The organism is Pontibacterium sp., from assembly GCF_964228735.1.
GTDB lineage: Bacteria > Pseudomonadota > Gammaproteobacteria > Pseudomonadales > Balneatricaceae > Pontibacterium.
Genome location: NZ_CAXRBQ010000055.1, coordinates 1 through 53,611 on the forward strand (window position 1 = coordinate 1; position 53,611 = coordinate 53,611).

Consider the following 53,611-nt stretch of genomic DNA (forward strand, 5'->3'; position numbering starts at 1 on the left):
TACGGCGGGAAAGGGATGAAAATTGAAAAGTATGTGGTACCATTTTGTAAACGGCTGATGGCTTGTGGGAATTGTATAGACACCAATAACCATAGGGCTTTCAGCCGTTTTCGTATATACCTTCATGAAAAATATGGGTTAGCTCTAACAGCAGCATAAAAACGGCACTGTTTTTCCATTGCTAACCACTAAAATTTAGTAAAAGCCATAGGCAAGTGGTGGGCAGTTTGGTGGGTAAACAGGCATTTTTGAACGGTTTCTTTTCGGTAAATCATTGAGTTTGTTAGGGTCTAGGCCGCTACTCAATGAGCAGATCCAGAATATCGAATAAGCGCGATTTGATTCAGAAAGAAGCCCTGCCTGTGCGGGGCTTTTTTGTATAATACCCCCTTTGCAACCTGTGGCATTGAAGCCCCGCGAACAATTGAGCAACGATATGAGCGATAAAGGTACTCTGTATGTAGTGTCGGCCCCATCCGGTGCCGGTAAAACCAGTCTGGTGAAGGCGCTGCTGGAGCGTGACAACCGCGTGCTGGTCTCTGTGTCCCACACCACCCGCGATATGCGTCCGGGCGAAGTGGATGGCAAGGACTACAACTTTGTCGATATGGATCAGTTCAACAGCATGATCGAAGCGGGTGCATTTTTGGAGCATGCCGAGGTGTTCACCAACAAGTACGGCACTTCGCAACTGTGGGTGGAAGACCAATTGGCACAGGGTAACGACGTGATCCTGGAGATCGACTGGCAGGGTGCCCAGCAGGTACGCCGTCTGATGCCGGATTGTCTGTCCATCTTTATCCTGCCGCCTTCGCAGGAAGAGCTGCGCCGTCGTCTGACTGGCCGAGGCACCGACAGCCAGGAGGTGATCGATCACCGCATGTCCCAGGCGGTGGGTGAGATGAGCCACTACGGCGAATACAACTATCTGATCATCAACGATGACTTCGACACCGCGCTGAACGAGCTGGCGTCCGTGTTCCTGAGCCGCCGCCTGGTGCAGGAGCGACAGGCGGAGAAACATCAGGAATTGCTGCAGAGCCTCTTGTCAGCCTAATATCTGAACAGTAGAATGCTCGGTCTTTCGAAAAACCCCTGACTAGAGGTTGAACATGGCTCGCGTAACCGTTGAAGATTGCCTGGATAATGTAGATAACCGCTTTGAGCTGGTGATGGTCGCTGCGAAACGCGCACGTCAGCTGGCTACCGGTGGTAAAGAACCAAAAGTTGAGTGGGAAAACGACAAGCCAACTGTTGTTGCTCTGCGCGAAATCGCGGAAGGCCACGTCGACAAAACTGTTCTGGACGAAGTTGAAGAAGACTAACTCTTCCCCAACTCCGCTTTATACGGCATCATTCCAACTATCGGACAAATAAGTGCTTTTTCAGCACTGACGGTAGTATTCTGGAGGGGTGATGCCGACCATCGACGCACTTTCTGAACGCTTAACTGAGTATCTGGATCAGCAACAGATCCAGCAGGTGCGTCGTGCCTATTTCTACGCTGAGCAGGCCCACGATGGCCAGCGCCGCAAAAGTGGCGAAGCTTACGTCACCCACCCCCTGGCAGCTGCCAGCATTCTAGCCACCATGCACCTCGACCATCAGAGCCTGATGGCGGCGATGCTGCACGATGTAATCGAAGATACCGAAGTGACCTACGAAGGGGTCCACTCCCAGTTTGGCGAGTCGGTGGCCGATATCGTGGACGGTGTGTCAAAGCTGACCCACCTTGAGTTCGAGACTAAGGCGGAAGCCCAGGCCAGCAACTTCCAGAAGATGGTGCTGGCGATGGCGGAGGATATCCGCGTTATCCTGGTGAAACTGGCCGACCGCCTGCATAACATGCGCACCTTGGGTGCCATGCGCCCGGATAAGCAGCGCCGCATCGCCAAGGAAACCCTGGATATCTACGCGCCGATCGCCGGCCGATTGGGGATGCGTGATCTGCAGGTGGAGCTGGAAGACCTGGCGTTTCAGGCGCATTACCCGATGCGTGCCAAGTACATTCGTCGTGCGGTGGTGCAGGCTCGTGGCCAGCGTAAGGACATCATCAGCTCCATCCAGGAGACGATCGAGCAGCGCCTGCGCCAGGAGGGCCTGAAAGGCACCGTCACCGGGCGTGAGAAACACCTCTACAGCATCTACAGCAAGATGAAATCCCAGAACAAGTCGTTCGCCGAGATCATGGACGTGTTTGCGTTCCGTGTGGTGACCGAGAGCGTAGATGACTGCTATCGCGTACTGGGTGCGGTACACAACCTCTACAAGCCGGTGCTCAACCGCTTTAAAGATTACATCGCCATCCCGAAATCCAATGGCTACCAGTCCCTGCACACCGACCTGTTCGGTGCCAAGAACATCACCATCGAGGTGCAGATCCGTACCAAAGAGATGGATGCGGTGGCGAGCCAGGGGGTGGCGGAGCACAGCCACTACAAGGTGTACGGTGATTCGGATAACTCCGACAGTGCTGTGGGTTCCTACAAGCGTGCCCGCAAGTGGGTACAGGGGCTGCTGGAGATGCAGCAGCGTGCCGGTAACTCCATGGAGTTTATCGAGAGCGTAAAAGAGGACCTGTTCCCCGACGAAGTTTACGTGTTCACGCCAAAAGGCCGCATTTTGGAGCTGCCAGCGGGTTCCACTGCTGTCGACTTTGCTTACGCCGTGCACACCGATATCGGTAACTCCTGCGTATCCTGCCGTATCGACCGCCGTCTGGCGCCGCTCTCCCAACGCCTGGAGAATGGCCAGACCGTCGAGATTATTACCACACCAAGTGCCCAGCCAAACATGGCCTGGCTGAACTTTGTGATGACCGGTAAGGCACGTACCGCCATCCGCCACTTCCTGAAGAACCAGCAGCGCCACGAGTCGATCGATCTGGGACGTCGCCTGCTGAATCAGTTCCTCAGCAAATACGGTTCCAATGCGGACGAGATTGATCAGGCCAAGTTGCTGGAACTGCTTGAAGAAGCGGAGTTCAAATCGATCGATGACCTGCTGGAAGATATCGGCATGGGCAATCGCCAGGCATACGTGGTGGCCCGCCGCTTACGTCCGGAATCCGAAGAAGAAGCGGGCGAACAACACGGCAGCCCGCTGTCGATCAAAGGTACCGAAGGCATGGTGTTGCAATACGCCAAGTGCTGCCGCCCGCTGCCAGGGGACGAGATCATCGGCCACATCAGTGCGGGTAAGGGGCTGGTGATCCACCGCACCGCCTGTCGCAATATCGGCCACCTGCGGGATGATCCGGGTAAGTGTATCTATCTGGAGTGGTTCGAAGGCCTGAAGGACGAGTTTGTGGCGGAGTTGACCTGTCAGGTGGAATCCCACCGTGGCATTATCGCCGAGCTGGCTACCGTGGCAACCTCAATGGGCGCCGACCTGCAGGAGATCGATATCGAAGATCACGAAGGCAAGTTGGCGAAGGTGCATATGGAACTGCTGGTTAAAGACCGTATCCACCTGGCGCGGGTGATGAAGAAGATCCGTGTACTGAAGACGGTTAACAAGATCGTCCGCCCTTAATCTCCCGCATAGAGAAAACGCAGGTAGCCAAAGCGACCTGCGCTTCCCGTCCTTATTCCCCTTTTGCACTACCTTCTCGGCGTTTATCTACGGCGCTGTGCCAGACACCGTTCTTATCCTTGCGCATACCGTGCAGGCCACTGTTCAGCTCGCGTACTTTTACAGTGTGTCCCATCGCTTCCAGTTCCGGTGCCAGCGCGGCGGCTTTGCTGTTTTCCTCCAGCTCGGTGGTGCTGTTGCGGTTGCTGATATGGGGCCAGTTTACGACCTCCTGTAGCGGCAGATCGTGGTTGAGGCTGACCAGCAGGCTCTGCGCCACATAGTTGATGATGCGGCTGCCACCCGGAGAGCCGATCGCGGCGATCAGTTTGTCATTCTGGTTAAACACCATAAACGGCGACATAGAGCTGCGTGGGCGTTTGCCGGCCTGTACCCGGTTGGCGATCAGTTCACCGTCCTTCTCGGCGACAAAGGAGAAGTCGGTCAGCTGGTTGTTGAGCAGGAAGCCACCCGCCATGAGGGTGGAGCCAAATGCCATCTCGATACTGGTGGTCATGGAGACCGCATTCCCCCACTTATCGACAACCACAAAGTGGCTGGTGGAGGGCAGTTCCGGTGACCGGTCGTCTTGACGATCCGGCGCGGCGTGTGGATTACCGGCGGTGGCTTTACCGCTGTCCATGGTTGGGTTGATCAGCTGGCGACGGCGCTGCAGGTAGGCTTCGTCCAGCAGGCCCTCAACCGGGACATCGACAAAGTCTGCATCGGCCAGATAACGGGCACGGTCGGCGTACGCCAGGCGGGAGGCTTGGGTGAAGAGGTGATTAAACTGCGCACCCTGCGGATCGAGTTCAGCCAGTGGCTGTTTCTCCAACAGTTTCAGGATCTGCAGCACGGTCACCCCGCCGGAGGTCGGTGGCGGGAAACCACACACTTTGTAACTGCGGTAGGGCAGGCAGATCGCATCGCGTTCCTGGGCGCGGTAGTCGGCCAGATCATCCAGGCTTAGGTGGCCAGGGTTGTCGTCGGCATCCTGTACCGAGTTGATGATCTGACGGGCCAGGGGACCAAGGTAGAAATAACCGGCGCCACTGCGGGCGATACCGGCCAGCGAATTGGCCAGGGCCGGGTTTTTCAGCAGGGTGCCAACCGGCAGTGGCTCACCTTCGGCGGTGAAGAAATACTTACGGGCTGCCGCATAGCGGTCCAAGCCTGGATTGATGCGGGACTTGATCAGTTGGTGCAGGCGAGGACCTACCTCAAAGCCCTTGCGAGCCTGTTTCACTGTATCGACGTAGAGCAGGTGCCATGGGGTTTTGCCGTGTTTGATATGCGCCAGTTCCAGCATCTTCAGCACCCCCGGCGTACCCACCGAGCGACCACCCACCAGGGCGTCGTACCAGTTCATCGGGTCGCCGTCGGGTTTGATAAACAGGTTCTCGTCGGCGGTGGCCGGCGCGGTCTCGCGGCCGTCGTAGGCGTTCAGCTGTTTGTTTTCGTTATCCCAGTAGAGCATGAACGCGCCACCACCGATACCGGAGGACTGGGGTTCGACCAGGGTCAGCATCGCCTGGATTGCCACAGCGGCGTCGGCTGCGCTGCCGCCATTCTTGAGAATCTTATAGCCGACTTCGGTCGCCAGAGGGTGCGCAGTGACGGCCATAAACTGTTGCGCCTGAATCGCCTCACTGTGTTGTTCACCGGTGGCCGATTCCGGTGCCAGGTCCTCGTTTACCGCCCAGGCCGAGGAGGAAACAAACAAAAAGCAGAAAAAGAGCAAACGGATCATGATTCCCTCCTGGAAACGGGTAAAAAAACGCAGCATACGTTGCTGAAAGCTATGTATTTACGGTAGGTTAGGCGTTAACGAACACTTTGTCATATATAGATCGGGAATCCTGTTCTCCCGGTACTCGTAGCTCTATCTGGCGAGGAATAGCCGGATGGATTACAAGACATAAATCCTAGCTGGAGATAAAACATTGTCTTTAGGCGTTCAAGCGGCACCGGCAGGGCAAGACGGCAGTCTGGCGCGTCTGGTGCTGATGCATGATAAGGAAGGCAAGGTTCTGGCGCTGTTGCCGGCCACAACCCTGCTTAATCTGGCCAATGTCTGGAAACTGACGGGACGTCAGCTGCAACCGGTTAAGGGAGCAGATGCAGAGCGTTTCTTCGGCCAGGAAGCGGTGCAGACCGCCAATGGTTTCCGTAAGCTGGCCCAGCTGCCGTTGCTGGTGGATGAGGGCTGTCTGCAGTATCCAGCCCTTCAGGTGAATGAGCCGTTCTCCTCTACTCAGTGGGATGTGAGTGCCGATCTACTGAAAGATGCGCAGCACGGTAAGCTGGCCACTGCACCCGCCGAGATTGCGCTGCAGGCACCCCAGGGCGACGATGAAGAGGTGATTACCAGTGCGGTGAAGAAGTTCACCAAGCTGCGTATCCAGCAGCGCCTGGAGGATACCCTCGGCCTGCCATCCATGTCGCCAACCACCCAGAAGATTCTGATGCTGCGCTCCGATCCGGATGCCGAAATTGAGGATCTGGTGGAGGTGGTGCGTGTCGATCCAAGCCTGTCGGCTCAGGTGATGAGCTGGGCGGCATCGCCGTACTATGCGGCACCGGGTGAAGTCAGCTCCATTGAGGACGCGGTCTCCCGTGTGCTGGGTTTTGAGCTGGTGGTAAACATGGCATTGGGTACTGCCATGGGTCAGATGCTGAACGTACCGGCCAACGGTCCACGCGGTGGTACTCCATACTGGCTGCAGGCGGTGTACTGTGCGACGCTGTCTGAAAAACTGTGTAAGCAGATCCCGCTGGAAAAACGCCCGAAACCGGGGCTGGCTTACCTGAGTGGCCTGCTGCATAACTTCGGTTACCTGCTGTTGGCGCACCTGTTCCCGCCACAGTTTGCACTGCTGTCACGTTACATCGAGGCGAACCCGCATTTCAGCCTGGAGGCGATCGAGCAGCAGGTGATCAACGTCACCCGTGAACAGATCGGCGGTTGGTTGCTGTCCAGCTGGGCGTTGCCAGCCGAGGTGTGTGATGCGATCCGCTACCAGAACCAGCTGGAGCATGCGGGTGATAACGCGGCGTATGTGAAGCTGCTGTATGTAGCGAACCGTCTGCTGCGTCAGCAGGGGCTGAGTGATGGACCGCTGGAGGATGTCTCTGATGAGCTGTTGGCTGATCTGGGACTGAGTCGTAAGGTGGCCAATGACACGCTGAAAGAGCTGTTGAACGACGACGCGGCGATCCGCGAACTGACTAAACTACTTGAAGGTGGTCGGAGCTGATTGCACCGGCCACCGCCCTCCGCTTCATCCCTCGTTGATTTAGAGATAAAACCTCAGGCGGCAATCGGACTGCTGCTTGTTTAGGGCCTTTTAACACTCATTGATTAGTTACTGCTGGAGGTCATTTTTATCTCCGGCCAGGCGAAATGAGTGAATTTTAGTTGTTCTAAATAAGCGAATTTCAACGCAGCAGGAGATGAAAATGGCCCCAGCCCTTCGGGTTGAGGCTAAAAAAGCATCCCTCGGTGTTGCTCGTCACTTATTTGGAGTAACCAAACTACGTTCCTCGCGCCTTGATGGCTGCTTTTTTAGTCACAACAGTGACAATTCAATGAGTATTAACAGGCCCTAGCCGTTGAGTTCTGCTTCCAGCATTTCCAGCGCTTCCTGCTGTTCCATCCACTGCTCCTCGGTCTCTTCCGCGTTGCGCTTTAGATCCGCCTGTTGCTGCAGTAGGGTTTTCAGCTCGTCCTTGCGGCTGTCTTCGTAGATCGCAGGGTCGGCCAGTGCGGTCTCTACCTCGGCCAGTTCGCTCTGGTACTTGTCCAGAGCCTGCTCCAGCTTCTCCAACTGCTTCTTCAGCGGGCTGAGCTTCTTGCGCTTCTCCGCCTCCAGGCGTTTCTGCTCTTTCTTCTCGGCAGCGCTGAGGGAGCGGTTCTCGCGCTCGACTACTGGTTCGTTGCTCTGCTGCTGACGTTTGTTCTCGGTCAACCAGCGTTGGTAGTCGTCCAGGTCGCCCTTGAATTCGGTCACCACGCCATCGGCGACCAACAGGAACTCGTCAACAGTGTTGCGCAGCAGGTGGCGGTCGTGGGACACCAGGATCAGGGCGCCGTTGAAGGTTTGCAGCGCCAGGGTCAGGGCGTGACGGACTTCCAGGTCCAGGTGGTTGGTCGGTTCGTCCATCAGCAGCAGGTTGGGTTTCTGCCAAGCGATCAGGGCCAGTGCTACACGCGCCTTTTCACCGCCGGAGAAACGTTTCACCGGCTCCAGGGCATCATCGCCCAGAAAACCAAACGAGCCGAGGAAGTCACGGATCTCCTGGTCGGAGGCGTTTGGCGAATTACGCTTGATGTGCAGCAGCGGGGAGGCTTCCAGATCCAGTGCTTCCAGCTGGTGCTGGGCGAAGTAACCGATCTTCAGATGCTCTCCGGTCTGGGTATCACCGCTCACGAGCTTGATGTCACCCACCAGGGTTTTGATCAGGGTGGATTTACCGGCCCCGTTTGGACCGAGCAGGCCGATACGAGCCCCCGGCTGCAATGTCAGACCCACATTGTTGAGGATCACCTTATCGCTGTAGCCACACTGTGCTTCGCGCAGCCCCATCAGGGGGTGGGAGATCTTGTCGGATTCGCGGAAGCTGAAGTTAAACGGGCTGTCCACGTGGGCCGGGGCGATCTTTTCCATCCGCTCCAGCTCTTTGATACGGCTTTGTGCCTGCTTGGCCTTGGTGGCCTTGGCGCGGAAGCGACGGACGAAGTCCTCAATCTCGTGGATACGGGCTTGTTGCTTCTCAAACGCCGCCTGCTGCTGGGCCAGCTTGCTGGCACGCAGGACTTCGAACTGGCTGTAGTTGCCCTTGTACAGCTCCAGTTTCTGGTTGTAGAGGTGGGCGATATGACCCACCACGTTATCCAGGAAGTCGCGGTCGTGGGAGATTAGGATGATCGAGCCCTGATACTGGCGCAGCCACTGTTCCAGCCAGATGGTGGCGTCCAGATCCAAGTGGTTGGTCGGTTCGTCCAGCAACAGCAGATCGGAGCGGCACATCAATGCTTGGGCCAGATTCAGGCGGATACGCCAGCCACCGGAGAAGTCCTTCACGGAACGCTGGGCATCGCCGGTGCTGAAACCCAGACCGGCGAGCAACTGGTAGGCGCGGGATTCGGCGGTGTAACCCTCCAGGGTTTCCAGTTCGGCGTGCAGCTCAGCGATGCGGTGGTTGTCGTGTTCCGCTTCCGCTTTGGCCAGCGCCTGCTGAACGCGGCGCAGTTCCGGGTCACCGTCCAGCACGTATTCCAGCGCGCTGCGGTCGGTGGCGGAGACCTCCTGGGCCATATGGGCGATACGCAGCTGGCCGGGCAGGTACAGGTCACCTTTGTCGGCGTGCAGTTCGCCCAGCAGCAGTTTAAACAGGGAGGACTTGCCAACGCCGTTGGCGCCGATCAGGCCGACCTTCCAGCCGCTGTGGATAGTAAGAGTGGCATCCTCTAGCAGAAACTGAGTGCCGCGGTGTAAGCTGATGTCTTGTAACTGGATCATGGGCGCGGATTGTAGCATAGCAATGAAACTCGAAAACGCTCTTTGGCACTATGCCTTGCGGCTTTATCGCCAGGATGGGGTGGAGCAGGCCTGTCTGACCCTGCAAGCGGCGGGACTCAGCATTAACCGGCTGTTGCTCTGTTGCTGGCTGGGACAGGAAGCGGGTCGTAAGTTGGCACTGGATCAACTGGAAGCAGCCACAACCTGGCAGACCGATATCACCCACCCGATGCGAGCCCTGCGCTATGCGGTGCGTCCCCACAAACAGCAAGATGACAGCTATCAGGCTGTGTACGCGGCGATGCGCAAAGCGGAGTTGGCCTGCGAGCAAGTGGAGCTTGCCTTGATGTGTGACGCTGCCGAAACCATGGAGCAGGCCGAGACCGGTGTGGATCTGTTGCTGGAAAACCTTGCCTGCTACCTGAATGCTTGTACACTGAAGCAGACGATCCCGACGCTGGATGCACTGGAAACGGTGCTCCGGACGGTATATCCGGCGCTACCGGAAAACTGGAAGACGGGACTGCCACTGCATTGAGGCAACAAGGGCGTATGGCGTGTAGGGAATTGAACTTTTCAGTGCCTGACCCCACTAACCATCCATGTGGAAAACACAATAAGGATACAATGATGAAAAAAACTTGGCTGGCTGCCGCGCTTGCGACAGCGCTAACTGCGCCTTCGGCGTTTGCATTTGAACTGACGACCGAACAGCAGAAACTGAGCTACAGCCTGGGCCTGATTGTTGGTGGACAGCTGAAACAGGACGTTCAGGACGTGGATCTGGAAGCGTTCCAGGAGGGCGTTCAGACGATCTATAAGGATGGTGAGCCACTGCTGACGCCGGAACAGGTGAATCAGGTGATGCAGGCGTTCCAGCAGCGCAAGATGGAAGAGCAGCGTCAGGCCATTGCCAAACTGGCCCAGGAAAACCTGGAAAAAGGCCAGGCCTACATGGCTGAGAACGGCAAAAAAGACGGTGTGACCACCACCGAATCCGGTCTGCAGTACCAGCAGCTGCAAGCAGGTAACGGTAAGAAGCCAGCGGCGACTGACAACGTGGAAGTGCACTACCGTGGCACATTGGTTGACGGTACCGAGTTTGACAGCTCCTACGCCCGTGGCGAGCCGGTAACCTTCCCACTGAACGGCGTGATCCCTGGCTGGACCGAAGGTGTACAGCTGATGGACGAAGGCAGTAAAGCACGTCTGGTGATCCCATCCGAACTGGCTTACGGCCCGGGTGGCATGGGCAACGCAATCGGCCCTAACGAAACACTGGTATTCGAGATCGAACTGCTGAAGATCCTGCCTGCAACTGAAGCTGCGGCTCAGTAAGCACGCACCACAAATACAAAAAAGGCCGCGTTCCGAAAGGTTCGCGGCCTTTTTGTTGTCTGTTATCTGAAAGGGCTTAACGCAGCACGTTCATGATGCCGTTGGATGCCAGCGCGTAGTACTGACCCGCGCCAAAGCCAACCGCATAGACACCGGCGTGAACCGGACCGTACGGATCACGGTGGTGGATTCGCCAGGCTTTCAGCTCCTTACCGGTGCGTACGTCCCACAATTGCACAAGGCCAGCCGCGGTGCCGGTGAGCAGGCGGTCGCTGTTTTTGGAGAAGCGGGCGCTGAGGTAGCTGACACGCTTGCGGAAGAAATCCGCCGAGGTACTGAGGGAGTGTTTCACCTGGCCGGTGTTGGCGTTCCAGATCACCGCCTTATCCAGGCTGCCGGAGCTGAAGGCCCACTGACCGTTGGGAGAGATCGCCACCGTGTCGACCACGTTGCCAAACTCCAGCTCTTGCAGAAGCTCACCGCTTTCCACGTTCCAGAGCTTGGCTTTATAGGCGTCGGAGCCAGTAATGGCCAGTTGTGCATCCGGGCTGAGATCAACACTGCGCACACGGCCGTCGTGACGGAAGACGCGGCGCTCGCCGCCATTCTTGGCGTCAAAATAGACCGCGGTATGGTTGGCCAGACCCAACAGCGCGAAATCGCCGTTCGGCGAGAGATCCATCTGCAGGATCTCGGCCGGGGAGCTCCAGAAGCCCGCCGGTTGGCCGTTGTTGACGTTCCACAGCACCAGGTCCTGCTGGTTGGCGGTGGCGGCGTAGGTTTCATCCGGGGAGATCGCCGTCGCTGCGATCAGGCTAAATTCCTTCGCCTTGTGGTTCCAGTTGTACTCGCGGGCGTGCTTACGCAGATCCCACAGGCTGCCGCCGTGGTTAAAAGAACCCAGCGTCGCGAAGTTTCCCGACTCCGAGATAGCCGCAGAGTACGCACCTGTAACCGCGTACTCTTTCCAATCCGCGGGTGGACTGCCGGTGTTGCAGCCCGAGAGTATCAGGGCAAGCGAAATGCCCGTCAGAACACGGTGCGCGTTGCGCATCAGTACCGCCTTGTAGATCTGATGTTATTCGGTTTCGGCAACCAGAGCGGAGTGTGACGTGTGCAGCACTTCGATCATCTGGTCTTCCAGTTCAAATCGTTCTTCCAGCAGCTCGCCCAGGCTGGACAGGTCGTTGGCCATCTCTTTCACGACACGTACGCTAAACAGCTCGGTGGTTGCATAGGTATCGTTGAAGTCCAGAGCGGCGTCGGTGCTGAGCTGGATGCGTGGAAACAGTTTCTGGGCCTCTTCAACACTGCCATCGTTGAACTCGCTGCCTTCGCGTAGCAACTGTTCATACACTTCGAAGTGCCCAGAGGAGAGATAATCGACGAGGAGTTCACAGAATTTCTCTACCTGCTCACTCAGACCGTTTTCAACCGGTGTTTCCGGCAGGTGTACAAATGCGCTGATCAGTTGCTGGCGCTCTTCCAACCAGTGATCAATGATGTCGCTGACACCACCCCAACGTTCTTTGGCGTTGCGGCATTTTTCCAACATCGTGCGCCTCCTTTACATTATTTTGTCTGGCAGAGACTCAATAATATGCCCAACAGGAACAGCGGTGCAACATAGCGATAACCGGTTAGAGCGGGTTATACTGGAGCACAACTGCCGAGCTGACTGAACCGATAGCGGGGAGAACGATTTTGAAACATATTTTTTTGGCGTTGGTGCTGGGGTTATTCATGCAAACTGCCTGGGCGGCAGATGAAGAAACATCAGAGAACTACGTAAACTACATCGAACTGAAACCGTTCCTGACCAACTTTGGTGAGCCGGGTAAGGTTAGCTTTGTGAAGTGTGAGATCACCATTCAGGTCTCAACACCGGCAGCACACCATGCGGTGAACTTCCATATGCCGCAGATCCGCAACGACATTGTGTTCCTGCTCAGTGACCAGACCGAGGCGGAGATGAATTCCATTGAAGCGCAGTCGGTGCTGGCACAGAAAGCGTTGAAACTGGTGCAGAACATTCTGGTTGAGGAGGAGGGTGAAGCCTTCGTGACCGACCTGTTCTTTACCAGCTTTATCACCCAGTAAACGGGACAGCAAAATTAAAAAGGCCTCCAGATGGAGGCCTTTTTTGTGTCTGTTGTGTAGGCGCTGGGATTATCCCGCCAGGTATTCTGCCAGGAACTGATCGAAGTCCTGGTTATCACGCGCTTCGATCTCGGCCTGCTCCTGCAGGGATTCCTCCGCCTGACGCTGCAGGTAGCTGCCGGCAGCGTCGCTCAGCTTGTGCTGCAGCAGGGTTTCACGGTGCGCGGCGCTCTGCTGCAGGACAAACTGCTCATAACTGAGCTTGTCATCCTGCAGAGCTTTCAGAACCTGGGCAGATGGTGTCAGTGATGGGTCGTCCAGCTTGCTGCGCTGTGCGCTCAAGCTGTCGCTGTAGCGGCTGGAGCCATCCACCTGATCCATCATGTCGGCGGTCAGCTGGATCTTATCCAGCAGTTCGTGTCCCCAGCGGGTCAGTTCGATCTCGTCGTCCTTACGCTGCAGCACCAGGCCCGGCTCACGACCACGGGTTACCACCAGGTCGTGGTTGGCGTGGATGCGCTCGCATTCACAATTGCTGATCTCGGAATCATCCGCCAGCAGGCAGGTGATCAGGAACAGGTCGATAAAGTCGGCCTGGGTCTGATCGATACCCAGCGGCAGGAACGGGTTGATATCGGTGTTGCGCACCTCGATGTACTCCACGCCGCGCTCGCGCAAGGCGTGCAGTGGCTTCTCGCCGGAGTGGGTCACACGTTTCGGACGGATGTCGCTGTAGTATTCGTTCTCGATCTGCAGGATGTTGGTGTTCAGCTGGCGGTATGCGCCATCCACCTTCACGCCGATCTTCTCGTACGCACCGTACGGGGTGTTGATCGCCTGATGCAGCGAGTCGGCGTAGGTCGCCAGATGGTTGAAGCAGATGTTCAGGGAGGCCTGTGCCTTGTTGGAGTAACCCAGGTCGCTCATACGCAGGGAGGTGGCGTACGGCAGGTAGAGGGTATCGTCGTCCAGCGATTCCAGTGCGTGGGGCTTGTCCTTCATGAAAGTCTTGGACAGGGCCGGGGAGGCACCAAACAGGTACAACAGCAACCAGGAGTAGCGACGGAAGTTACGGATCAGGGTGAAGTATTGCGCCGAACGGAAGTCCTGTACGCGGTCCTGGTTTTCACAGAACGCCTGGTACTCCGGCCACAGCGCCTCCGGCAGGGAGAAGTTGTAGTGGATACCGGCGATGGTCTGCATCATCTTGCCGTAACGGAAGTTCAGGCCTTCACGGTAGACCGATTTCAGCGTGCCGACGTTGGAACTGCCGTAGCGCGCGACCGGGATCGCACTCTCGTCCGGCAGGTGGCATGGCATGCTGGCAGACCAGATCAGCTCGCCGTTCATGTTGGCGTAGGTGAACTGGTGCAGGTCGGCCAGGAAGGTCAGCGCGTCACCGCTCTGCTTGAACACCGGGGTGATGAACTCCAGCAGGGCTTCCGAGTAGTCGGTGGTGATGTGGCTGTGCGTCAGTGCTGAGCCCAGCGCCGTCGGGTGGTCGGTCTCCGCTAGCTGGCCCTGCAGATCAACACGCAGGCCCTCTTTCTCGATGCCGTGGAGAATTCCTTTCAGCAGTGGTGCATGGCCCTGATTTTTCAGCCATTCCAGCTTCTGTTCAAATGCTGCAGCCAAGGTGCTGTCCTTCCGTCAAAAGTGTAAAAAGGTTGCCCATTATAGATGAGCTGTTCGTAAAATGCCGTAGCGAAACAGTCTGTTTGTCGCTTTGTGACAATTCCGCTTCACAGCGAAGCAACTCAGAAATCCAGTCCGCACGGCGCTTTCGGATTTATAGCTAGGTATTTAAGCTTTCCAGCCTGCCGCACGGAATTTGTCCGCCAGGCTGCCTTGTGGGCTGCTCTTTTCTGCCCGATTCGCTTTCTGCGGTTTCTTAACCTTATTTGGCGCCGTTGGTGCCGCTTCATCCTTCATCGACAGCCCGATCCGCTTGCGGGCGATATCCACTTCGACCACCCGTACCTGCACGATATCCCCGGCTTTAACCAACTCGTGCGGGTCCTTAACAAAACGGTTGGCCAGTTGTGAGATGTGCACCAGACCGTCCTGGTGCACACCAATATCTACAAAAGCACCGAAGTTGGTGACGTTGGTGATCACACCTTCGAGCTTCATGCCCGGTTCCAGGTCGTTCAGGGTTTCCACTCCTTCGCTGAACTGCGCGGTGCGGAACTCCGGGCGAGGGTCGCGGCCCGGTTTCTCCAGCTCCTGCAGCACATCCTTCACCGTGTATTCACCGAACTGCTCCGAGACAAACTGTTGCGGGTTGAGCGACGCCAACTGTTCGCTGTTGCCGATCAGCGTATCCTGTTTGCAGTTTAGAACGCTGGCGATCTGTTTCACCAGGGTATAGGCCTCCGGGTGCACCGCGGAGTTGTCCAGCGGGTTGTCGCCTTCGCGGATACGCAGGAAACCCGCGCACTGTTCAAAGGCTTTGGGCCCCAGACGGGCAACCTTCTTCAGCTGGCTGCGGTTGTTAAAGCGACCCTGTTCGTCGCGGTAGGCAACGATGTTGCGCGCCGTGGTGGCATTCAGACCGGCCACTTGGGTGAGCAGCTCCACCGAGGCGGTGTTGATGTCCACACCCACGCTGTTTACACAGTCTTCCACGACCGCATCCAGCTGTTGCCCCAGCTGGTTCTGATCCACATCGTGCTGGTACTGGCCGACACCAATTGCCTTGGGTTCAATTTTCACCAGCTCGGCGAGCGGGTCCTGCAGGCGGCGGGCGATGGAGACCGCGCCACGGATGGTCACATCCAGGTCCGGAAACTCCTTGGCGGCCTGCTCGGAGGCTGAATAGATCGAGGCACCCGCTTCGTTGACCATCACCGCGGTCAGGTCCAGCACCGGGTGCTTGCTGATCAGCTCCTTCGCGAGCTGCTCTGTTTCACGGGAAGCGGTGCCGTTGCCGATGCTGATCAGCTCGGCATTGTGTTTCTGCGCCAGTTTGGCGAGCGTGGCCAGCGACTGATCCCATTGGTTTTTCGGTGCGTGTGGATAGATGGCGCAGTGCTCCAGCAGTTTACCGGTGCTGTCGACTACCGCCACTTTGACGCCGGTACGCAAACCCGGATCGAGGCCGATGGTGGCGCGTGGGCCCGCCGGGGCGGCCAGCAGCAGATCGTGCAAATTACGGCCGAAGACGCGGATCGCCTCCGCTTCGGCCTGTTCACGCAGGCGCTTGAGCAGGTCGTTTTCCAGTGAGGACTGCAGTTTCTGTTTCCAGCACTGGTTGATGGTTTCGCTTAGCCAAAGGCCAGCACTGTTCTGGCCTGGATTGAGCTGGTGGGCGCGGCGGATCTGCTCGGCCGGGTACTGGCTGTCACCATCCTCCAACGCCAGCTGCAGGCGCAGAATACCTTCGTTGCTGCCGCGCATCAGTGCCAGCGCGCGGTGGGATGGCACCTTGCGGATTCCTTCGCTGTACTTAAAATAGTCGCGGAACTTAGCGCCCTCCTGCTCCTTGCCCTTTACCAGCTTGCTGCGCAGAACACCTTGCTGCCAGAACCATTCACGCAGTTTGCCCACCAGGATGGCCTGTTCGGCGAACTGCTCGATCAGGATATTGCGGGCGCCGTCCAGCGCCTGCTCGGCGGTTTCTATCCCCTTGCTGGTATCGACAAAGGGTGCTGCCAGGCTTTGCGGGCTGTTGTTACTGCCCTTGAGCAGTTGTTGTGCCAGTGGTTCAAGACCGGCTTCACGCGCTTTCTGCGCCTTAGTGCGGCGTTTGGGGCGGTAGGGCAGGTAGAGGTCTTCCAGGGTACTTTTGCTGTCACATGCCTGGATCTGCTTCTCCAGGGTATCGCTCAGCTTGCCCTGTTCGCGGATGCTGCCAAGGATCGTCTGTTTGCGGTCGTTCAACTCGCGCAGGTAACCCAAGCGCTGGGACAGCTGGCGTAGCTGGCCGTCGTCGAGGGCGCCGGTGACCTCCTTACGGTAACGGGCGATAAAGGGCACAGTGGCGCCTTCCTCGAGCAGTTTGATGGTGGCTGCCACCTGCTGTGGGCGGACCTGGAGTTCTTGGGCGATCAATTGAGCGACTTGCATGGGGGATCTCGTAGCGGAAAACAGAGGGTACGGAGCGGAGAGACACCCACGCAGCAGTTGCTGCGTGGGTGATGCGGATCAGGAAACCTTCAGCACCTGCATGGAGTTGGTGCCGCCGTCCTGGCCCAGCTGGGCGCCGCGGGTCAGGATTACCAGATCACCCGGCTGCAGCTGGCCTTTGGCTTTCAGGCCTTCCAGAATTTCGTGGTTCAGCTGGTCTTCGCTCACCGCCGTGGCGTCAAAGAACATCGGATCCACACCGCGGTACAGGGCCATACGGCGCAGAGTACGGTCGTTGCGGGTCAGCGCGTAGATCGGCAGGCCGGAACGGATACGGGACATCCACAGCGGGGTGGAGCCGGATTCGGTCAGGCAGATGATCGCCTTCGCGCCCACCAGGTGGTTGGCGGTGTACATGGCAGAGCGGGCGATGGTTTCGTCGAAACGCTCACAACGCTGGGTGATGCCGGTCGGTGCCGGACGGGACAGCTGGTGCTTCTCCGCGCCCTGGCAGATCTGGGTCATCGCCTTCACCACCTCGATCGGGTTGTTGCCCGCCGCGGTTTCCGCCGACAGCATCACCGCATCGGTACCGTCCAGGATGGCGTTAGCCACGTCGAACACCTCGGCACGGGTTGGCATCGGGTTTTCGATCATGGTTTCCATCATCTGGGTGGCGGTGATTACTACGCGGTTCAGTTCGCGGGCACGCTGGATGATGTGTTTCTGCACGCCGATCAGCTCGGCATCACCGATCTCCACACCCAGGTCACCACGGGCCACCATCACGCCGTCGCAGGCGAGGATAATGTCGTCCAGTGCTTCAGTGCTGGCCACAGTTTCGGCACGTTCTACCTTGGCGATGATCTCTGCCTTGGAACCGGCTGCATCCAGCAGTTCGCGCGCTTCGCGCAGGTCGGCGCTGGAACGCGGGAAGGATACGGCCACGTAGTCCATGCCGATCTCGGCCGCGACTTTGATATCACGTTTGTCCTTGTCGGTCAGGGCTGCTGCAGAAAGGCCGCCACCCTGACGGTTGATGCCCTTGTTGTTGGACAGTGGGCCACCGATCAGCACCTTGGTGTCGACGCGGCTGCCTTCAATACCGGTTACTTCCAGCTGCACACGGCCGTCGTCCAACAGCAGAACGTCACCGGTTTCGCAATCTTGCGGCAGCTGTTTGTAGTCGATACCCACCTGGGCCTGGTCACCGGCGTTGGTATCCAGTGCGGCATCCAGGGCGAAACTGTCACCGGCGCTGAGCTGGATCTTGTCGTTCTGGAAACGGGCGATACGGATCTTGGGGCCCTGCAGGTCGCCGAGGATGGCAACTGGCAAGCCAAGGCTGCGTGAGCACTCGCGCACGGCCTGAGCACGGTTACGGTGATCGTCGGCGCTGCCGTGGGAGAAGTTCAGGCGCACAGTGTTGACACCGTTACGCAGCAGCTCCAGCAGGACACCGGGTTTATCCGTCGCCGGACCAAGGGTAGCTACAATTTTGGTACGTTTAAGCATTAGGCTCACTCGCTAATAGATGACTGTAGAGGAAGGTACGAACAAGTCCTGTAGGCACTCTGGCTTTCGGGAAGGTTCACAATCAAGAAAGCGCTTTGCAGGAATGTTGAAACCTTGCAAAAAGCGCTGACACCGAGTGTGGATCTTCCCGAAAGCCCCGAAGGGCAAGCCCTTAAGCCTGCATCTGCCGTGTTGCAGTTCTTGTTAAGGACTAAGGCCATTAACGGCAAACTGCGCCTCGCATCTGCAGGCTTAAGGACTTGCAGAGCACTAACAGGACTTATTCGCACCTTCCTTTGGCCGGTTATCCGGTCTTATTGTTGGCAGCACGAAGCCGCGTGCGTTGCTGAGGCTCATCAATAGGGAACAACATAGGGCTCCGCACCCAGTATTTCAAGTTCTTGCCGTTCCGCGCATAATAAGAAGCGTCTGTGACAGACAAATATTCCCCGCGCCGGTTTACGGCTGGTTACCTTATGTGCCTGCGTTGTGCAGGCGGCATCGTATAATGAAAAGGTCATGATTAGCTTAGGCTCCCTTATCCAGCCCTGGCGCAAACACCGGATTCTGGTTTCGGTGATGGCGATCATCGCCTACGCGCTGATTACCGGTCAGACCGCGTCGCTGAGCCGCAGTCAGGGGATGGATGCGCTGCAAAGCCGCGCGCATGCCGACCTCAACCGTTACATCCTCAGTTTGCAGCAGAAGCTGGATCGCTATAACAAACTGCCCAGCCTGCTCTCCACCCACTCCCTGTTGCACGATGCCCTGAAAAATCCCGATAGCGCCGCTGCACGCAGCGCGGCCAATGTGTATCTGGAGTACGTCACCAATACGGTGGAAGCCGCCGACGTGTATCTGATGGACAAGGAGGGGACGACGGCCGCCGCCAGCAACTGGGCAGAACCGCGTTCGTTTGTCGGGCAGAACTACAGTTTCCGGCCCTACTTCCAGGATGCCATTGTGGGTAAGCCGGGGCGGTATTTTGCCCTTGGGACCATGTCCCAGCGGCGTGGTTACTACTTCTCCTACCCGGTGACCGTGCGCGATGAGATTCTGGGTGTTGTGGTGGTGAAGATCGACCTGAACGAGATCGAGTCGGACTGGAGCGACCCCAACCGCCACATCCTGGTGACCGATGAAGATGGGGTGGTGTTTATCTCCACCGAAGAGGACTGGAAATTCCGCACCCTGCATCCGCTGTCGCCGCAGGATATGCAGCGTATTGTGGAAAGCCTGCGTTATGGCGATCGGGAGTTGCACGCCTTGGAGATTGTCGAGCGCAAGCGGCGGGATGACGGCAGTCAATTGATCACCCTGATCGACGGCAAACGGATCGATAACGCCGCGCTGGATGGCATTGCGGCCACCCAATACCTGATGCAGAGCCGGATGATGGCGGACAGCGGCCTTAACGTGGTGATCCTGGCCAGTACCCGGGAGGTGAGCCGGCAGGTCTTCAACGCGGTGATCCTGGCGTCCTTTGTGTATGTGGCAGTCGGGTTGCTGGTGATGTTCCTGATGGCGCGGGACCGTATCAAGCGTGAGCGCGAGCGCTTCAAGCAGCAGCGCACCGAAGCGCTGGAGGAGAACGAAGCCCGTATCCGCGCCATCATCGATAATACCCAGGCGGGCCTGATCACGCTGGACGCCCAGGGGCGGATCGAGTCGTTCAACACCACCGCTGAGCGGCTGTTTAGGTACGATGAGGAAAATATCCGCGAGCAGTATTTCAGCATTCTGGTGGGGTATCAGGATCGTCGGGTGTGCTGGGACCATATCACCGCTGCTGACGAGGAACGTCCGCAGGAACTGTTTATCGAAGCCAGTGGCTGTCGTCAGGATGGCAGCCTGTTCCCGATCGAATTGGTGATCGGCCAGATGCGGGTGGCGGGGGTAAACCGCTTTATCGTTACCATCCACGATATCACCGAACGTAAACTCTACGAGCAGGAGCTGCAACAGGCGCGGGACGAACTGGAATCCCGTGTTGAGTCGCGTACCGCGGATCTGACCCGGGCTAACGAAAAACTGCTGGAAGAGGTTACCCAGCACCGTAACACCCAGAACGAACTGATCCAGACCGCCAAGCTGGCGGTGCTGGGACAGATGTCGGCGGGTATCAACCACGAACTGAACCAGCCGCTGACGGCGATCCGCGCTTATGCGGATAATGCCCGTGCGTTTCTGGGCATGGGTAAAACCGAGGTGGCGGCCAGCAACCTGGACGAGATCGGTGGCCTCACCGAACGTATGGCCAAGATTATCCACCCGCTGAAGGAGTTCTCCCGCAAGAGTTCCGGTCAGCCGGAACCGGTCTGCCTGCAGGCGGTGCGTGACGGCGCCATGTCGATTATGTATGGCCGTCTCAGTAAACAAGGGGCTGAGATCTCCTGGCCGGAGGACCTGTCCCGGATCTACGTAATGGCGGATATGGTGCGGCTGGAGCAGGTGATGGTAAACCTGATCAGCAACGCATTGCAGGCGATGGAAGAGGTGGAGCGGAAACGGATTGAGATCAGCTTGCAGCAGCAGGAGGAATCCCTGATCATCCGCGTGCGGGATTACGGTCCGGGGATACCGTCCAGTGAACTGGGACGGGTTTTCGAACCGTTCTTCACCACCAAGCAGGCCGGGCAGGGACTGGGCCTGGGCTTGTCGATCTCTCACCGGATCATCGAAAACCTCAACGGCCGTCTCAGTGTGGAAAACCACCGGGACGGCGGGGCAATCTTTATAATCGAACTACCACTGGCGCAGGTCGCAGGGATCGAGTGATATGACAGCAGGGCCTCAGATGCAAACCGAAGAGAGTCTTCCCATCATCCTGGTGGATGACGAAAAACATATCCGTCTTGCGGCGGGGCAAACGCTGGAACTGGGCGGTTACGACGTGACCGTGCTGGAGAGTGCCGAACAGGTGCAGGACCTGATCAGTGACGACTGGCCGGGGGTATTGGTCACCGACATCAACCTGCCGGGCATCGACGGCCTGGAGCTGATGCGCCGGGTGCAGGCACGTGACCGGGACCTGCCGGTGATCCTGATCACCGGGCATGGAGATATCTCCATGGCGGTGAGCGCGATGCGTGACGGTGCCTATGACTTTATCGAGAAGCCGTTCTCCTCCGAGTGGCTGCTGGACGTGGTACGCCGTGCGGTGGAGAAACGCCGCCTGACCATCGAAAACCGCCGCCTGCGTGACGAGCTGGAACTGCAGAGTTCACCCGGCCCACGCATCATCGGCAATACACAGTCCGTGGCCCAGATGCGCCGCATGATCCAGACCATCGCTGATACCCCGGCGGACATCCTGATCATGGGTGAGACCGGCACCGGTAAAGACCTGACGGCGCGGTATATCCACGACCACAGTGTGCGTCGTGACCACAACTTTGTGGCGATCAACTGCGGTGCGGTGCCGGAAAACCTGATCGAGTCGGAGCTGTTCGGCCACGAGAAGGGGGCCTTCACCGACGCCAAGGCGCGCCGTATCGGTAAGTTCGAGCACGCCAACGGCGGCACCCTGTTCCTCGACGAGATCGAGAGCATGCCGATGACGCTGCAGATCAAACTGCTGCGCGTATTGGAGGAGCGGGCGATCGAACGTCTGGGCTCCAATGAATTGATCCCGCTGGATATCCGCATCATTGCTGCCACCAAGGCGGACCTGAAAGAGCTGGCCGCACAGGGTGAGTTCCGTGAAGACCTCTACTACCGCCTTAACGTGGTGAAGCTGGATATTCCGTCCCTGCGTCAGCGCCGTGACGATATCCCGATGTTGTTCCAGCACTTTGCGTTATTGGCCTCCAACCAATACGGGCGACCGATTACGCCGCTGTCAGCCGAGCGCATGCACAGCCTGATGATGCACGACTGGCCGGGTAACGTACGTGAGCTGCGCAACCTGGCGGAGCGGTATGTGCTGTTGGGTGAGTCTTGTACCTTCGACTTCGACAACCGCCCGATCACCAGCGGTGAGCAGAGCGGCACCATGACGCTGCCGGAGCAGGTGGAGCGCTTTGAGAAGATGCTGATTCAGGCGGAGCTGGCACAGCACGGAGGATCGATCAAGGATACCCTGGTGAGCCTGGGGCTGCCGCGTAAGACCTTGTACGACAAGATGAAGAAGTACGGTCTGGATAAGAACGACTACAAGAACTGATGTATTGAATATGGTGATGTTGGGCATTGCTGTGCAATGGCCAACCTACCGGCAAGAAGCTACGTCGTAGGTTGGTCATCGCCACGCGATGCCCAACACTAAGACAATAAAAAAGGCCGCTGAATGCGGCCTTTTTTGTGCTTGGATTATGTTTGGCGGTTGGCTTAGAGCTTAAAGCGCTGTACCAGACCTTCCAGTTCGTTGGCCAAACCGCCCAGTTCGCTGGCCACCTGGTTCAGTTTGCCCGCACGGCTGGAGGTGTGCTCGGCGGTTTGAGCAATTTCGGTGACGCTGGCTTCTACGCTGGAGGCCATCTGGGTCTGCTCTTTCACAGAAGACGCCACCTGGTGGTTCATGTCGTTGATGACACGGACCTCTTCGGCGATGTTGGTCAGGGCTTTGGACGTGCTCTGTACCTGCTCGACCCCTTCCTCGGCGCTCTGGTGCGCACGCTGCATCACATTCACCGCGTCACGGGCATCCTGCTGCAGTGCCTCGATAATGGCGTTGATCTCTTCAGTGGAGTTACGGGTGCGGCTTGCCAGGGTACGTACCTCGTCGGCTACCACGGCAAAACCACGACCCTGCTCACCGGCACGCGCAGCCTCGATCGCCGCGTTCAGTGCCAGCAGGTTGGTCTGCTCGGCGATCTTCTGGATCACTTCCAGTACGGTGCCGACGTTCTGGCTCTGCTCATCCAGCTTGTGAATTACGGTTGTCGCACCGTCGATCTCCTGTTTCAGGGTTTCGATGGCACTGATTGCAGTGGTGGTGATGGTGGTACCGTTGGTGCTCTCTTTCAGCGCCAGTTCGGAGGCGGAGACGGTGCTTTCGGCACTGGCTTCCACACTGCGGGTGGCCACCTCCATCTGTTCCATGGCTGCGGCTACGGCGCTGGTCTGTACCTGCTGGTTGCGTACCGCTTCGTTGGCCATGGTGGCAATGTCGTTGATCTGGTGGCTGGAGGTGCCCAGCTTATGAATGGTGGTGCTGACCTTGTTCAGGCTGTCGTGGAAGCTGTGCAGCATGGAGTTAAATGCGGTGGACATCTCGCCAATTTCGTCATTCGAGGTTACCGCAATGCGCTGGCTCAGGTCGGCGTTCTGGTCGATGGTGGCGATGGTTTGGCTCAGGCGTTTAACCGGTGTTACCACGATCTTGCGCAGCAGACCGCCCATGACGATCAGACCGGCGATAAACAGCGCCAGCTCAACAAAGGCCACTTTCATTACGTTGCTGTTGATCTGCTCGTCCAGGTTGGCGTAGTCGTAGGTGACGCGGACCGCACCCAGCACAGTGCCTTCCGGTACCTGGTGGCAGAGCAGACAGTTGGTGCCTTTATAGGACGAAAGCGCCTTCATCGGGGTAACGACAGTCAGGAAGTGCCCCTTGTCGTTGTTGATCTCTTCGATGATGGATTCACCCTTCATGGCACGACGATCCAGATCGTCGATGATGCGGGAGTCGGCAGAACCCGGACCGTACACGCTGGTGACGGCATCACCACGGATAATGCGGGCTTCGCTCAGGTCTTCGTTGGTGAGAATTTTTTCCTGCAGTGACTGGCGATTGGCCATTGCGCCACTCAGCATCAGGATGTTGATGCTGTCGAAATAGGAGCTCGCGGTGTCAGTGGTTGTCTTGCGGGCTACATGTTTCGCCAGGTCGGTTTCACTGTTGTAGATGGTGGTGAGAGAGCTGATCAGAACAAGTAAAAAAACAACGGCCAGAGAAAGGTTCACCTTTGTCTGGATTGAACTGCCTGTGAATTTCACGTTTCTACCACCTGTGATTACCGGATAATTTGAGCCCGACGCGATCTGTGTGCAAAGCGCACAGTTTAGGCTGGAAAGCGCCCAAAAGCATAGTGACTTTGGAGATTATCGGCGAACGCAGATCAATATTTAGTACATTTTCTTACAGTGCACTTGATATATGACAAGCGATGGATGGGTGGTTTGTCGCCAGCTTAAAAAGGCTAAATGGGTGGATTTCCATCCATAACCGGAACGGATTTTTTAGGGGGTGCTCAACAACTGGGTCTCTCAACTCAATGAAATTAAAGGGAATAATTTTTATTTTTTGCCAATAAACGCAACTTGGCACCCTGTTTGCTGAATACATGGGTAATCACCGCGCACATCAATTTCAGGTGTCGCGGATGACTCTGTCCAAACAAAGCAACGCCAAATAAATCAAAAAACAGGAGATGCGTTATGCGTTTACTTACTGCTGCAGTAGCTTCATTGGCTCTGATGGTTGGTGCTCAGACAGCTTCGGCTGCACCGGTTGAGATCAAGTTCTCCCACGTAGTAGCTGAAAACACCCCGAAAGGTCAGATGGCTATCAAGTTCAAGGAACTGGTAGACGAGCGCCTGGCTGGCAAAGTAGAAGTAAAAGTTTTCCCTAACTCTCAGCTGTTCGGTGACAACAAGGTTCTGGAAGCGATGATCCTGGGCGATGTGCAGATGGCTGCACCATCTCTGTCCAAATTCCAGAAATACACCAAGAAGCTGCAGGTTTTCGATCTGCCGTTCCTGTTCAAGGACATGGAAGCTGTAGAGCGTTTCCAGAACGGTCCTGAAGGTCAGCAGCTGCTGGGCTCCCTGCAGAAGAAAGGCCTGGTCGGTCTGGGTTACCTGCACAACGGTCTGAAGCAGCTGTCCGCATCTGCACCGCTGAAAGTGCCTGCTGATGCTGCCGGTAAAAAATTCCGCATCATGACCTCTGACGTACTGCAGGCGCAGTTCGAAGCGGTTGACGCGGTACCTCTGAAAAAGCCTTTCTCTGAAGTATTCACCCTGCTGCAGACTAAAGCGATCGACGGTCAGGAAAACACCTGGTCCAACATCTACTCCAAGAAGTTCTTCGAAGTTCAGCCATACATCACCGAGTCTAACCACGGTGTTCTGGACTACCTGGTTGTAACCTCTGCTGAGTTCTGGATGGGTCTGGATGACGACCTGCGTGCTGATATCCAGGCTGCCCTGAACGAAGCGATCGCACACGGTAACAAGATTGCTGCTGAGAAAGCGGACGCTGACAAGCAGGCGATCATCGAGTCCAAGCGTTCTGAAATCGTTACTCTGACTGACGCTGAGCGCGAGCAGTGGGTTAAAGCGATGAAGCCAGTTTGGAAGAAATTCGAAGACCAGATCGGTGCTGACGTAATCAGCGCTGCAGAAGCTGCCAACTAAGTTTCTGTCCTGGTAACGGAGGCGGGCTAGCCTGCCCGTCTCCTCTGCAATTACCACATTTCATACCCTCATGCTCAGAGGAGAGCTTTACACACGTGCGTTGCATGTGAGCTGTCCTGTGGGTCTATGTTCCTTCGGCGATAACGATAACAGGCGTGGGTGAGTGCCGCGCGATAAGGGGGCCGTCATGGTGAAAAGAATAATTGATCATTTTGAGGAGAGTTTTCTCTCCCTGCTGATGGTGTCGATGACACTGTTGGTGTTTGCTGAGGTGGTTCTGCGCTTCGGTTTTAACACCGGTATCCACTGGGCGCAGGAAGTCACCCTGCTGATTGCCGCCTGGTTTGTGCTTTACGGCGCAAGCTACGGCGTGAAAGTGGGCGCTCACATCGGTGTGGATGTGTTTGTGAAACTGCTGCCAAGCCCGATTCACCGTTTCCTGACCCTGCTGGCGATTGTCCTGGCGCTGGTGTACTGCGGCATGTTCCTGTACGGCTCTTGGATCTACCTGGCGAAGATGAAGATGATCGGTATCGAGCTGGAAGACCTGCCGGTGCCTAAATGGATTCCGATGAGTGTTCTGGTGATCGGTTTTGCGCTGCTGGCGCTGCGCTTCCTGGAGCTGGGCTGGAAAGTGTTAAAAGGCGACGTGGAAGGCTTCCACTTTGTGGATGAAGCCAAAGAATCCATGGAGATCGCTGAAGAGCTGAAAGAGTACACCGAAGCGGATGTGGCTGTAGCTGAAGCGACCGACACTGTGAAGGAGGCCAAATAAATGACTATTGCTGCATTGTTCCTTATGTTGTTCGGCTTCATCTTTATGGGGATGCCGATTGCGATCGCCCTGGGTTTCTCCTCGGTGACCACAATTCTGTTGTTCTCGAACGACTCGCTGCCATCGATTGCGCTGAAGCTGTTTGAAGCAACATCCGAGCACTACACGCTGCTGGCGATCCCGTTCTTTATTCTGTCCTCTGCGTTCCTGTCCACCGGTGGTGTGGCGAAACGTCTGATCAACTTTGCAATCGACAGTGTGGGCCATATCCGTGGTGGTCTGGCGATGGCGTCCGTTCTGGCGTGTATGCTGTTCGCGGCGGTATCCGGTTCCTCTCCGGCAACTGTGGCGGCGATCGGTACCATCGTAATCGCCGGTATGGTGCGTGCGGGTTACCCACAGTCCTTCGCGGCAGGTGTAATCGCTAACGCCGGTACCCTGGGTATCCTGATCCCACCATCGATCGTAATGCTGGTATACGCAGCGGCGACTGAGGTATCTGCATCCCGAATGTTCATGGCCGGTTTCATCCCGGGCATCATGATGGGCGGTATTCTGATGATTGCGATTTACATCGTGGCGCGGGTTAAGAATCTGCCGGCGCAGCCGTTCCCGGGTATCCGCCAGCTGGGTAAATCCGGTGCTATTGCGATGGGTGGTCTGATGCTGATCGTCATCGTACTGGGTTCCATCTACGGTGGTGTAGCGTCTCCGACCGAAGCGGCGTCTGTAGCTGCGGTATACGCTTACCTGATCGCTGTATTCGGCTACCGTGACATCGGCCCGATGAAAGGTGTGCTGTGGCGTAAAGATGGCGAAGCTGTTGGTACGGCGACTGCCCGTAACGTGGCTCATATGCTGGTTGCGCTGCCTAAGTCCGTGACTCACCCGGAAGTACGCAAGGTAATCCTGGATGCCTCCAAGGTATCCCTGATGCTGCTGTTCATCATCGCCAACGCGATGCTGTTCGCACACGTACTGACTACCGAGCGTATCCCTCACACCATCGCGGAATCCATCATCGAATGGGGTCTGCCAGCGTGGGGCTTCCTGATCGTTGTGAATATCCTGCTGCTGATTGCGGGTAACTTCATGGAGCCATCGGCGATCCTGCTGATCATGGCGCCAATCCTGTTCCCGATCGCAACACAGCTGGGTATCGATCCGATCCACCTGGGTATCATCATGGTGGTGAACATGGAGATCGGCATGCTGACACCGCCGGTGGGTCTGAACCTGTTCGTAACGGCCGGTATCACCGGAAGGAACATGGTCTGGGTTATCAAGGCGTGTCTGCCTTGGCTCAGCCTGCTGCTGTTCTTCCTGATCCTGATCACATACATCCCGCAGATCTCTCTGTTCCTGCCGGAACTGATCGATTCCATGCGCGGGTACTGATTTCCGAACCCCAATCCGGAAACGTACGGAACCCTTCCCTCCTGGCGGGGTTCCGGTTTGCTCCTATCTGTACCGATTGGTTAGTGCAGTTGCCACCGAGGCTTCCTCGGTGGCTTTTTTATGTCTGTTTGACGCAAGCCTCATACCATCGAAATCCATAACTCTCATACTGACATTAGGAATGCCTGGTTGGTTCTGTGGGGGAATGCCTTTGCTTTTATTATCGCCCTCTCAGGGCGAGGTAAGGGAGGGGGTTGGCCCTCCCTTACCAATCCCTGCCAACCCTACTACTTGCCGGACTACGTCCGGTACCCTGTGCGTTTCGACTTCACGTGGGCCTGCGGAACTCGTCGCTTCGCTCCTCAAACAGTCCTCGGCCTTCATCACGTGAATTCTGCAATGCTCGGCTGCGTAGAAGGGAGTAGCGCCCGTGCCTAAGTTACACGTCTGACTTCGAATTTGGTTGTTTTCTACTTTTACGCGCTTTCAGGTTGCCACTGAATCCAATTCCCCTCTACGCCGCCGAGCATTGCAGAAATAAAACGGCTAAAAGCAAATTCTGTTTGAGGAGCGTAGCGACGAGTTTATTTGCTTCGTTTTATTGCGAAACGCACAGGGTACCCGCGAAGCGGGCAAGTAGCGGGGCTGACGGGGATTGATAAGGGGAGTTCAGAGACTCCCCTTATCTCGCCCTAATAAGGGCGAACAATAAACCCAAAATGCAATTTCATGTGAATGACCTGAACGGCCGCAAGTTAGACAGCAGGTAATCTAATCCACCTGTACCTCCGCTCTATCGAATCCCCGCCCACAGTTACGTATAATACGCCGCTGATCTTTTTCTGGAGTATTAGGGTGTTAGGTTCTGTTGCAGCATTGTGGGGCTTTACCGGTATCTGCCTGATTCTGGGCAGTGCGATCTATCGCCTGAGCGAAATTGCCTGGCAGATGTTTGAGCAACCGCTAAGCTGGTATCACTGGGCGGCACTGGCGTTCAGTGTGGCATTTATGGGATTTGCTGAGGGCTACCGCGGTTTCCAGAAGGCGTTTTCACCCCGTGTGGCGGCACGTACCTATTACCTGTCCCAGCATGTGACACCGATGCGTGCATTGCTGGCACCGCTGTTCTGCATGGGCTACTTCCATGTGCGTCGCAAGCGCCAGATTGTCACCATCTGCCTGACGCTGGGTATTATTGTGCTGGTGCAGTTTGTGCATATGCTGGAACAGCCGTGGCGTGGGATTGTGGATGCGGGGGTGGTTGTCGGCCTGACCTGGGGGCTGTTGTCGATTGCGTTGTTTACCCTCAAGGCGTTCTTTGGCAAAGGCTTTAACCATTCACCGGAAACACCTTAACGATCTGTCTTATTAAAGAAGCAATAAAAAAGCTCCCGCAGGAGCTTTTTTATTGGATAAAATCCGGGCCAGGCCGTTAGCCGAGGAACAGCTGGTAGGCGTGGTTGTCGGTTTCGTCCCAGTAGTTGTAGCCGATCTCTTTCAGGAAATCCTCCACGTCTCCGCGCTCGGCAGGTGGTACCTGCATACCCACCAGAACACGGCCGTATGCCGCACCGTGGTTACGGTAGTGGAACATGGAGATGTTCCAGCGACCACCCAGGGTGCTGAGGAACTTCATCAGGGCGCCTGGACGTTCCGGGAATTCAAAACGGTACACCACTTCGTTTTTCAGTGTGCCCGGTGCGTGACCGCCGACCATGTAACGGATGTGCAGCTTGGCAATCTCGTTGTCGGTCAGGTCCTCCACCTCATAGACATTTTCACGCAGGTCGTTAAGCAGCTCTTCTCGGCCATCACCACCCGGACGGGTCTGGATACCCGCAAACACAACTGCTTCGTTGTCATCGCTGTAGCGGTAGTTGAATTCAGTAATGTTGCGCTGACCCAGCGCGGCACAGAAACCTTTAAAGCTGCCCGGACGTTCCGGAATCTTCGCCGCAACAATCGCTTCGCGTTTCTCACCCAGCTCGGCACGTTCTGACACGTGGCGCAGACGGTCGAAGTTAACGTTGGCACCGGAGTCGATAGCGATCAGGGTTTCATCGCTGCAATTCTCGCGCGCCACGTATTTCTTCAGACCCGCAACACCCAATGCACCTGCCGGTTCGCAGATTGAACGGGTGTCGTCGAAGATGTCCTTGATCGCTGCACAGATCTCATCGGTGTTCACGGTGATCACCTCGTCCACGTACTGGCTGGCGATGTCGAAGGTGTATTCGCCGATCTGGGCAACCGCAACGCCTTCGGCGAAGATGCCCACCTGGGACAGAACCACACGCTCGTTGGCGTCCAGAGCCGCTTTCAGACAGGCGGAGTCTTCATACTCAACGCCGATCACTTTGACTTCCGGGCGCAGGTATTTGATGTACACCGCGATACCGGCAATCAGACCACCGCCGCCCACAGGTACAAACACTGCATCAATCGGACCACTCTCCTGGCGCAGAATCTCCATCGCAATGGTGCCCTGACCGGCGATCACATCGGGATCGTCGTAGGGATGAACATAAACGTAGCCGTGTTCTTCAACCAACTGCTGTGAGTAGGCCAGTGCTTCATCAAACGCGTCACCGTGCAGCACTACATTGCCGCCCCAGGCGCGGACGTTGTTAACTTTGATTTCCGGGGTGGTTTTTGGCATCACGATGGTGGCTTTTACACCCATCTTGTTGGCTGCCATTGCCAGGCCCTGAGCGTGGTTACCGGCGGAGGCTGCCACAACACCGCGCGCCCGCTCTTCAGCGGTCAGCTGGTTCATCTTGTTGTAGGCGCCGCGCAGCTTGAAAGAGAACACCGGCTGTTCGTCCTCGCGCTTCAGAAGCACGCGGTTGCCCAGACGGGCGGACAACGTCGGTGCGTTTTCCAGTGGCGTTTCAACAGCCACATCGTACACGCGGGCTTCCAGAATTTTCTTGATATATCGGTGTGCCATAGAGATTGCTTTCTTGCGGGGATTTGAGACCGGATAAACAGAACATGTTAAAGGCTATATTAGCCATGAACAAGCAATAAACCGGGCAAAACCAGCCAATTCAGGCCATTTCTATCTGATTTTGCTCCCGCAGTGGGAAGCTGTTGTAAATGGGGACTTTTGCGCGGCAATTTATGCCGGTCTGAACGGGGGCAGAATTAGCGCTAAAGCCGTCTACAAGCGGACCGGTTCTGTGCGTATAATTTGCGCAAATTTGCTTCTTAAATGACCTTCTTAAATGACCGGGGATGCGTAACGCATGACACAAGACGAAATGAAGAAAGCGGTTGGCCAGGCGGCAGTTGATTACATCAAGCCTCGCCTGGAGAAAGACAGCATTGTGGGTGTAGGTACCGGCTCTACTGCGAACTGCTTTATCGACGCACTGGCTGAGATCAAGCACTTGTTCGACGGTGCGGTGGCAAGCTCCGAAGCGACTGCCGAGCGTCTACAGGCACACGGCATTCCGGTATACGACCTGAATAACGTGTCAGAAATGGAAGTCTATGTGGATGGTGCGGATGAGTTCGACAACGGCCTGCACCTGGTGAAAGGGGGCGGTGGTGCCCTGACCCGCGAGAAGATCGTTGCGGCGGTAGCCAAAGAGTTTGTCTGCATCGTGGACAGCACCAAGCACGTAGACGTGTTGGGCGCTTTCCCGCTACCGGTGGAAGTGATTCCGATGGCACGCTCTCAGGTGGCCCGTGAACTGGTGAAGCTGGACGGCGCGCCGGAGTGGCGTGAAAATTTCGTCACCGACAACGGCAACGTGATTCTGGATGTGTACGATCTGGAAATTACTGACCCGAAAGGCCTGGAAGAGGACCTGAACAACATCGTCGGCGTGGTGACCAACGGTCTGTTTGCCCAGCGTGGCGCGGATGTGGTGCTGATGGGTACCGAAGAAGGTGTGAAGACTATCAAGCTGGACAGCTGATAGTCTGAAGTCACTGCCCGGACTGCAACGGTTCGGGCAGCTTATGCAACAGTCGCTTAGAACTGCAGGTTAGATACGGCGATGCTTGCCGGCATTGTGATCCATACCAGAGCTACCAGGTTAACCAGAATCCAGCCAAAACCAGAGCCGTCGCGGAAGTTTTCGTCGTGATGTGCCATTGAGTTCACCCTTTCAAATGTTGAAGTCGGAAGATCTGTATCGCAGTACAGGTTGGACGCCCCGCATAGAATGAGTCGTCCTTTGTTGGCGACGGGAAGACTATGCTGCCTTCTCTCTACGCCTGTGCTGTTATCACTGGTCATCTCAACTGTCGGTCGTGCACGACGGTGAGCTGCCAAAATAGTCGCTCCGGTTTGCCGGAGTCATTCGTCTTTTTAGTGCTTATAAATTGCACAGAACTGTCTTGCAGCGCGATTCTAGCAGGACCGATTTCCTTTGAGTAGCCCTGCTAAACCCATGATTTTTATAATGATATATAAGTAGTAATACTTATTATTGAGTGAGTGCTCCGGAAATACTGCCGGATCAGGCGCTATTGGTGTGGCGCCAGTTGCCTGACATTTTGCGCGGCATCATGGTTGTTGGATTGGGGTGAGCGACTCGATTCTTGAAGGGGGCAGGTGATGGGTATCGGCGGCAGTGCAGCAGACGTGTGATGATTTTTCCGCGCCACATCCCTGTATTTTTTGTGATAGAGGGTATGATAGGAAAAGTTGTCTGCAAAGGGATAGATCGGATGCGCTGGTTACTGAGTCTGCTGGTTATTTTTGCGTTGCTGTTGCACAACCTTCCCTACCTGGTACGTGACCAGGTGGTGATCTGGTTGCGATCCCAGGGGGTTGAACATGCGGCGCTGAAAGCGCTGAACGTACATTGGTTTAGCGGTGAAATCGAAATCGTTGAGCTGCGCGCCGAGCGTGAGGGACACAAACCGCTCAATCTGGATCGCCTCTACGTTCAGCTGGATTATGCCGCCCTGACCGAGAAGCATTTGCTGCTGAATAGCATCGATATTAAAGGCCTCAATTCCGGCATTGTTGAGCAAGAATCGTCGCTCTGGTTGGGACCGTTGGATCTGAACGCTTTGGCGTCCAGTGACGAACAGACCGATAAAAATGAAGACAGCTCCGGCTCTGCCTGGTTGCCCGGGGTGGACAATATCCGTCTGGACGACATCCGCTGGTATACCGCCGTTGCTGGCCAGAAACACCAGCTCAATATTAGTCAGGGTGAGCTGAGCGACTTCCACTTCTGGGACAAAGAACAACCCACCGCCCTGAACCTTGAGGGAAGCGTGAATGGCGCACCTCTGGTGCTGAAAACCGAAAGCACCCCGCTGCCGGAAGAGAAACGCAGCACCCTCAGCATCAATATCCAGCGATTCCCGCTGCACAGTATCACGGCGCTGATTGAACCCGGCCTAAAAGCCACCGTGGATCTGGATCTGAAGATCAGTGCCGCGCTGAAAGGCGAAAGCGGTCAGGTGCAGCAGAGTGGTTCCATTCGGATCCAGGATCTGCAGCTGAAGCAGGAGGCGCTGGAGCTCAAACAATCCGATCTCACCTGGAACGGCGATCTGGCTGTAGTGCTGAAAGATGGCCAGCCGGATAACGTGACTGCGAAGGGGCAGCTGAAAGGGGCAGGGCTGGGGTTGCAGCAAGCCGAACAAACCATTGGCCTTAACAGCTATGCTCTGGGACTGGATGCGATGATGCAGGGCGCGCAGCAGATCCTCAGCCAGAGCGGCCCGCTGACGCTGTCCGGACTGGATCTGCAGATGGGTGATCTGCAACTGCAGCATGCCCAGGTGAACTGGGATGGATCGCTGGGGCTGGCACTGAACCAGGGTAAACCCTCCGACCTGAAAGTTGACGGCGCGCTCAACGGTGACGGTCTGGTACTGCAGCAGCTGAAACAGCAGATCAAGCTTGCCGACTATGCAGTACAGGCGCAGGTAAACAGCGCTGATATGACCAACTTCGATATCCGCCTGCCGAGCACGGCTCTGAATCAGTTCAGCCTCTCCATGGGTGACAATCCGCTGGTCGCGGCGCAGAAACTGCAGGTCGAGCAGGCGCAGGTGGCTCTGCCGCTGAGTGTGAAAACAGGTGCGGTGGCACTGGACGACCTGTTGGTACTGGGTGAAGAGCAGCACCTGCTGAAACTGTCCCGTACCCGACTGGCGTCGCTGCAGTTTGAGCCGGAGCAGGCGGCTATCCTGGGTGGACTGCGTCTGGCGGGGTTGGATGCCAACGTAACCCTGTCCAAAGAGGGCAAGTTGCATGACGTGGAGTGGTTGCAGGCGCAGCTGGCACCAGCGGATGGTCAGGCCGCAAGTGACGCAGAAAGCGAGCCGGTAAAAGCGAGCGGAGATGCGCTACGGATTAGCCTGAACAGCCTGGATCTGGTGGGTAAGAACCAGATCCGCTTTACCGACCAGAGCACCGAACCACCGTATAAGAGCACCATCGACCTGAACACCCTGAGTGTGGGTAAGGTGGATACCCAGGGTACGGCAGCAACGCCGCTTGAGTTGCAAGCCACCATTAACCAGTTTGCCAAGCTGAACCTGCAGGGGGAAGCGGAACTGGCCGGCAGCGAACACAATGGCCACTGGAAACTGGACCTGACCGGCCTGGAACTACCTCCGCTGAGCCCCTATGCCGAGCGCTACACCGGCTACTACCTGAACAGTGGCCAGCTCAACCTGGATGCTCAGGGTACCCTGAAAAAAGGTCAGTTGGAGGGCGAAAACAAGATCCGTATCAACCGCCTGACGGTGGATCAGCGTGATAAAGATAAAGTGGCGGAGTTCAGTCAGAAGATCACCATGCCGCTGGAAACCGCGATCATGGTACTGGAGGACAACGACAACAATATCGATCTGGAGATTCCGGTAAGCGGTTCCCTGGATGACCCGTCCTTTGGTTACCAGAGTGTGATCAACGATCTGGCCGGACGTGGCCTGAAGACCGCCGCGCTGAGCTTCCTCACCAAGTCGTTGCAGCCGTACGCAACTCTGATCTCACTAGCCAACAGTGCCATTGAGGCCTCCGAGAAAGGTGCCTTTGTCACCCTGAACCCGGTGGAGTTTGCACCGGGCAGTGCTGCTCTGAACAGCAACTCCAAAGGGTATCTGGGTAAGCTGGCCGAGATGCTCAATCAGCGTAAGGCAATGCGCCTGAATATCTGTGGCCGGGCAGTACCGGCGGATGCACCGCAGTTGATGCCTGCGATCGAAGCGGCTAACAAAAAACGTAAGAAGCCGCTGCCACCGGAAGCGTTGCAGCAAGAACTGCAGGCTAAGCTGCAGGAGCTGGCCGGTCAGCGCGCTGCAGCTGTTAAAGAGCAGATGGCGGGCAGTGTAGACAGCGGTCGTCTGTTCCTCTGCTTTGCACAGGTGGATAAGGCCAACGACGCCAAACCGAGGGTGGAACTGGGGCTCTGATCAGAGCCCCCTTTCACTTGAGAGAATGTCTAAACTGCGTGGCTTAACTGAGCGTACGCAGCAGGCGGTAACTGTTGCTCTCATCCACCCGGCGCCGCGCCAGCAGGCCGGTCAGGGTGAACAGGGCGGTGGCAGTGAGCGGCAGAAGAATCCAGTTGCTTGGGTGCAGCACCGGCTCGATCAGTACCAGGCGCTGGTGGATAAACCACAGGGCAATCTCGCCCAGCGCGGCGGCCAGCCCGCCACACACCAGACCCAGCAGGGCAAACTCCAACAAATCCAATTGACGGCACTGCTGTGGCGTGGCGCCCAGCGTATGCAGCAGGGCGTTCTCGTAGCGGCGCTGATCCAGCTCCTGGCTGAGGGTGGTGAACACCAGAATCAGGCCCGCCAACAGGGTCAGCAGCATCACCATCCCGGAGGTATCGCTGAGCTTGCCGATCAGGCTGCGCGCCTGTGCCAGCAGCTGTTCGATATCGATCAGCGTAATGGTTGGGAACTGCTGCAGCAGGGCAGCGGAGACCTTACGTTGCTCGCCGTTGGCGTGGAAGCTGGTAATGTAGCTCATCGGCATATTGTCCAGCGCACCCGGCGTGAAGATCACGTAGAAGTTGGGCTGGAACGATTCCCACTGCACAGCCCTTACCGAGGTGATCACACCATCCACCGGAATACTGCCCACGGTAAAGCTCAGCGTGTCACCCAGCTTCAGGCCCAGGGTATTGGCAAACTCCTGCTCCACCGAGATATGGGCGGTATTGCCGTCCGCCTGGGATGACCAACTGCCTTCCACCAAGCGGTTATGGCCCGGCATCTCAGAGGTCCAGCTCAGGTTCAGTTCCCGGTTCAGGGCATTGTGTTGACGCTGTTCCGGAGTAAACGCGTTGGCGACCGGTTCACCGTTCAGCGCCACGATACGACCGCGGATCATCGGGTAGAGGTTGCTGTTGAGCTGGTATTTGCCCAACACCTGATCCACCCCGTCGCGCTCATGGGGCTGGATGTTGATCAGGAAGTGATTTGGCGCATCCTCCGGCAGCTGGTTCTGCCAGCGGTCCATCAGGTCGGAGCGAGCCCAGAGGCTGATCGCCATCAGGGCCAGCAACAGGCTGATCACCGGGATCTGCATACGGTGCCAGCGTTGCTGTTGTTGCAGGCGTAGGCGCAGCAGGCGTACCAGCGTGTGCTTACCGGCCAGGGCAAAGGCGCAGACGCGCAGCAGCCAAGCGCCAAACTTGCCCAATAGCCAGGCGGTGAACAGCAGCGAAGCGATTAGGATCAGGGTCAGCTGCAGATCATCCAGATAGAGCATCAGCAAGCCGGTCAGCAGCACGCCCGCGACCAGCTGCAGCACACGTCCGCCCAAGGTGGTCGGTGCAGCCGTACGGCGGAACAGGTGCATCACGGAGACCTGGCTCATCGCCACCATCGGCGGCAACCCCAGGGTGATCAGACTGACCAGACCCAAAGCCGCACCGAGGCCATAGAATACCGGCTGCGCCAGCGGCACCGGCTGTGGCAACAGGTCGCCAAGCATAAAGAGAGCAAACTGCTCCAGCAGCAGGGCGAGGCCGGTACCCACCAACGCGCAGGCGACCCAGGCCAGCAACAATTGCAGCAGGAACAGCACCTGCAACTGACGGGCAGTCATGCCGAGGCTGAGCAGCACGGCAGCTCGATCGCGTGAATTGAGGGTGTAACGACGCAGGCTGAGGGCGATGGTCAGGGCCGAGATCAGCAGGGTCAGCAGTGCGCCCAGGCGCAGGTAACGTGAGGCGTTGTTCAGCGCACTGCTGTTGATGTTGTTATTGCTGTTATCGAGGGTGATCAGCCGTTCATCGCTGGCCATGCTGGCGCGGATCTGGGCCTCCAGCTGTTTCAGGGCTGCCGGATCGCCGGCAAACAGCTGGCGGTATCGGGCGCGGGAACCAACCCCGAGCAATTGTGTGGCTTCCAGGTCCTGTTGATTGATGATCACCTGTGGACTGAAAGTGCTGAAACCGTTACCCCGGTCCGGCGTGCTGTTGAGCTGTGCCGCCACGGTAAAGGTGGCGTAGCCCAGCTCGATCTGATCGCCGATCTTCAGGTTCAGCCGCTCCAGTGCAGCGGGCTCAGCCCACAGGGTGCCCGGTTCGGGTATGCGCTCCAGAGGTGGTTGGGTGACGATCTTGCCGCGTAGCGGATAAGGCGCTTCCACCACCCGCAGGGAGATCAACAGCAGATTTTCCCCCGCTTCGATCATCGTAGGGAACTGTGTGACGCCGGAGGTTTCCAATCCCAGTGAGCGCGCACTCTCAGCGATCGCCGGGTCGATCGGGCGGCCACCGCGCAGGGTCATGTCGGCGCCCAGCAGTTCGGCGGTCTGGCGTCCCAGGCTCTGCTCCAGGCGATCACCCAGCACGGCCAACAGGGTGGCGATGCTGATCGCCACGGTCAGGGCCAGCAGCAGGGCGCGCCAGATCGGCAAGCGGTTGGCGGCGAGGGTTTGCTGCCACGCCAGCTTGAGCAGGCTGTGGTTAGTCATGGGCCACTCCTGCTGTGCTCCACTCGGTCAGCTCGCCGTTGTGCAGGTGCAGGCGACGGTCACAACGGGAAGCCAGGTGATTGTCGTGGGTGATCAGCACCAGGGTGGTGTTCTGGTCGCGGTTGAGCTGGAACAGCTGTTCAATGATCGCCTCGCCGGTGTGCTCGTCCAGGTTGCCGGTGGGTTCGTCGGCAAACAATAGGTCGGGTTCGGTGGCGAAGGCACGGGCGATGGCGACACGCTGTTGCTCACCGCCGGACAGTTCCGCCGGGTGGTGATCGAGCCGTTCACCCAGGCCAACCTGCTGTAACCAGCTGCGCGCCTTGTCAGTTGCGTCGGTGGTGCCACGGATCTCCAGCGGCAGAATGACGTTTTCCAGCGCATTCAGCTCCGGCAGCAGGTGGAAGGTCTGGAACACAAAGCTGATATGGCGAGAACGCAGCTCGGCCCGTGCCTTCTCATCCAGCTGGTGGGTGGGCTGGCCGGCAATGTTGATGCTGCCCGCACTGGCGAGGTCCAGCCCGGCGAGCAGGCTCAGCAGGGTGGACTTACCTGCACCGGATGGACCGGTGATGGCCACGGTCTCGCCTCTTTGGATCTGCAGACTGATGTTGCTGAACAGCTCCAGCATCCCGGCTTGCGTGTCGAATCGTTTTGCGACATCTTGAGCAGATAATATGATCTCTGAAACAGGCCCATTCATGTTACGTATTCTCGTCCTTACATGGCTCTTCATTTTTGCCCCGCTCAGCCAGGCGACCACGCTGCTGGTACTGGGGGACAGCCTTTCCGCTGCCTACGGTATCGCCCCCGAAAACGGTTGGGTGGCGTTGCTGGATAAGCGCCTGCAGCAGCAGGGGTACGCTGTGTCCGTGGTTAACGCCAGCATCAGCGGTGAAACCACCCAAGGTGGCTTGAGCCGCCTGCCGCGGTTGCTGGAACAGCACCAACCGGACATCGTATTGCTGGAGTTGGGGGCCAACGACGGTTTACGTGGTACGTTTCCGCCGGTGATTCGGAGCAATCTGGATCGTCTGACCCAGCTCTCGAAACAGCAAGGTGCCCGGGTGCTGGTGCTGGGTATGCAGCTGCCGCCGAATTACGGTCCCGCCTACACCCGCCGCTTTGCGGAGGTGTTCAGTGGGGTTGCTGAAACCCATGATACCGCCCTGGTACCGTTCTTTATGGAGAAGGTGGCGCTGGAGCCGTCACTGATGCAGAGCGACGGCCTGCACCCTAATGCAGCTGGACAGCCTTTTCTGCTGGATACGGTGTGGCCGGCGTTAGTACCGTTGCTGCCTCAGCCGTAACCGGCAGCGGGATGGTCACATCCACCCAGGTGCCTGAGCCGGGGGCGCTCTGAATCTGGAACTGGCCGCCGAGTGCGTTCACGCGTTCGCGCATGCCGATCAGGCCAAAGCCACCTTTACTTTCTCCATGCTGGCTAAAACCATGACCGTTATCGCGGATGGAAAGTTCCAGATAATCCTCATCTTCCTGCTGCCGGCGGTGCAATTCCAGCGTGATATGGCTGGCCGAGGCGTGGCGCACGATGTTGGTGAGGGACTCCTGTACCAAGCGGTAGAGGGTGATGTTGTAGGTTTCGGTCATCTCGTTGAGCGGGCCGCTGAAGCGCGTCTCAAGATGCAGGCCTTGCTCATGCAAACGTAGGTTGGAGATACATTCGTGCAGGGCATCCACCAGGCCAAGGTCATCCAGCGAGGTGGGGCGCAGGTAGCGCATCAGGTCGTAGGTGACCGCGTAGATATGGCGCGCGATGGCATCGATGGAATCGGCGCTCTGGTGCACGGCACTGGTCTCATTGGGGTGCAAGCGCTTGAGCATGCTGGCATCGGTACGGATGGCGGTGAGGGACTGGCCCAACTCGTCGTGCAGTTCCCGCGCCAGGTGGCGGCGCTCGGTTTCCTGCACCTCCATCACCTTATGGGCCAGACGCTGATTTTCCCACAGCTGTGCGTTCAATTCGCGGGTGCGCTGGGATACGCGTTCTTCCAGCTGGTTACGTTCACTTTCCAGCTGCTGCAGTACTTCTTCGCGCTGGCGCTGACTGGCGGATTTCTGCTCGTGGTAGGCCTGGGCCAGTTTCAGTAATGCCAGTGAGAACAGCATCGCCCCCAGCATCAGCATCCAGTTGATGTCACTCCAGACCATACTGCGGGAGAGCTGCACCTGCAGGGGCTGACCAAAACGGTTGAGCCTCTGGGTCACCGACAGGGTTGGCAGCCAGCTGTTTTCGGCAAGCTGACCGCTCTGGACCAGCAGGTTACCGTGGGCATCCAGCAGCGCCACCTTGGTGTAGCTGTCCTTGGCGGGCGCGGTCGGCAGCAGACCCTCGTAGGTAATAACCAGCGAGGCGACCTGGAGGTTATCCAGTGAGTCGTTGCTACTGTGAGGTACAACCGCCTGATAGAGGGTATACGCGGCGCGGCCATCATCCAGGGTGAACGGTGCTGTCGCGACTGGGCGGCGGTAGTACACGCTATCCAAAAACGACGATGCGAACTGGGCGTCGGTGCTCATATCCAGACCCAGAAAACGGCGCGTTTCCGAATTGAAGGGTTCGAGAAAGGTAAACGGGAAATAGACCCGCTCACCGTTGCTGCCAATCAGTTCAGGACGGTCGTTGTTCAGGCGGATACTGAAATAGGTGTAGCCGCGGCCGTGCATGCTCTGCTCAAATCGGCTTTGTTGGCTGACGGAGACCCGCTCCTGCAACTGCAGCCGGGCGATGTGAGGATTACGCGCACGCATACTGGTGGCAAAACGGCGCAGGGCCTGATGATCGTCCGGTTGGGCATCCACCAGGGTGGTAAAACTCTGCAGCAGCAGTTCGTTCAGGCGGGTACGGTCGTAGATGTTGTCATAGAGGTAGCTGGCCTCTTCGCTGACCTGTTGCTGAATACGGTTATAGTCGAGATTGATCAGAACCAGCTGGAGGCAGCCAGCCAGGATGAGCCACAGAGCGGGCAACGTCCATTTGTTCAGTGTGGTTTTCACTGTCAGACATCCTGTCTTTGGGTTAGTGGGCGATCGATCTTGATGAGTTGGTCAAATATTACTCTATTCGCTGGAATTTGACGAGCCCGCCCTCCGCGGGTTCCATCCGGGGAAAGCACAAGGCACCCCGTGGGGTGCCCTGATCAAGATGTCGGTTGATTCCGTGTGAATCAGCCTGCCAGGTTTTCGTTAACGAAGTCCCAGTTTACCAGGTTCCAGAACGCTGCCAGGTAGTCCGGGCGTACGTTGCGGTAGTCGATGTAGTAGGCGTGTTCCCACAGATCGACGGTCAGCAGTGCGGTCTGGCCCGCGGTCATTGGAGTACCGGCGTTGCTGGTGTTTACGATCTCCAGGGAGCCGTCAGGGTTTTTCACCAACCAGGTCCAGCTGGAGCCGAAGTTGTTAACCGCTTTATCGTTCCACTCTTCCTTGAACGCTTCGAATGATCCCCATTTCGCGTTGATCGCATCCGCAATTGCGCCGCTTGGTGCACCGCCACCGTTCGGTGACAGGGAGTGCCAGTAGAAAGTGTGGTTCCAGATCTGAGCTGCGTTGTTGAACACGCCGCCTGCAGGGGCAGACATGATGATCTCTTCCAGCGTTTTACCTTCAAATTCGGAGCCTGGGACCAGACCGTTCAGTTTCACCACATAAGTGTTGTGGTGTTTACCGTGGTGGTAATCCAGGGTTTCAGCAGAGATGTGCGGTTCCAGCGCATCACGCGCGTAAGGCAGTGCTGGCAATTCAAAGCTCATGAGTATTTACCTCCATAGTAGTTACAACCATACTGCGATCTTTCCTGTGACCTCAGCGCAGTACAGCTGCGTAAGTGCTTTGAGAATAGCACCGCCTTTCGGGGTTTTCATGGGACAAAACGTAAGGTTTTTTTGAATGGAAATACGCTGGTTGCGACTAAAGTCAGCTGTAAGACCTGTGGTGAAGGCCTAGAATGGGGCTTCATAACAATAATCAGAACAAAGTGTTTACAAAAAAATGGGTAAGATTTTTCTCTGGATCGGAGCGGTATCACTGGCAATTTACCTGGTCAAAACTCAGCTGTGGTCGTCCAAGACGTACGGACCTTTTGTTGAGGCGTGTATGACCGGTGAAAATGTGACACAGGAGCGTTGTGAGTGCCTGGGTAAATATGTACACAAGCACTTCAGCGATAATGAAGTCCGCGCCATTATGGCACAACGTCTGGAAGGTGCGTTTGGTGAGAAAGTAAAAGAGGTGGTGGCGGCAGGTTCCCAGGCCTGTTTGAATCCTTAACCTTTTACTTTAGCCTTCAGATTGCGCTGTTCAGCGCGTGCAGCGGGAAGTTCGGGTCACCCACCACGTAAAAGAACGGGTTGGTCAGGTCTTCCCGCTGGTTGTATCTCAGCGGTTCCAATGTGTCCGCATTCACCAGTTTCCCGCCTGCTGCTTCCACAATGGCCTGAGCCGCTGCCGTATCCCACTCCGAAGTCGGGAATAGACGCGGGTATAGGTCGGCCTTGCCTTCAGCGATCAGACACATCTTCAGTGAGCTGCCGCTGGCGAGGCTCTCGACCTGATCAAAATCCCCGGCCAGCTTGTCCAGCAGCTTGTCGTTCTGCTCCTGACCGTGGCGTCGGCTGGCGGTGACCACCAGGGTATTGCCCAAAGGGCGACTCTGAATCGAGTGTACGCTGCTGTCCGCTTCCTGTTTCCAGGCACCGATGCGGGAACCGCCCCAGTAAGTTTCGCGGGTTGGTGGCAGATGGATAATGCCGAGAATCGGCGTGCCGTCCTGAATCAGGGCGATGTTAACGGTGAACTCGTCGTTACGGCGGATGAACTCCTTGGTGCCGTCGAGTGGATCGATACACCAGAACAGCTCCCAGTGGCTGCGGGTGGCAAAGCTGATATCGTCGGCTTCTTCGCTCAGCTGTGGGATGGTGGGGTTGAGCTGGTTCAGGCCCTTCTCAATCACCCGATGGGCCGCCAGGTCGGCGGCGGTGACCGGCGAGTCGTCGCCCTTGGCCTGTACATCAAAGTCGTCGCGCTGGTAGACCTCCATGATCGCTTCGCCCGCCTCTCGGCAGATGCGGCGTAGGTCGGGGATAAACAGATCTATATCCATCAGCGGTTACTCTCGTTGGCCAGGAAGGTGCGGGTCATATAAAGGGCGGCGATGGCACGGCCTTCACTGAACTCCTCCTGCAGCACCAGGTTCTCCAGATCGTCCAGCGGCCAGCTCACCACTTCCAGCTCTTCCGGTTCGTCACCTTCCAGGCGGCATGGATAGAGGTCACGGGCGATGATCACGTTGATGGTGTGTCCCATATAGTTGGGGGCGGATGACATCACTTTGAGGCTGTTCAGGCGCTCGGCACCGAAACCCGCTTCCTCTTTCAGCTCACGGTCGGCGGCCTGGTGGGCGGTCTCACCCGGGTCGATCAGGCCCTTGGGCAGGGTGAGGGTGTAGTCTTCCAGACCGGCGGCGTATTCGCGGATCAGCAACACGTTGCCGTCGGCGGTAATCGGCACGATCATCACCGCACCGTGGCCGCGGGTGGCCAGGCGTTCATAGATCCGTTCGGCGCCATTGGAAAAGCGCAGGCTCAGCTCCTCGACCTGAAACAGGCGGCTGCTGGCGGTTTGGGTGACCTTCAAAATTTCCGGTTTAGCGGGCATACTGTAATCACTCTCATTTGGCTTATCTCCCGGCGCATAACTTCCATGATTGACTGGTCCCAAATCGATACTGTCCTGTTGGATATGGACGGCACGTTGCTCGATCTGCACTTTGACTCACACTTCTGGCTGGAGTTTCTGCCCCAGCACTATGCGCAGGTGCATGCGATGGAACCCGGCGCGGCGCGGGCGTGGTTGCATCAGCGTATCATACAGGAGCAGGGCACACTAAATTGGTACTGCCTGGATTTCTGGAGCCGGGAACTGGGTATGGACGTACCTGAGCTGAAGAAGGAAGTGGCCGACAGAATTGCCTTCCGGCCGCATGTGCAGGACTTTCTGGCACGTCTGCGCCAGGAAAATATCCGCACCGTGATTGTAACCAATGCCCACTACGGCAGTCTTAACCTTAAGAAGGAACGCACCGAGATCCACACGCTGGTGGATGAGGTGATCTGTTCCCACGATTTCCAGCTGCCGAAAGAGGATGTGCGTTTCTGGGATAAGCTGCACGAGGTGGAGCCGTTTAATCCGCAGCGCACCCTGCTGGTGGATGACAGCCTGCCGGTGCTGCGTTCGGCGCAGCAGTACGGTATCCGTTACCTGCTGTCGATCTACCAGCCCGACAGCCAGGCGCCGCGCCGCGAGATCGATGAGTTCAATGCCATCGACCATTTTGATGAAATTATGCCGAAGAAGTCCGATTCATGAGTGAACAACAGGGTGACAAGGTCCGCCTCGACAAATGGTTGTGGGCCGCCCGCTTTTATAAGACCCGTGCCATCGCCAAGCAGATGATCGACGGGGGTAAGGTGCACTACAACGGTCAACGCACCAAGTGCAGCCGACATGTTGAGATAGGGGCCACCATTCAGATCCGCCAGGGGTTTGATGAGAAGGTGGTCATTGTAATGGCGCTGTCCGATACCCGCCGAGGTGCGCCGGAAGCGCAAAAGCTGTACCGCGAAACCGAGGAGAGTATCGCTAAGCGTGAGGAACATGCCGCGCAGCGTAAGGCCATGGGTTCCAGCCTCAATCCTCGTAACCGTCCAAATAAGAAAGATCGTCGTCTGATCCGTGGATTTAAAGATCAGGTGGTCGACTAGACAGCCCCGCAGAAGATAGCGCCCGTTCACAACCGTTTATGGTAAGATGGCGGGCAGATTAACAACCTCGTCTATTTACTACCCTCACATGAGCAATTCCGATCAGATTCAACGTGTCCTGTTCGATGAACTGGATATCCGTGGTGTCTTGGTGGGCCTCGAAACGAGCTACCAGCAAGCCCTCGAAAAGCACAACTATCCAAAAGTGATCCGCCGCGTACTGGGCGAGATGATGGCGGCAGCCAGTGTACTGGCGGCCAACCTGAAGTTTGAGGGACGTCTGATCCTGCAAGCGCAGGGTGAAGGTGACGTGACCCTGCTGATGGCGGAGTGTAACCACAACCAGGAACTGCGTGCGATCGCCCGCTTTGAAGGTGAACTGCCGGAAGAAGCACGTTTCATCGATCTGCTGGAAAAAGGCCGCATGGCGATCACCATCGATCCATTGAAGGGCCAGCGCTACCAGGGCGTTGTGCCACTGGAAGGCGACACCCTGGGCCAGTGTCTGGAAGCTTACTTCGGCCAGTCCGAACAGCTGCCAACCCAGATGCACTTCTGCGCCGATGATGAACGTGCAGCCGGGTTCCTGCTGCAGGTGCTGCCAGCAGAAGGCACTGCCGAGGAAGATTGGGGCCGTATCAGCCACCTGGCGTCCACCCTGAAGGATGAGGAACTGCTGGAGCTGGATAACCAAACCCTGCTCTACCGTCTGTTCCACGAAGAGAACTGCCGCCTGTTCGAAGCGGACACAATTCAGTTCCGTTGCGACTGCTCCCGCGAGCGCAGCCTGAATACCCTGAAGTTTATGACCAAGGAAGAGTTGCAGGGGATTCTGGACGAGCAGGGCAACATCGATGTCGCCTGTCAGTTCTGCAGCGAGCAGTATCACTTCGACCAGGCCGATCTGGACTATCTGTTCTCCGATTCATCCGGTGCTCCGGGCTCTGATTCCGTGCACTGAATGGAAAAAATCTTCAGGGGTCAAACAATTAGCTGATCCCTGAATGAGAACCGTTTTTGAAATGGCGTTGATGCCACTTTTTGTGCAATAATACGCCTCCTTTTTATATAACTATGACAATAAACTGCCCCTAATACCTAGGTGCGGAACGTCTAATTGCTTATCAGGTAACGTTATTGGCGCCTACGCCAAGGGAACCCAGTAATGACCAAAGAATCTGTGAATACCGTAAACATTAACCTGAGCCCGGCTCAGCTCGTAGAAAAAGCTATTCAGGCTGGCGAAGGCCGCCTGGCTGATACCGGTGCCCTTGTTGTGGAAACCGGTAAACGCACCGGCCGTTCTCCGATGGACCGTTTCATCGTGGAAGAGCCAAGCACCGCTGACGCAATCGATTGGGGCAACGTAAACCGCCCATTCGATTCCGACAAATTTGACGCGCTGTGGGTGCGTGTTGAGGAATACCTGGCAGACAAGGAATCTTATGTCGCCAATGTTCACGTAGGCTCCGATCCTAACCACTATCTGCCGGTTAAGATGACTACACAGACTGCATGGCAGAACCTGTTTGGTCAGAACCTGTTTATCCGCCCTGAGGAATTCAACCCGAAGAGCAAAGAAGAGTGGCAGATCCTGAACGTTGCAGGTTTCGAATGTGTACCTGAGCGTGACGGCACCAACAGCGATGGCTGTGTGATCATCAACTTCGCTAAGCGCAAAGTCCTGCTGGCAGGCATGCGTTACGCGGGTGAGATGAAGAAAGCTATGTTCTCTGTGCAGAACTTCCTGCTGCCGGAGAAAGACGTGCTGCCAATGCACTGCTCCGCAAACGTGGGCGAAGACGAGAGCACTACCCTGTTCTTCGGTCTGTCCGGTACCGGTAAAACGACTCTGTCCGCAGATCCAGAGCGTTACCTGGTCGGTGACGACGAGCACGGTTGGGGCAAAGGTGTTGTCTTCAACCTGGAAGGTGGTTGCTACGCGAAGACCATCAACCTGTCGAAGAAAAACGAGCCAATCATCTGGGACGCGATCCGTTTCGGTGCAATCGTTGAGAACGTTAAGCTGGACGATGCACGCACTGCAGACTACAACGACACTTCCCTGACTGAGAACGGCCGTTGCGCATACCCGCTGCAGCACGTTGAAAAGCGTACTGAAACCAACATGGGTGGCGAGCCACAGGCGATCGTATTCCTGACCTGTGACCTGACCGGAGTACTGCCGCCAGTATCCATCCTGTCCAAAGAAGCTGCGGCTTACCACTTCCTGTCCGGTTACACCGCGCTGGTAGGTTCTACCGAAATGGGTTCCGGTGGTGGTATCAAGTCTACCTTCTCCACCTGCTTCGGCGCGCCGTTCTTCCCACGCCCAGCGGCGGTATACGCTGAGCTGCTGATGAAGCGTATCGAAGAGTTCGGTTCTCAGGTTTACCTGGTAAACACTGGCTGGACCGGTGGTTCTTTCGGTACTGGCGAACGCTTCAGCATCCCTACTACCCGTGGCATCATCGCAGCAATCCAGAGCGGTGCGCTGAAAGATGTTGAAACTCAGCACCTGGAAGGTATCAACCTGACTGTACCAACATCCGTACCGGGTGTTGAAGCAGCGCTGCTGAACCCACGTGAGACTTGGGCTGACAAGGGTGCGTACGACGCAACTGCTAAAGACCTGATCGGTCAGTTCACCAGTAACTTTGAGAAGTTCTCCGGTGTATCTGAAGAGATCATCAGTGCAGGTCCTCAGCTGTAAACACAGCTTAAGACCCGCAATAAAAAACGCCCTCATTTGAGGGCGTTTTTTTTGGGGGCTTTCTGCTCTTCAAATATGATGTAGGGTAGCCTTTAGGCTACCGGCAGCCTGAAGGCTGCCCTACAAGAAGGTTGTTGAGACTATTCGACCTCAAGGCTGTAATCGATCACCTTCAGGTAGTCGGCTTCCTGCTGCAGGTCGGCTGCGGTTAGCGGGTTATGCTGCAGCCAGCCTTCTGGGAAGCGCAGGTGCAGCTTCTTTCCGTCGGCGCGGAAGATAATCGCCGGCAGACGCAGGTTGCTCTCACTGCGGTTCAGCAGTACGGCGATTCGCAGCAGAATACACAAACGCTTATATGGTTCCTGCAGGTGCTTCTGCAGCTTCTTGAACTCATCTTTCGGGAACTTGCGGCGGTGGCCGCGCGCCAGGGTCGCAACCAGCTGCTGATCGCGGTTGGTAAAGCCCGGCAGGTCGGAGTTATGCAATAGGTAAGCGCTGTGCTTGTGGAACTGGCTGTGGGAAATCGTCAACCCGATGGTGTGGGTGCGTGACGCCCAGCTCAGCATATCGTGGAAGACGGGACGCTCCAGGCCCCAGTCGTCCTTGACCTGCGCCCAGCCCAGTAATGCCGTGTTTTCGATCCGTTGGGTCAGTTCGGTATCCACGTGGTAACGCTCAGCTAATGCGTTGATAGTGCGTTCACGCACATCTTCGTGAGCTAAGCGGCCTATAGTGTCGTACAGCAGACCTTCACGCAGGGCGCCGGTGGAGTAGTGCAGCTTGTCGATATTCAGCGATTCGAAGATACCGGACAGAATCGCGATACCTGCAGGCAACACCATACGACGCTCCGGTTTGATGCTTTCCAGATCGATATCGTCGACGGTCTCAAATGTCAGCAGCTTCTGCTGCAGGTGATACAGCCCCTGGGCGGTAATCGCATCGTCACTCAGGCCACTGCTGACCAGCGCGTTACGGATCGCCTTAATGGTGCCGGAGGAGCCCACACAACTGCTCCAGCCCAGATCGCGATAGCGTGCCCGGATCGACAGGAGTTCCTGCATGGCTGCGGTTTTCGCCTGCTGGAAACGTTGGGCCGTGATTACACCATCCGGGAAGAAACGTTTGGTGTAGCTGACACAACCCATGTGCAGGCTTTCCAGTTCCTGTGGTTCGAAGCGCTCGCCGATGACAAATTCGGTACTGCCGCCACCGATGTCGATCACCAGACGTTTACCCAGGTCATCCGCCAGCGTGTGGGATACACCCAGGTAGATCAGGCGGGCTTCTTCGCGACCGGCGATCACTTCCAGATCGGTCCCCAGGATTTTTTCGGCCTGTTCCATAAACTCCGCAGAGTTCTTAGCTTCGCGCAGTGCATTGGTCCCCACAATGCGAACTGCACTGCGCGGTAGGGAAACAATGCGTTGTGCAAATCGGCTTAGGCATTCCAGGCCGCGTTCCTGCGCGGCTTCGGTCAGCTTCTTGTTCTTGTCCAAGCCTGCTGCCAGCTGCACTTTTTCGGACAAGACATCAATCGGTTTCAATTCGCCGTGAGCCAGGCGGGCGACCATCATATGGAAACTATTGGAGCCAAGGTCGATCGCTGCCAGGAGGGTGGAGTCCTGGTTGTTGTCGCCGGCTATCTCCTGCTGGGGCATACGATAAAAGCCTCAAGATCAAAAGAGCTACACAAAAAGCTACACGTTGTGGTGCAACTGTATATACACGTTACTCTTAAGGTTACCAGAAGAGTCATTACAGAACATAGATCCCAGACCGGATCGGGTTATACCGATATAAGAAATTGGTCTGGTTTCGGGCTCTCCGGCTGTCGTTAATTGGATGCAACGATGGTGTAAGTTGGTTACCAAATGGCTACCGACGGTGTTATCATCGGGCGTCTTACAATTTATGCACCAGGTACATTGGAGAAAGTATCCCATGAGCGAGAACATCGTAAACGTTACCGATGCCTCTTTTGAAGAGGACGTCCTGAAAGCAGAGGGCGCTGTACTGGTAGATTACTGGGCAGAGTGGTGCGGTCCATGCAAAATGATTGCGCCTGTGCTCGAAGAGATCGCCAAGGAATACGAAGGCAAGCTGAAAGTTTGCAAGCTGAACATCGATGAGAACAACGAAACTCCACCTAAATTCGGTATCCGCGGTATCCCTACCCTGATGCTGTTCAAAGGTGGCAACGTTGAAGCTACTAAAGTTGGCGCACTGTCCAAGTCCCAGCTGGCTGCTTTCATCGAAGCAAACCTGTAATTCCGGGTACGAAAATGTGGTGGCCGTACGGCCGCCTCAACGGTTTAAGCGCCCGCGGGCCTGATTAAGGCTTGTACACCACATTTTCATCTCTATGCTATAGACAGCGTAGAAACAACCTTTTATAGTGACCTCTATCGACAGCCCGTTTCTCAATTAGCGGTGCTCCTGTCAAAGAATTCCAATTTTCTTCCCAAAACTTATCCATTCATTTCGACGCAGGCTTTTGCCGCGCTCTCATAGCTTATGAATCTTACTGAACTGAAAACGAAAAGCGTTCCCGAACTGCTGGACATCGCTAAAGGCATGGGCATGGACAATCTTGCCCGCTCCCGAAAACAGGACGTTATCTTTGCGATCCTGAAACGTCACGCCAAAGGTGGTGAAGACATCTACGGCGATGGTGTACTGGAAATCCTGCAGGACGGATTCGGCTTTTTGCGTTCCGCAGACTCCTCCTACCTGGCCGGCCCTGACGACATCTATGTATCTCCAAGTCAGATCCGCCGCTTTAACCTGCGTACTGGCGATACCATTGCCGGTAAGATTCGTCCGCCAAAAGAGGGCGAGCGTTACTTTGCCCTGCTGAAAGTTAACGAGATTAACTACGACAAGCCGGAAAACGCCAAGAACAAGATCCTGTTCGAAAACCTGACGCCGCTGTTTGCGCAGGACCGACTGCGTCTTGAAATGGGTAACGGTAGTACCGAAGACCTGACCGCACGTGTGATCGACCTGGTGTGTCCGATGGGTAAGGGACAGCGTGCACTGGTGGTATCCCCACCTAAAGCCGGTAAGACCCTGATGCTGCAGAACATCGCTAACAGCATCACCCGCAACAACCCGGAAACCCACCTGATCGTACTGTTGATCGACGAGCGCCCGGAGGAGGTGACCGAGATGCAGCGTACCGTGCGTGGTGAAGTGGTGGCGTCCACCTTCGACGAGCCGCCTTCCCGTCACGTACAGGTAGCCGAGATGGTGCTGGAAAAAGCCAAGCGTCTGACCGAGCACAAGAAAGATGTCGTAATCCTGCTGGATTCCATCACCCGTCTGGCGCGTGCGTACAACACCGTGATCCCGTCTTCCGGTAAAGTACTGACCGGTGGTGTCGATGCACACGCACTGGAACGTCCGAAGCGTTTCTTCGGTGCGGCGCGTAACATCGAAGAGGGCGGCAGCCTGACCATCATCGCAACGGCGCTGGTTGATACCGGTTCCAAGATGGACGAGGTTATCTTCGAGGAATTTAAAGGTACCGGTAACTCCGAAGTTCACCTGGACCGCAAAGTGGCAGAGAAGCGCGTTTACCCGGCGATCAACATCCGTCGTTCCGGTACCCGTCGCGAAGACCTGCTGACCACGGAAGATGAGCTGCAGCGTATGTGGATTCTGCGTAAACTGCTGGATCCGATGGAAGACTCCGCAGCGATCGAGTTCGTACTCGACAAGCTGAAAGACTTCAAAACCAACGACGAATTCTTCCTGTCGATGAAGCGGAAATAAGACCGTTTTCGTATAAAAGGGGTAAGCATTCGCTTGCCCTTTTTTATTGCTGATAGATTGGTTGTTTGCATGTCTACACCTAAGTACAAAGACCTGCGTGACTTTATCCAGATGCTGGAAGCACGTGGTGAGTTAAAACGTATCAAGCAAGAGATTGATCCCAATCTCGAGATGACCGAAATTGCCGACCGCACCCTGCGAGCCGGTGGTCCAGCGCTGCTGTTCGAAAATCCCAAAGGTTACGATTACCCGGTCTTGGCCAACCTGTTCGGTACGCCGGAGCGTGTGGCGATGGGCATGGGCGAAGAGACTGTCGAAGCGCTGCGTGAAGTGGGCAAGGTGCTGTCTCAGCTGAAAGAACCTGAACCACCCAAGGGTATGAAAGATGCCTGGGACAAGCTGCCGGTATTCAAGCAGGTGCTGAATATGGGGCCGAAGGTAGTCAAGAAGGCGCCGTGTCAGATGCATGTGGTTGAAGGCGATGATGTGGATCTGTACAAGCTGCCGATCCAGACCTGCTGGCCGGGGGATGCCGGGCCGCTGGTAACCTGGCCATTGGTAATCACCCGTGGTCCGAACAAGGAGCGTCAGAACCTGGGGATCTACCGCCAGCAGTTGATTGGCAAGAACAAGCTGATCATGCGTTGGTTGGCTCACCGTGGTGGTGCGTTGGATTTCCGCGAGTGGAAGAAGGAACATCCGGGCAAGCCGTTCCCGGTCGCAGTTGCATTGGGGGCCGATCCGGCGACCATTCTGGGCGCGGTGACTCCGGTGCCGGATACCTTGTCTGAATACGCCTTTGCCGGTCTGTTGCGTGGCGGCAAAACCGAGGTGGTGAACTGCCTGGGCAGTGATCTGCAGGTGCCAGCCAGTGCTGAATTTATCCTTGAGGGTTACATCGATCCTGAAGAGATGGCAGACGAAGGGCCATTTGGCGACCATACTGGTTATTACAACGAGGTGGATAGCTTCCCGGTATTTACTGTGGAGCGTATCACTCACCGTGACCGGCCGATCTACCACAGTACCTACACCGGTCGTCCGCCGGATGAGCCGGCGATCCTGGGTGTGGCGCTGAACGAGGTGTTTGTGCCGATCCTGCAGAAGCAGTTCCCGGAGATCGTGGACTTCTATCTGCCACCGGAGGGTTGCTCCTATCGCATGGCGGTGGTGACCATGAAGAAACAGTACCCGGGCCATGCGAAGCGTGTGATGCTGGGCGTCTGGTCGTTCCTGCGCCAGTTTATGTACACCAAGTTTGTGATTGTGTGTGACGATGACGTCAACGCCCGTGACTGGAATGACGTGATCTGGGCGATCACCACCCGTATGGATCCGCAACGGGATACGGTGATGATCGACAACACACCGATCGATTACCTCGACTTCGCCTCGCCGGTTTCCGGTCTTGGTTCGAAGATGGGGATGGACGCCACCAACAAGTGGGAGGGGGAAACCACCCGCGAGTGGGGCGAACCGATCAAGATGGATGACGCGATCAAGCAGCGGGTCGACGCCATCTGGGATGAGCTGGATATTCTCTAGTGCACCGCACAGGGTTTCAGTTATACCTGAACGACATCGCGCAACCGGTCCGGGTTCTGCCGGACCAGACTCTGTTGGCGGCCCTGGAAGAGGCCGGTTACAGGATGCGCCGCAGTTGTCGCAACGGGGTGTGTGAAATCTGTGAGATCAGGTTGCAGCATGGGCGGGTGCAACAGCATTACCCCCAGGCAACCTACCAAAACAATAACGCTGCAGAAGATGTCAGGGTGCTGACTTGTACAGCTACACCGCTGACGGATCTATGGGTGAATATTGAAGGGCTTAAGGCCCCCGGAGAAAAATCGGTGAAGAAACTGGTTTCTGATATCAAAGGGATTGAGTCCCTGAACCACGATGTGTATCGGGTTCGTTTGCAGCTGCCGGCCACAGGGAGCCTGGCAATAGATTTTACAGCAGGGCAGTATCTGGACATGATCCTGCCGGACGGTAAGCAGTGCTCCTTCTCCATCGGCAGTGCGCCGGAGCAGGGCCGTGACTTGGAGCTGCACATCCGACATATGTCGGACAGCGAGATGTCCAACGCGGTAATGGCCCACCTGCAGGATGAGGCAACGGTTGAGCTGGAACTGCCAAAAGGCGACTGCTGCCTGGCAGCGAATGCGATCAACCCGAAAACCCACTTTATCTTTGCTGCGGCGAGCACCGGCTTTGCCCAGGTGAAGAGTGTGGTGGAGCACCTGTTGGCTAATCAGGTTCCAAACCAGATCAGCATCTACTGGGGTGCGCGCGTGGAAGAGGATCTGTACCTGGAAGCGCTGCCAGAGCAGTGGACCAAAGAACACGCCAACGTGAGCTTTGTGCCTGTGGTCAGCGAGCCAGAAAGCAGCCCGAACTGGAAAGGCCGCACCGGTTTGCTGCCGGCTGCCGTGCTGGAAGACTTCGAAAACTTCGACGGTGTAGAGATCTTCGCCAGCGGCTCACCGGGCATGGTGTATGCGCTGCTGGATGCCGCTGAAACCCGCGGTTTCAACGAAGCGCAGATGCACTCCGACGTGTTTGCCTACGCACCGCGTGTGTGATCTGTTAAGCGCTGAGTGTTGATGAAAAGCCTCCGGATTGGGCACTGCTGTCCCATAGTTTGGGATAAATAAGAAAGCCTGAATCCATGTGAGTAAAATGAGTGTGCGAGCAAACACTTTAATCACAAAGGATTCAGGCTTTGTCACATCATAACACCGCGTTTCATCAGTTGCTGCAGCCCCT

The 53,611-nt window shown here is 56.7% G+C and carries 42 protein-coding genes; 25 read left to right on the plus strand and 17 right to left on the minus strand.

Translation table 11 applies throughout. The annotated features are described in order from the left end of the window. Window positions 1–436: 436 nt before the first annotated feature. The 3 genes from gmk to spoT all read left to right on the plus strand — a co-directional run bounded on the left by gmk (window position 437) and on the right by spoT (window position 3,534). On the plus strand, window positions 437–1,057 hold the full coding sequence (gene gmk / locus ACEQ15_RS05615) for a guanylate kinase (RefSeq protein WP_370278114.1): 621 nt from the start codon (window positions 437–439) through the stop codon (window positions 1,055–1,057). A 55-nt stretch (window positions 1,058–1,112) separates the two neighbouring features. Continuing rightward, window positions 1,113–1,325 (plus strand): DNA-directed RNA polymerase subunit omega, encoded by a 213-nt coding sequence (rpoZ, locus tag ACEQ15_RS05620; protein ID WP_282353342.1) that lies wholly within the window; start codon window positions 1,113–1,115, stop codon window positions 1,323–1,325. A 91-nt stretch (window positions 1,326–1,416) separates the two neighbouring features. Next, window positions 1,417–3,534 carry a bifunctional GTP diphosphokinase/guanosine-3',5'-bis pyrophosphate 3'-pyrophosphohydrolase gene (gene spoT, locus ACEQ15_RS05625; protein ID WP_370278115.1) on the plus strand — a complete coding sequence of 706 codons (2,118 nt, stop codon included), beginning with the start codon at window positions 1,417–1,419 and terminating at the stop codon, window positions 3,532–3,534. 52 nt (window positions 3,535–3,586) lie between these two features. On the opposite strand, the gene ggt is transcribed toward spoT, so the two are convergent. Next, the gene (gene ggt, locus ACEQ15_RS05630) at window positions 3,587–5,323 is read right to left on the minus strand and encodes a gamma-glutamyltransferase (protein WP_370278116.1); all 1,737 of its coding nucleotides are present in this window, start codon (window positions 5,321–5,323) and stop codon (window positions 3,587–3,589) included. A gap of 193 nt (window positions 5,324–5,516) precedes the next feature. Between ggt and ACEQ15_RS05635 the strand changes: the two genes are divergently transcribed. Further along, window positions 5,517–6,830 carry an HDOD domain-containing protein gene (locus ACEQ15_RS05635; protein ID WP_370278117.1) on the plus strand — a complete coding sequence of 438 codons (1,314 nt, stop codon included), beginning with the start codon at window positions 5,517–5,519 and terminating at the stop codon, window positions 6,828–6,830. Between the two features lie 348 nt (window positions 6,831–7,178). On the opposite strand, the gene ACEQ15_RS05640 is transcribed toward ACEQ15_RS05635, so the two are convergent. After that, on the minus strand, window positions 7,179–9,095 hold the full coding sequence (locus ACEQ15_RS05640; protein WP_370278118.1) for an ATP-binding cassette domain-containing protein: 1,917 nt from the start codon (window positions 9,093–9,095) through the stop codon (window positions 7,179–7,181). A gap of 22 nt (window positions 9,096–9,117) precedes the next feature. On the opposite strand from ACEQ15_RS05640, the gene ACEQ15_RS05645 reads away from it, so the two are divergent. Both ACEQ15_RS05645 and ACEQ15_RS05650 read left to right on the plus strand, forming a co-directional pair. Continuing rightward, a complete protein-coding gene (locus tag ACEQ15_RS05645; protein ID WP_370278119.1) occupies window positions 9,118–9,633 on the plus strand; it encodes a TIGR02444 family protein in 516 nt (171 codons plus the stop codon). Window positions 9,634–9,725: 92 nt separating this feature from the next. Beyond that, a complete protein-coding gene (locus ACEQ15_RS05650) occupies window positions 9,726–10,433 on the plus strand; it encodes an FKBP-type peptidyl-prolyl cis-trans isomerase (RefSeq protein WP_370278120.1) in 708 nt (235 codons plus the stop codon). A 76-nt stretch (window positions 10,434–10,509) separates the two neighbouring features. On the opposite strand, the gene ACEQ15_RS05655 is transcribed toward ACEQ15_RS05650, so the two are convergent. After that, the gene (locus tag ACEQ15_RS05655; RefSeq protein ID WP_370278121.1) at window positions 10,510–11,487 is read right to left on the minus strand and encodes a WD40 repeat domain-containing protein; all 978 of its coding nucleotides are present in this window, start codon (window positions 11,485–11,487) and stop codon (window positions 10,510–10,512) included. 24 nt (window positions 11,488–11,511) lie between these two features. Continuing rightward, window positions 11,512–11,988: a sigma D regulator gene (gene rsd, locus ACEQ15_RS05660; RefSeq protein WP_370278122.1), complete on the minus strand. Its 477-nt coding sequence runs from the start codon at window positions 11,986–11,988 to the stop codon at window positions 11,512–11,514. 149 nt (window positions 11,989–12,137) lie between these two features. Here rsd and ACEQ15_RS05665 point away from each other — a divergent pair, with 149 nt between their 5' ends. After that, a complete protein-coding gene (locus ACEQ15_RS05665) occupies window positions 12,138–12,533 on the plus strand; it encodes a flagellar basal body-associated FliL family protein (protein WP_370278123.1) in 396 nt (131 codons plus the stop codon). 69 nt (window positions 12,534–12,602) lie between these two features. Here ACEQ15_RS05665 and gshA read toward each other — a convergent pair whose 3' ends face one another. From gshA to pyk, 3 genes are all read right to left on the minus strand, one after another. Beyond that, window positions 12,603–14,168: a glutamate--cysteine ligase gene (gshA, locus tag ACEQ15_RS05670; protein WP_370278124.1), complete on the minus strand. Its 1,566-nt coding sequence runs from the start codon at window positions 14,166–14,168 to the stop codon at window positions 12,603–12,605. Between the two features lie 168 nt (window positions 14,169–14,336). Next, entirely contained in the window at window positions 14,337–16,601 is a 2,265-nt protein-coding gene (locus tag ACEQ15_RS05675; RefSeq protein ID WP_370278125.1) for a Tex family protein, read from the minus strand. A gap of 78 nt (window positions 16,602–16,679) precedes the next feature. After that, window positions 16,680–18,116 (minus strand): pyruvate kinase, encoded by a 1,437-nt coding sequence (gene pyk / locus ACEQ15_RS05680; RefSeq protein ID WP_370278126.1) that lies wholly within the window; start codon window positions 18,114–18,116, stop codon window positions 16,680–16,682. A 519-nt stretch (window positions 18,117–18,635) separates the two neighbouring features. On the opposite strand from pyk, the gene ACEQ15_RS05685 reads away from it, so the two are divergent. Both ACEQ15_RS05685 and ACEQ15_RS05690 read left to right on the plus strand, forming a co-directional pair. Further along, on the plus strand, window positions 18,636–20,894 hold the full coding sequence (locus ACEQ15_RS05685) for an ATP-binding protein (RefSeq protein ID WP_370278127.1): 2,259 nt from the start codon (window positions 18,636–18,638) through the stop codon (window positions 20,892–20,894). 1 nt (window position 20,895) lies between these two features. Further along, window positions 20,896–22,281 (plus strand): sigma-54-dependent transcriptional regulator, encoded by a 1,386-nt coding sequence (locus ACEQ15_RS05690; RefSeq protein WP_370278128.1) that lies wholly within the window; start codon window positions 20,896–20,898, stop codon window positions 22,279–22,281. A gap of 164 nt (window positions 22,282–22,445) precedes the next feature. Here the strand turns inward: ACEQ15_RS05690 and ACEQ15_RS05695 are convergent, their stop codons facing one another. Beyond that, window positions 22,446–24,056, minus strand: a complete 1,611-nt coding sequence (locus ACEQ15_RS05695; protein WP_370278129.1) for a methyl-accepting chemotaxis protein — start codon at window positions 24,054–24,056, stop codon at window positions 22,446–22,448. Window positions 24,057–24,497: 441 nt separating this feature from the next. Here ACEQ15_RS05695 and ACEQ15_RS05700 point away from each other — a divergent pair, with 441 nt between their 5' ends. The 4 genes from ACEQ15_RS05700 (at window position 24,498) to ACEQ15_RS05715 (ending at window position 29,007) form a co-directional block, all read left to right on the plus strand. Further along, the gene (locus ACEQ15_RS05700) at window positions 24,498–25,478 is read left to right on the plus strand and encodes a TRAP transporter substrate-binding protein (protein WP_370278130.1); all 981 of its coding nucleotides are present in this window, start codon (window positions 24,498–24,500) and stop codon (window positions 25,476–25,478) included. A 187-nt stretch (window positions 25,479–25,665) separates the two neighbouring features. Continuing rightward, window positions 25,666–26,253, plus strand: coding sequence for a TRAP transporter small permease (locus ACEQ15_RS05705; RefSeq protein WP_370278131.1), 588 nt, complete (start codon window positions 25,666–25,668; stop codon window positions 26,251–26,253). Next, complete coding sequence (locus ACEQ15_RS05710; protein ID WP_370278132.1) at window positions 26,254–27,651, plus strand: TRAP transporter large permease; 1,398 nt, start codon at window positions 26,254–26,256, stop codon at window positions 27,649–27,651. Window positions 27,652–28,506: 855 nt separating this feature from the next. Further along, entirely contained in the window at window positions 28,507–29,007 is a 501-nt protein-coding gene (locus ACEQ15_RS05715; RefSeq protein WP_370278133.1) for a hypothetical protein, read from the plus strand. Window positions 29,008–29,083: 76 nt separating this feature from the next. Here ACEQ15_RS05715 and ilvA read toward each other — a convergent pair whose 3' ends face one another. Continuing rightward, a complete protein-coding gene (gene ilvA, locus ACEQ15_RS05720) occupies window positions 29,084–30,601 on the minus strand; it encodes a threonine ammonia-lyase, biosynthetic (protein ID WP_370278134.1) in 1,518 nt (505 codons plus the stop codon). Between the two features lie 298 nt (window positions 30,602–30,899). Between ilvA and rpiA the strand changes: the two genes are divergently transcribed. Beyond that, a complete protein-coding gene (rpiA, locus tag ACEQ15_RS05725) occupies window positions 30,900–31,577 on the plus strand; it encodes a ribose-5-phosphate isomerase RpiA (protein ID WP_370278135.1) in 678 nt (225 codons plus the stop codon). Window positions 31,578–31,633: 56 nt separating this feature from the next. On the opposite strand, the gene ACEQ15_RS05730 is transcribed toward rpiA, so the two are convergent. Further along, window positions 31,634–31,756: a hypothetical protein gene (locus ACEQ15_RS05730; RefSeq protein ID WP_370278136.1), complete on the minus strand. Its 123-nt coding sequence runs from the start codon at window positions 31,754–31,756 to the stop codon at window positions 31,634–31,636. A 578-nt stretch (window positions 31,757–32,334) separates the two neighbouring features. Here ACEQ15_RS05730 and ACEQ15_RS05735 point away from each other — a divergent pair. Next, window positions 32,335–35,046 carry a DUF748 domain-containing protein gene (locus tag ACEQ15_RS05735; protein WP_370278137.1) on the plus strand — a complete coding sequence of 904 codons (2,712 nt, stop codon included), beginning with the start codon at window positions 32,335–32,337 and terminating at the stop codon, window positions 35,044–35,046. Between the two features lie 43 nt (window positions 35,047–35,089). Here the strand turns inward: ACEQ15_RS05735 and ACEQ15_RS05740 are convergent, their stop codons facing one another. Both ACEQ15_RS05740 and ACEQ15_RS05745 read right to left on the minus strand, forming a co-directional pair. Next, complete coding sequence (locus ACEQ15_RS05740; protein ID WP_370278138.1) at window positions 35,090–37,570, minus strand: ABC transporter permease; 2,481 nt, start codon at window positions 37,568–37,570, stop codon at window positions 35,090–35,092. Continuing rightward, window positions 37,563–38,273 carry an ABC transporter ATP-binding protein gene (locus tag ACEQ15_RS05745; RefSeq protein ID WP_370278139.1) on the minus strand — a complete coding sequence of 237 codons (711 nt, stop codon included), beginning with the start codon at window positions 38,271–38,273 and terminating at the stop codon, window positions 37,563–37,565. Before ACEQ15_RS05745 ends, ACEQ15_RS05740 begins: the two co-directional genes overlap by 8 nt. Between ACEQ15_RS05745 and ACEQ15_RS05750 the strand changes: the two genes are divergently transcribed. Beyond that, window positions 38,248–38,880, plus strand: a complete 633-nt coding sequence (locus ACEQ15_RS05750) for an arylesterase (protein ID WP_370278140.1) — start codon at window positions 38,248–38,250, stop codon at window positions 38,878–38,880. The genes ACEQ15_RS05745 and ACEQ15_RS05750 overlap by 26 nt on opposite strands. Here the strand turns inward: ACEQ15_RS05750 and ACEQ15_RS05755 are convergent. Both ACEQ15_RS05755 and ACEQ15_RS05760 read right to left on the minus strand, forming a co-directional pair. Next, on the minus strand, window positions 38,807–40,588 hold the full coding sequence (locus ACEQ15_RS05755; protein WP_370278141.1) for a CHASE domain-containing protein: 1,782 nt from the start codon (window positions 40,586–40,588) through the stop codon (window positions 38,807–38,809). The two genes, ACEQ15_RS05750 and ACEQ15_RS05755, sit on opposite strands and share 74 nt — an antisense overlap. A 170-nt stretch (window positions 40,589–40,758) precedes the next feature. After that, window positions 40,759–41,343, minus strand: coding sequence for a superoxide dismutase (locus ACEQ15_RS05760; RefSeq protein WP_370278142.1), 585 nt, complete (start codon window positions 41,341–41,343; stop codon window positions 40,759–40,761). A 238-nt stretch (window positions 41,344–41,581) separates the two neighbouring features. Between ACEQ15_RS05760 and ACEQ15_RS05765 the strand changes: the two genes are divergently transcribed. Beyond that, window positions 41,582–41,860 (plus strand): hypothetical protein, encoded by a 279-nt coding sequence (locus ACEQ15_RS05765; RefSeq protein ID WP_370278143.1) that lies wholly within the window; start codon window positions 41,582–41,584, stop codon window positions 41,858–41,860. A gap of 16 nt (window positions 41,861–41,876) precedes the next feature. On the opposite strand, the gene cysQ is transcribed toward ACEQ15_RS05765, so the two are convergent. Together cysQ and nudE are read right to left on the minus strand one after the other, a co-directional pair. Next, window positions 41,877–42,692, minus strand: coding sequence for a 3'(2'),5'-bisphosphate nucleotidase CysQ (cysQ, locus tag ACEQ15_RS05770; RefSeq protein WP_370278144.1), 816 nt, complete (start codon window positions 42,690–42,692; stop codon window positions 41,877–41,879). Next, window positions 42,692–43,246, minus strand: a complete 555-nt coding sequence (gene nudE / locus ACEQ15_RS05775; protein WP_370278145.1) for an ADP compounds hydrolase NudE — start codon at window positions 43,244–43,246, stop codon at window positions 42,692–42,694. Before nudE ends, cysQ begins: the two co-directional genes overlap by 1 nt. A 45-nt stretch (window positions 43,247–43,291) precedes the next feature. Between nudE and yrfG the strand changes: the two genes are divergently transcribed. The 4 genes from yrfG (at window position 43,292) to ACEQ15_RS05795 (ending at window position 47,065) form a co-directional block, all read left to right on the plus strand. Next, window positions 43,292–43,957, plus strand: a complete 666-nt coding sequence (yrfG, locus tag ACEQ15_RS05780; protein WP_370278146.1) for a GMP/IMP nucleotidase — start codon at window positions 43,292–43,294, stop codon at window positions 43,955–43,957. Then, the gene (gene hslR, locus ACEQ15_RS05785; protein WP_370278147.1) at window positions 43,954–44,352 is read left to right on the plus strand and encodes a ribosome-associated heat shock protein Hsp15; all 399 of its coding nucleotides are present in this window, start codon (window positions 43,954–43,956) and stop codon (window positions 44,350–44,352) included. The genes yrfG and hslR overlap by 4 nt, the downstream gene beginning before the upstream one ends. 88 nt (window positions 44,353–44,440) lie before the next feature. Continuing rightward, window positions 44,441–45,313 carry an Hsp33 family molecular chaperone HslO gene (hslO, locus tag ACEQ15_RS05790; RefSeq protein WP_370278148.1) on the plus strand — a complete coding sequence of 291 codons (873 nt, stop codon included), beginning with the start codon at window positions 44,441–44,443 and terminating at the stop codon, window positions 45,311–45,313. Window positions 45,314–45,517: 204 nt separating this feature from the next. Then, window positions 45,518–47,065 carry a phosphoenolpyruvate carboxykinase gene (locus ACEQ15_RS05795; RefSeq protein ID WP_370278149.1) on the plus strand — a complete coding sequence of 516 codons (1,548 nt, stop codon included), beginning with the start codon at window positions 45,518–45,520 and terminating at the stop codon, window positions 47,063–47,065. 140 nt (window positions 47,066–47,205) lie between these two features. On the opposite strand, the gene ppx is transcribed toward ACEQ15_RS05795, so the two are convergent. Further along, the gene (gene ppx, locus ACEQ15_RS05800) at window positions 47,206–48,726 is read right to left on the minus strand and encodes an exopolyphosphatase (RefSeq protein ID WP_370278150.1); all 1,521 of its coding nucleotides are present in this window, start codon (window positions 48,724–48,726) and stop codon (window positions 47,206–47,208) included. A gap of 283 nt (window positions 48,727–49,009) precedes the next feature. Here ppx and trxA point away from each other — a divergent pair, with 283 nt between their 5' ends. The 4 genes from trxA to ACEQ15_RS05820 all read left to right on the plus strand — a co-directional run bounded on the left by trxA (window position 49,010) and on the right by ACEQ15_RS05820 (window position 53,427). Next, window positions 49,010–49,336 carry a thioredoxin TrxA gene (gene trxA, locus ACEQ15_RS05805; protein WP_282353398.1) on the plus strand — a complete coding sequence of 109 codons (327 nt, stop codon included), beginning with the start codon at window positions 49,010–49,012 and terminating at the stop codon, window positions 49,334–49,336. A gap of 246 nt (window positions 49,337–49,582) precedes the next feature. Continuing rightward, window positions 49,583–50,842: a transcription termination factor Rho gene (rho, locus tag ACEQ15_RS05810; protein ID WP_282353400.1), complete on the plus strand. Its 1,260-nt coding sequence runs from the start codon at window positions 49,583–49,585 to the stop codon at window positions 50,840–50,842. Window positions 50,843–50,911: 69 nt separating this feature from the next. Beyond that, window positions 50,912–52,387, plus strand: a complete 1,476-nt coding sequence (ubiD, locus tag ACEQ15_RS05815) for a 4-hydroxy-3-polyprenylbenzoate decarboxylase (RefSeq protein WP_370278151.1) — start codon at window positions 50,912–50,914, stop codon at window positions 52,385–52,387. Next, entirely contained in the window at window positions 52,387–53,427 is a 1,041-nt protein-coding gene (locus ACEQ15_RS05820; protein WP_370278152.1) for a 2Fe-2S iron-sulfur cluster-binding protein, read from the plus strand. The genes ubiD and ACEQ15_RS05820 overlap by 1 nt, the downstream gene beginning before the upstream one ends. The last annotated feature ends 184 nt before the right edge of the window (window positions 53,428–53,611 follow it).

Bases quoted from the DNA above. Each gene is read 5' to 3' on its own strand.
- gmk (WP_370278114.1), top strand. From the start codon at position 437: ATGAGCGATAAAGGTACTCTGTATGTAGTGTCGGCCCCATCCGGTGCC.
- rpoZ (WP_282353342.1), top strand. From the start codon at position 1,113: ATGGCTCGCGTAACCGTTGAAGATTGCCTGGATAATGTAGATAACCGC.
- spoT (WP_370278115.1), top strand. From the start codon at position 1,417: ATGCCGACCATCGACGCACTTTCTGAACGCTTAACTGAGTATCTGGAT.
- ggt (WP_370278116.1), bottom strand. From the start codon at position 5,323: ATGATCCGTTTGCTCTTTTTCTGCTTTTTGTTTGTTTCCTCCTCGGCC.
- ACEQ15_RS05640 (WP_370278118.1), bottom strand. From the start codon at position 9,095: ATGATCCAGTTACAAGACATCAGCTTACACCGCGGCACTCAGTTTCTG.
- ACEQ15_RS05645 (WP_370278119.1), top strand. From the start codon at position 9,118: ATGAAACTCGAAAACGCTCTTTGGCACTATGCCTTGCGGCTTTATCGC.
- ACEQ15_RS05650 (WP_370278120.1), top strand. From the start codon at position 9,726: ATGAAAAAAACTTGGCTGGCTGCCGCGCTTGCGACAGCGCTAACTGCG.
- ACEQ15_RS05655 (WP_370278121.1), bottom strand. From the start codon at position 11,487: ATGCGCAACGCGCACCGTGTTCTGACGGGCATTTCGCTTGCCCTGATA.
- rsd (WP_370278122.1), bottom strand. From the start codon at position 11,988: ATGTTGGAAAAATGCCGCAACGCCAAAGAACGTTGGGGTGGTGTCAGC.
- ACEQ15_RS05675 (WP_370278125.1), bottom strand. From the start codon at position 16,601: ATGCAAGTCGCTCAATTGATCGCCCAAGAACTCCAGGTCCGCCCACAG.
- pyk (WP_370278126.1), bottom strand. From the start codon at position 18,116: ATGCTTAAACGTACCAAAATTGTAGCTACCCTTGGTCCGGCGACGGAT.
- ACEQ15_RS05685 (WP_370278127.1), top strand. From the start codon at position 18,636: ATGATTAGCTTAGGCTCCCTTATCCAGCCCTGGCGCAAACACCGGATT.
- ACEQ15_RS05690 (WP_370278128.1), top strand. From the start codon at position 20,896: ATGACAGCAGGGCCTCAGATGCAAACCGAAGAGAGTCTTCCCATCATC.
- ACEQ15_RS05700 (WP_370278130.1), top strand. From the start codon at position 24,498: ATGCGTTTACTTACTGCTGCAGTAGCTTCATTGGCTCTGATGGTTGGT.
- ACEQ15_RS05705 (WP_370278131.1), top strand. From the start codon at position 25,666: ATGGTGAAAAGAATAATTGATCATTTTGAGGAGAGTTTTCTCTCCCTG.
- ACEQ15_RS05710 (WP_370278132.1), top strand. From the start codon at position 26,254: ATGACTATTGCTGCATTGTTCCTTATGTTGTTCGGCTTCATCTTTATG.
- ilvA (WP_370278134.1), bottom strand. From the start codon at position 30,601: ATGGCACACCGATATATCAAGAAAATTCTGGAAGCCCGCGTGTACGAT.
- rpiA (WP_370278135.1), top strand. From the start codon at position 30,900: ATGACACAAGACGAAATGAAGAAAGCGGTTGGCCAGGCGGCAGTTGAT.
- ACEQ15_RS05730 (WP_370278136.1), bottom strand. From the start codon at position 31,756: ATGGCACATCACGACGAAAACTTCCGCGACGGCTCTGGTTTTGGCTGG.
- ACEQ15_RS05735 (WP_370278137.1), top strand. From the start codon at position 32,335: ATGCGCTGGTTACTGAGTCTGCTGGTTATTTTTGCGTTGCTGTTGCAC.
- ACEQ15_RS05740 (WP_370278138.1), bottom strand. From the start codon at position 37,570: ATGACTAACCACAGCCTGCTCAAGCTGGCGTGGCAGCAAACCCTCGCC.
- ACEQ15_RS05750 (WP_370278140.1), top strand. From the start codon at position 38,248: ATGATCTCTGAAACAGGCCCATTCATGTTACGTATTCTCGTCCTTACA.
- ACEQ15_RS05745 (WP_370278139.1), bottom strand. From the start codon at position 38,273: ATGAATGGGCCTGTTTCAGAGATCATATTATCTGCTCAAGATGTCGCA.
- ACEQ15_RS05760 (WP_370278142.1), bottom strand. From the start codon at position 41,343: ATGAGCTTTGAATTGCCAGCACTGCCTTACGCGCGTGATGCGCTGGAA.
- ACEQ15_RS05765 (WP_370278143.1), top strand. From the start codon at position 41,582: ATGGGTAAGATTTTTCTCTGGATCGGAGCGGTATCACTGGCAATTTAC.
- cysQ (WP_370278144.1), bottom strand. From the start codon at position 42,692: ATGGATATAGATCTGTTTATCCCCGACCTACGCCGCATCTGCCGAGAG.
- nudE (WP_370278145.1), bottom strand. From the start codon at position 43,246: ATGCCCGCTAAACCGGAAATTTTGAAGGTCACCCAAACCGCCAGCAGC.
- yrfG (WP_370278146.1), top strand. From the start codon at position 43,292: ATGATTGACTGGTCCCAAATCGATACTGTCCTGTTGGATATGGACGGC.
- hslR (WP_370278147.1), top strand. From the start codon at position 43,954: ATGAGTGAACAACAGGGTGACAAGGTCCGCCTCGACAAATGGTTGTGG.
- hslO (WP_370278148.1), top strand. From the start codon at position 44,441: ATGAGCAATTCCGATCAGATTCAACGTGTCCTGTTCGATGAACTGGAT.
- ACEQ15_RS05795 (WP_370278149.1), top strand. From the start codon at position 45,518: ATGACCAAAGAATCTGTGAATACCGTAAACATTAACCTGAGCCCGGCT.
- ppx (WP_370278150.1), bottom strand. From the start codon at position 48,726: ATGCCCCAGCAGGAGATAGCCGGCGACAACAACCAGGACTCCACCCTC.
- trxA (WP_282353398.1), top strand. From the start codon at position 49,010: ATGAGCGAGAACATCGTAAACGTTACCGATGCCTCTTTTGAAGAGGAC.
- rho (WP_282353400.1), top strand. From the start codon at position 49,583: ATGAATCTTACTGAACTGAAAACGAAAAGCGTTCCCGAACTGCTGGAC.
- ubiD (WP_370278151.1), top strand. From the start codon at position 50,912: ATGTCTACACCTAAGTACAAAGACCTGCGTGACTTTATCCAGATGCTG.